At 60.7% G+C, this 52,925-nt stretch carries 67 protein-coding genes and 1 pseudogene (1 of these 68 cut by a window edge); 22 read left to right on the top strand and 46 right to left on the bottom strand.

Annotation, left to right across the window (positions count from 1 at the left end; translation table 11 throughout):
* The 5 genes from C4K38_RS10935 to C4K38_RS10920 all read left to right on the top strand — a co-directional run.
* A protein-coding gene (locus C4K38_RS10935) for an acyl-CoA synthetase (protein ID WP_053278307.1) crosses the window boundary here: on the top strand, positions 1 to 1,054 show its 3' portion. The gene continues 569 nt to the left of window position 1, outside the view; only the last 1,054 of its 1,623 coding nucleotides appear in the window; its start codon lies beyond the left edge, outside the window; the stop codon is at positions 1,052 to 1,054.
* A gap of 123 nt (positions 1,055 to 1,177) precedes the next feature.
* Entirely contained in the window at positions 1,178 to 2,950 is a 1,773-nt protein-coding gene (locus C4K38_RS10930; RefSeq protein ID WP_053278306.1) for an acyl-CoA dehydrogenase C-terminal domain-containing protein, read from the top strand.
* A 117-nt stretch (positions 2,951 to 3,067) separates the two neighbouring features.
* Positions 3,068 to 3,211: a hypothetical protein gene (locus C4K38_RS32280; protein ID WP_155772918.1), complete on the top strand. Its 144-nt coding sequence runs from the start codon at positions 3,068 to 3,070 to the stop codon at positions 3,209 to 3,211.
* 50 nt (positions 3,212 to 3,261) lie between these two features.
* On the top strand, positions 3,262 to 3,876 hold the full coding sequence (locus C4K38_RS10925; RefSeq protein WP_053278305.1) for a hypothetical protein: 615 nt from the start codon (positions 3,262 to 3,264) through the stop codon (positions 3,874 to 3,876).
* A gap of 147 nt (positions 3,877 to 4,023) precedes the next feature.
* Positions 4,024 to 4,647: an HAD family hydrolase gene (locus C4K38_RS10920; protein WP_053278304.1), complete on the top strand. Its 624-nt coding sequence runs from the start codon at positions 4,024 to 4,026 to the stop codon at positions 4,645 to 4,647.
* A gap of 23 nt (positions 4,648 to 4,670) precedes the next feature.
* On the opposite strand, the gene C4K38_RS10915 is transcribed toward C4K38_RS10920, so the two are convergent.
* On the bottom strand, positions 4,671 to 5,684 hold the full coding sequence (locus C4K38_RS10915) for an AraC family transcriptional regulator (protein WP_053278303.1): 1,014 nt from the start codon (positions 5,682 to 5,684) through the stop codon (positions 4,671 to 4,673).
* 171 nt (positions 5,685 to 5,855) lie between these two features.
* On the opposite strand from C4K38_RS10915, the gene C4K38_RS10910 reads away from it, so the two are divergent.
* From C4K38_RS10910 to C4K38_RS10880, 7 genes are all read left to right on the top strand, one after another.
* On the top strand, positions 5,856 to 6,707 hold the full coding sequence (locus C4K38_RS10910; protein WP_053278302.1) for a 3-hydroxybutyryl-CoA dehydrogenase: 852 nt from the start codon (positions 5,856 to 5,858) through the stop codon (positions 6,705 to 6,707).
* Positions 6,700 to 7,296 carry a TetR/AcrR family transcriptional regulator gene (locus tag C4K38_RS10905; RefSeq protein WP_053278301.1) on the top strand — a complete coding sequence of 199 codons (597 nt, stop codon included), beginning with the start codon at positions 6,700 to 6,702 and terminating at the stop codon, positions 7,294 to 7,296. The genes C4K38_RS10910 and C4K38_RS10905 overlap by 8 nt, the downstream gene beginning before the upstream one ends.
* Before the next feature lie 275 nt (positions 7,297 to 7,571).
* Positions 7,572 to 7,760, top strand: a complete 189-nt coding sequence (locus C4K38_RS10900; protein ID WP_053278300.1) for a DUF1843 domain-containing protein — start codon at positions 7,572 to 7,574, stop codon at positions 7,758 to 7,760.
* A gap of 34 nt (positions 7,761 to 7,794) precedes the next feature.
* Positions 7,795 to 8,430, top strand: coding sequence for a DUF1842 domain-containing protein (locus C4K38_RS10895; RefSeq protein ID WP_053278299.1), 636 nt, complete (start codon positions 7,795 to 7,797; stop codon positions 8,428 to 8,430).
* Positions 8,431 to 8,482: 52 nt separating this feature from the next.
* The gene (locus C4K38_RS10890; protein ID WP_053278298.1) at positions 8,483 to 9,064 is read left to right on the top strand and encodes a DUF1842 domain-containing protein; all 582 of its coding nucleotides are present in this window, start codon (positions 8,483 to 8,485) and stop codon (positions 9,062 to 9,064) included.
* 152 nt (positions 9,065 to 9,216) lie between these two features.
* On the top strand, positions 9,217 to 10,680 hold the full coding sequence (locus tag C4K38_RS10885) for a GDL motif peptide-associated radical SAM/SPASM maturase (protein WP_053278297.1): 1,464 nt from the start codon (positions 9,217 to 9,219) through the stop codon (positions 10,678 to 10,680).
* A 208-nt stretch (positions 10,681 to 10,888) separates the two neighbouring features.
* On the top strand, positions 10,889 to 11,302 hold the full coding sequence (locus tag C4K38_RS10880; protein ID WP_053278296.1) for a VOC family protein: 414 nt from the start codon (positions 10,889 to 10,891) through the stop codon (positions 11,300 to 11,302).
* Positions 11,303 to 11,335: 33 nt separating this feature from the next.
* On the opposite strand, the gene C4K38_RS10875 is transcribed toward C4K38_RS10880, so the two are convergent.
* Positions 11,336 to 11,842 (bottom strand): winged helix-turn-helix transcriptional regulator, encoded by a 507-nt coding sequence (locus C4K38_RS10875; protein WP_053278295.1) that lies wholly within the window; start codon positions 11,840 to 11,842, stop codon positions 11,336 to 11,338.
* A gap of 115 nt (positions 11,843 to 11,957) precedes the next feature.
* Between C4K38_RS10875 and fabF the strand changes: the two genes are divergently transcribed.
* Positions 11,958 to 13,226 (top strand): beta-ketoacyl-ACP synthase II, encoded by a 1,269-nt coding sequence (fabF, locus tag C4K38_RS10870; RefSeq protein ID WP_053278294.1) that lies wholly within the window; start codon positions 11,958 to 11,960, stop codon positions 13,224 to 13,226.
* A 91-nt stretch (positions 13,227 to 13,317) separates the two neighbouring features.
* On the opposite strand, the gene C4K38_RS10865 is transcribed toward fabF, so the two are convergent.
* The gene (locus C4K38_RS10865) at positions 13,318 to 13,773 is read right to left on the bottom strand and encodes a MarR family winged helix-turn-helix transcriptional regulator (RefSeq protein ID WP_053278293.1); all 456 of its coding nucleotides are present in this window, start codon (positions 13,771 to 13,773) and stop codon (positions 13,318 to 13,320) included.
* Positions 13,774 to 14,083: 310 nt separating this feature from the next.
* Here C4K38_RS10865 and C4K38_RS10860 point away from each other — a divergent pair, with 310 nt between their 5' ends.
* Positions 14,084 to 14,638: a cytochrome b gene (locus tag C4K38_RS10860; protein ID WP_053278292.1), complete on the top strand. Its 555-nt coding sequence runs from the start codon at positions 14,084 to 14,086 to the stop codon at positions 14,636 to 14,638.
* A gap of 280 nt (positions 14,639 to 14,918) precedes the next feature.
* Entirely contained in the window at positions 14,919 to 16,727 is a 1,809-nt protein-coding gene (locus C4K38_RS10855; RefSeq protein ID WP_053278291.1) for a calcium-binding protein, read from the top strand.
* A gap of 696 nt (positions 16,728 to 17,423) precedes the next feature.
* On the opposite strand, the gene C4K38_RS10850 is transcribed toward C4K38_RS10855, so the two are convergent.
* Both C4K38_RS10850 and C4K38_RS10845 read right to left on the bottom strand, forming a co-directional pair.
* A complete protein-coding gene (locus C4K38_RS10850) occupies positions 17,424 to 18,566 on the bottom strand; it encodes a radical SAM protein (RefSeq protein WP_053278290.1) in 1,143 nt (380 codons plus the stop codon).
* A gap of 248 nt (positions 18,567 to 18,814) precedes the next feature.
* Entirely contained in the window at positions 18,815 to 19,279 is a 465-nt protein-coding gene (locus tag C4K38_RS10845; protein ID WP_053278289.1) for a cell wall hydrolase, read from the bottom strand.
* Between C4K38_RS10845 and C4K38_RS32550 the strand changes: the two are divergent.
* Positions 19,223 to 19,421: pseudogene (locus tag C4K38_RS32550) on the top strand (integrase); the annotation flags it as partial. The gene C4K38_RS10845 and the pseudogene C4K38_RS32550 overlap by 57 nt on opposite strands.
* A gap of 482 nt (positions 19,422 to 19,903) precedes the next feature.
* A complete protein-coding gene (locus tag C4K38_RS10835; protein WP_053278288.1) occupies positions 19,904 to 20,119 on the top strand; it encodes a hypothetical protein in 216 nt (71 codons plus the stop codon).
* Between the two features lie 7 nt (positions 20,120 to 20,126).
* Here C4K38_RS10835 and C4K38_RS32545 read toward each other — a convergent pair whose 3' ends face one another.
* Positions 20,127 to 20,384 (bottom strand): hypothetical protein, encoded by a 258-nt coding sequence (locus C4K38_RS32545; protein WP_081001456.1) that lies wholly within the window; start codon positions 20,382 to 20,384, stop codon positions 20,127 to 20,129.
* A gap of 81 nt (positions 20,385 to 20,465) precedes the next feature.
* Here C4K38_RS32545 and C4K38_RS10825 point away from each other — a divergent pair, with 81 nt between their 5' ends.
* The 3 genes from C4K38_RS10825 (at position 20,466) to C4K38_RS10815 (ending at position 22,470) form a co-directional block, all read left to right on the top strand.
* A complete protein-coding gene (locus C4K38_RS10825; RefSeq protein WP_053278287.1) occupies positions 20,466 to 20,777 on the top strand; it encodes a hypothetical protein in 312 nt (103 codons plus the stop codon).
* A 30-nt stretch (positions 20,778 to 20,807) separates the two neighbouring features.
* The gene (locus C4K38_RS10820; protein ID WP_053278286.1) at positions 20,808 to 21,515 is read left to right on the top strand and encodes an SOS response-associated peptidase; all 708 of its coding nucleotides are present in this window, start codon (positions 20,808 to 20,810) and stop codon (positions 21,513 to 21,515) included.
* 355 nt (positions 21,516 to 21,870) lie between these two features.
* A complete protein-coding gene (locus tag C4K38_RS10815) occupies positions 21,871 to 22,470 on the top strand; it encodes an EndoU domain-containing protein (protein WP_081001455.1) in 600 nt (199 codons plus the stop codon).
* A gap of 17 nt (positions 22,471 to 22,487) precedes the next feature.
* Here C4K38_RS10815 and C4K38_RS10810 read toward each other — a convergent pair whose 3' ends face one another.
* The 15 genes from C4K38_RS10810 to C4K38_RS10740 form a co-directional block, all read right to left on the bottom strand.
* Positions 22,488 to 23,012: a lysis system i-spanin subunit Rz gene (locus C4K38_RS10810; RefSeq protein WP_053278285.1), complete on the bottom strand. Its 525-nt coding sequence runs from the start codon at positions 23,010 to 23,012 to the stop codon at positions 22,488 to 22,490.
* Positions 23,012 to 23,437: a cell wall hydrolase gene (locus tag C4K38_RS10805; RefSeq protein ID WP_053278284.1), complete on the bottom strand. Its 426-nt coding sequence runs from the start codon at positions 23,435 to 23,437 to the stop codon at positions 23,012 to 23,014. Before C4K38_RS10805 ends, C4K38_RS10810 begins: the two co-directional genes overlap by 1 nt.
* Before the next feature lie 57 nt (positions 23,438 to 23,494).
* Positions 23,495 to 23,839 (bottom strand): hypothetical protein, encoded by a 345-nt coding sequence (locus tag C4K38_RS10800; protein ID WP_053278283.1) that lies wholly within the window; start codon positions 23,837 to 23,839, stop codon positions 23,495 to 23,497.
* Between the two features lies 1 nt (position 23,840).
* Positions 23,841 to 24,608, bottom strand: coding sequence for a pyocin knob domain-containing protein (locus C4K38_RS10795; protein WP_053278282.1), 768 nt, complete (start codon positions 24,606 to 24,608; stop codon positions 23,841 to 23,843).
* A gap of 62 nt (positions 24,609 to 24,670) precedes the next feature.
* Positions 24,671 to 25,351, bottom strand: coding sequence for a hypothetical protein (locus tag C4K38_RS10790; RefSeq protein ID WP_053278281.1), 681 nt, complete (start codon positions 25,349 to 25,351; stop codon positions 24,671 to 24,673).
* Positions 25,351 to 25,662: a hypothetical protein gene (locus C4K38_RS10785; protein WP_053278350.1), complete on the bottom strand. Its 312-nt coding sequence runs from the start codon at positions 25,660 to 25,662 to the stop codon at positions 25,351 to 25,353. The genes C4K38_RS10790 and C4K38_RS10785 overlap by 1 nt, the downstream gene beginning before the upstream one ends.
* 8 nt (positions 25,663 to 25,670) lie before the next feature.
* Entirely contained in the window at positions 25,671 to 28,604 is a 2,934-nt protein-coding gene (locus C4K38_RS10780) for a phage tail tip fiber protein (protein WP_053278280.1), read from the bottom strand.
* Positions 28,601 to 28,999 (bottom strand): DUF6950 family protein, encoded by a 399-nt coding sequence (locus C4K38_RS10775; protein ID WP_053278279.1) that lies wholly within the window; start codon positions 28,997 to 28,999, stop codon positions 28,601 to 28,603. The genes C4K38_RS10780 and C4K38_RS10775 overlap by 4 nt, the downstream gene beginning before the upstream one ends.
* A gap of 2 nt (positions 29,000 to 29,001) precedes the next feature.
* Positions 29,002 to 29,604, bottom strand: coding sequence for a hypothetical protein (locus C4K38_RS10770; RefSeq protein ID WP_053278278.1), 603 nt, complete (start codon positions 29,602 to 29,604; stop codon positions 29,002 to 29,004).
* Positions 29,604 to 30,188: a hypothetical protein gene (locus C4K38_RS10765; protein ID WP_053278277.1), complete on the bottom strand. Its 585-nt coding sequence runs from the start codon at positions 30,186 to 30,188 to the stop codon at positions 29,604 to 29,606. The genes C4K38_RS10770 and C4K38_RS10765 overlap by 1 nt, the downstream gene beginning before the upstream one ends.
* 18 nt (positions 30,189 to 30,206) lie before the next feature.
* Positions 30,207 to 33,113 carry a phage tail tape measure protein gene (locus C4K38_RS10760; protein WP_053278276.1) on the bottom strand — a complete coding sequence of 969 codons (2,907 nt, stop codon included), beginning with the start codon at positions 33,111 to 33,113 and terminating at the stop codon, positions 30,207 to 30,209.
* 55 nt (positions 33,114 to 33,168) lie between these two features.
* A complete protein-coding gene (locus C4K38_RS10755; RefSeq protein WP_053278275.1) occupies positions 33,169 to 33,468 on the bottom strand; it encodes a hypothetical protein in 300 nt (99 codons plus the stop codon).
* A gap of 508 nt (positions 33,469 to 33,976) precedes the next feature.
* A complete protein-coding gene (locus tag C4K38_RS10750) occupies positions 33,977 to 34,216 on the bottom strand; it encodes a hypothetical protein (RefSeq protein WP_053278273.1) in 240 nt (79 codons plus the stop codon).
* 2 nt (positions 34,217 to 34,218) lie between these two features.
* Entirely contained in the window at positions 34,219 to 34,704 is a 486-nt protein-coding gene (locus C4K38_RS10745) for a phage-derived protein YdaY family protein (protein ID WP_053278272.1), read from the bottom strand.
* 80 nt (positions 34,705 to 34,784) lie between these two features.
* The gene (locus C4K38_RS10740; RefSeq protein WP_053278271.1) at positions 34,785 to 35,948 is read right to left on the bottom strand and encodes a phage tail tube protein; all 1,164 of its coding nucleotides are present in this window, start codon (positions 35,946 to 35,948) and stop codon (positions 34,785 to 34,787) included.
* Between the two features lie 114 nt (positions 35,949 to 36,062).
* Here C4K38_RS10740 and C4K38_RS10735 point away from each other — a divergent pair, with 114 nt between their 5' ends.
* Complete coding sequence (locus tag C4K38_RS10735) at positions 36,063 to 36,629, top strand: hypothetical protein (protein ID WP_124345269.1); 567 nt, start codon at positions 36,063 to 36,065, stop codon at positions 36,627 to 36,629.
* On the opposite strand, the gene C4K38_RS10730 is transcribed toward C4K38_RS10735, so the two are convergent.
* The 12 genes from C4K38_RS10730 to C4K38_RS10675 all read right to left on the bottom strand — a co-directional run bounded on the left by C4K38_RS10730 (position 36,626) and on the right by C4K38_RS10675 (position 45,218).
* Complete coding sequence (locus tag C4K38_RS10730; RefSeq protein ID WP_053278270.1) at positions 36,626 to 37,021, bottom strand: hypothetical protein; 396 nt, start codon at positions 37,019 to 37,021, stop codon at positions 36,626 to 36,628. The genes C4K38_RS10735 and C4K38_RS10730 overlap by 4 nt on opposite strands.
* Positions 37,018 to 37,398, bottom strand: coding sequence for an HK97 gp10 family phage protein (locus C4K38_RS10725; protein ID WP_053278269.1), 381 nt, complete (start codon positions 37,396 to 37,398; stop codon positions 37,018 to 37,020). The genes C4K38_RS10730 and C4K38_RS10725 overlap by 4 nt, the downstream gene beginning before the upstream one ends.
* Positions 37,398 to 37,781: a hypothetical protein gene (locus C4K38_RS10720; protein ID WP_053278268.1), complete on the bottom strand. Its 384-nt coding sequence runs from the start codon at positions 37,779 to 37,781 to the stop codon at positions 37,398 to 37,400. Before C4K38_RS10720 ends, C4K38_RS10725 begins: the two co-directional genes overlap by 1 nt.
* Before the next feature lies 1 nt (position 37,782).
* Positions 37,783 to 38,151 (bottom strand): hypothetical protein, encoded by a 369-nt coding sequence (locus C4K38_RS10715; protein WP_053278267.1) that lies wholly within the window; start codon positions 38,149 to 38,151, stop codon positions 37,783 to 37,785.
* A gap of 6 nt (positions 38,152 to 38,157) precedes the next feature.
* Complete coding sequence (locus C4K38_RS10710; protein WP_053278266.1) at positions 38,158 to 38,433, bottom strand: hypothetical protein; 276 nt, start codon at positions 38,431 to 38,433, stop codon at positions 38,158 to 38,160.
* Between the two features lie 41 nt (positions 38,434 to 38,474).
* Positions 38,475 to 39,443 (bottom strand): major capsid protein, encoded by a 969-nt coding sequence (locus C4K38_RS10705; RefSeq protein WP_053278265.1) that lies wholly within the window; start codon positions 39,441 to 39,443, stop codon positions 38,475 to 38,477.
* A gap of 9 nt (positions 39,444 to 39,452) precedes the next feature.
* Complete coding sequence (locus C4K38_RS10700) at positions 39,453 to 40,199, bottom strand: DUF6651 domain-containing protein (protein WP_053278264.1); 747 nt, start codon at positions 40,197 to 40,199, stop codon at positions 39,453 to 39,455.
* A 150-nt stretch (positions 40,200 to 40,349) separates the two neighbouring features.
* Entirely contained in the window at positions 40,350 to 41,423 is a 1,074-nt protein-coding gene (locus tag C4K38_RS10695) for a putative phage head morphogenesis protein (RefSeq protein WP_053278263.1), read from the bottom strand.
* Complete coding sequence (locus C4K38_RS10690) at positions 41,423 to 42,799, bottom strand: DUF4055 domain-containing protein (protein ID WP_053278262.1); 1,377 nt, start codon at positions 42,797 to 42,799, stop codon at positions 41,423 to 41,425. Before C4K38_RS10690 ends, C4K38_RS10695 begins: the two co-directional genes overlap by 1 nt.
* A gap of 2 nt (positions 42,800 to 42,801) precedes the next feature.
* Positions 42,802 to 44,121, bottom strand: a complete 1,320-nt coding sequence (locus tag C4K38_RS10685; RefSeq protein WP_053278261.1) for a phage terminase large subunit family protein — start codon at positions 44,119 to 44,121, stop codon at positions 42,802 to 42,804.
* A complete protein-coding gene (locus tag C4K38_RS10680) occupies positions 44,096 to 44,572 on the bottom strand; it encodes a DUF2280 domain-containing protein (protein WP_053278260.1) in 477 nt (158 codons plus the stop codon). Before C4K38_RS10680 ends, C4K38_RS10685 begins: the two co-directional genes overlap by 26 nt.
* 31 nt (positions 44,573 to 44,603) lie before the next feature.
* Positions 44,604 to 45,218 (bottom strand): putative metallopeptidase, encoded by a 615-nt coding sequence (locus C4K38_RS10675; RefSeq protein ID WP_053278259.1) that lies wholly within the window; start codon positions 45,216 to 45,218, stop codon positions 44,604 to 44,606.
* A gap of 72 nt (positions 45,219 to 45,290) precedes the next feature.
* On the opposite strand from C4K38_RS10675, the gene C4K38_RS10670 reads away from it, so the two are divergent.
* On the top strand, positions 45,291 to 45,545 hold the full coding sequence (locus tag C4K38_RS10670; protein WP_053278258.1) for a hypothetical protein: 255 nt from the start codon (positions 45,291 to 45,293) through the stop codon (positions 45,543 to 45,545).
* Positions 45,546 to 45,591: 46 nt separating this feature from the next.
* Here the strand turns inward: C4K38_RS10670 and C4K38_RS10665 are convergent, their stop codons facing one another.
* The 13 genes from C4K38_RS10665 to C4K38_RS10605 all read right to left on the bottom strand — a co-directional run bounded on the left by C4K38_RS10665 (position 45,592) and on the right by C4K38_RS10605 (position 52,924).
* Positions 45,592 to 45,888 (bottom strand): hypothetical protein, encoded by a 297-nt coding sequence (locus C4K38_RS10665; RefSeq protein WP_053278257.1) that lies wholly within the window; start codon positions 45,886 to 45,888, stop codon positions 45,592 to 45,594.
* Positions 45,889 to 45,891: 3 nt separating this feature from the next.
* Entirely contained in the window at positions 45,892 to 46,176 is a 285-nt protein-coding gene (locus C4K38_RS10660) for a phage holin family protein (RefSeq protein WP_053278256.1), read from the bottom strand.
* Positions 46,169 to 46,543: a putative holin gene (locus tag C4K38_RS10655; protein WP_009047258.1), complete on the bottom strand. Its 375-nt coding sequence runs from the start codon at positions 46,541 to 46,543 to the stop codon at positions 46,169 to 46,171. Before C4K38_RS10655 ends, C4K38_RS10660 begins: the two co-directional genes overlap by 8 nt.
* Before the next feature lie 32 nt (positions 46,544 to 46,575).
* The gene (locus C4K38_RS10650; RefSeq protein ID WP_053278255.1) at positions 46,576 to 47,229 is read right to left on the bottom strand and encodes a phage tail tip fiber protein; all 654 of its coding nucleotides are present in this window, start codon (positions 47,227 to 47,229) and stop codon (positions 46,576 to 46,578) included.
* 469 nt (positions 47,230 to 47,698) lie between these two features.
* On the bottom strand, positions 47,699 to 48,085 hold the full coding sequence (locus C4K38_RS10645) for a hypothetical protein (RefSeq protein WP_124345268.1): 387 nt from the start codon (positions 48,083 to 48,085) through the stop codon (positions 47,699 to 47,701).
* Between the two features lie 24 nt (positions 48,086 to 48,109).
* Positions 48,110 to 48,805 (bottom strand): hypothetical protein, encoded by a 696-nt coding sequence (locus C4K38_RS10640; RefSeq protein ID WP_053278253.1) that lies wholly within the window; start codon positions 48,803 to 48,805, stop codon positions 48,110 to 48,112.
* Entirely contained in the window at positions 48,802 to 49,401 is a 600-nt protein-coding gene (locus C4K38_RS10635; protein WP_053278252.1) for a recombination protein NinG, read from the bottom strand. The genes C4K38_RS10640 and C4K38_RS10635 overlap by 4 nt, the downstream gene beginning before the upstream one ends.
* Positions 49,398 to 49,868, bottom strand: coding sequence for a hypothetical protein (locus C4K38_RS10630; protein WP_053278251.1), 471 nt, complete (start codon positions 49,866 to 49,868; stop codon positions 49,398 to 49,400). The genes C4K38_RS10635 and C4K38_RS10630 overlap by 4 nt, the downstream gene beginning before the upstream one ends.
* Positions 49,865 to 50,236 carry a hypothetical protein gene (locus C4K38_RS32445; RefSeq protein WP_053278250.1) on the bottom strand — a complete coding sequence of 124 codons (372 nt, stop codon included), beginning with the start codon at positions 50,234 to 50,236 and terminating at the stop codon, positions 49,865 to 49,867. Before C4K38_RS32445 ends, C4K38_RS10630 begins: the two co-directional genes overlap by 4 nt.
* A complete protein-coding gene (locus C4K38_RS10620; RefSeq protein ID WP_231998555.1) occupies positions 50,233 to 50,745 on the bottom strand; it encodes a hypothetical protein in 513 nt (170 codons plus the stop codon). The genes C4K38_RS32445 and C4K38_RS10620 overlap by 4 nt, the downstream gene beginning before the upstream one ends.
* On the bottom strand, positions 50,745 to 51,539 hold the full coding sequence (locus tag C4K38_RS10615; protein WP_053278249.1) for a hypothetical protein: 795 nt from the start codon (positions 51,537 to 51,539) through the stop codon (positions 50,745 to 50,747). The genes C4K38_RS10620 and C4K38_RS10615 overlap by 1 nt, the downstream gene beginning before the upstream one ends.
* Positions 51,526 to 52,500: a hypothetical protein gene (locus tag C4K38_RS10610; RefSeq protein WP_053278248.1), complete on the bottom strand. Its 975-nt coding sequence runs from the start codon at positions 52,498 to 52,500 to the stop codon at positions 51,526 to 51,528. The genes C4K38_RS10615 and C4K38_RS10610 overlap by 14 nt, the downstream gene beginning before the upstream one ends.
* Position 52,501: 1 nt before the next feature.
* A complete protein-coding gene (locus C4K38_RS10605; RefSeq protein ID WP_053278247.1) occupies positions 52,502 to 52,924 on the bottom strand; it encodes a phage regulatory CII family protein in 423 nt (140 codons plus the stop codon).
* Position 52,925: the final 1 nt, after the last annotated feature.

Raw genomic sequence — 52,925 nt, 5'->3', positions numbered from 1 at the left:
GGGCACCACCGGCAACCCCAAGGGCGTGGTCTATCACCACCGCGGCGCCTACCTCAATTCCCTGGGCAACCAGATGACCTGGGCCATGGGCAACCACCCGGTGTACCTATGGACCCTGCCGATGTTCCACTGCAACGGCTGGTGCTACCCCTGGACCGTCACCGCCCTGGCCGGGGTGCATGTATTCCTGCGCCGGGTCGACCCGCAGAAGATCCTCAACCTGATCCGCGAGCACCAGGTCACGCACCTGTGCGGCGCGCCCATCGTGCTCAATGCCCTGGTGAACATGCCGGACTCGGCCAAGGCCGCCATTGATCACCCGGTCGACGCCATGGTCGCCGGGGCCGCGCCACCGGCCAAGGTGATTGGCGCGGTGGAGGAAATGGGTATCAAGGTGACCCACGTCTACGGCCTGACCGAGGTCTACGGCCCGGTGACCCTGTGCGCCTGGCACGCCGCCTGGGACGAGTTGCCCCTGGAACAGCGGGCGCAGATCAAGTCGCGCCAGGGCGTGCGTTACCCGACCCTGGAGGGGGTGATGGTGGCCGACCCGAAAACCCTCGAACCCACGCCCCGCGACGGCCAGACCATCGGCGAGATCTTCATGCGCGGCAACACCGTGATGAAGGGCTACCTGAAGAACCCCAGCGCCACCGCCGAGGCCTTCGAGGGCGGCTGGTTCCACACCGGCGACCTGGGGGTGACCCACCCGGACGGTTATGTGGAGATCCGCGACCGGCTCAAGGACATCATCATTTCCGGCGGCGAGAACATCTCCACCATCGAGCTGGAGGGCGTGCTCTATCGCCACCCGGCGGTGCTGGAAGCCGCGGTGGTGGCCCGCCCCGACGAGAAATGGGGCGAGACGCCCTGCGCCTTCATCACCCTCAAGGCCGACCACCAGCAGGTCAGCGAGGCGCAGATCATCGCCTTCTGTCGGGAACACCTGGCGGGCTTCAAGGTGCCGCGCACCGTGGTGTTCAGCCAGCTGCCCAAGACCTCCACCGGCAAGATCCAGAAGTTCGTCCTGCGCGACATGGCGAAAAACCTCTAGCTTGAATAGACAGAAACCCCGCGCACGCCGTTGCCCTGCTGGGAGTCGGCATGGCGGGGTCTAGCCTTTTTGAATCACCCGGCCCCGGCCGTTCAACCTCCACTTTTGCACGAGGTTCCTGCAATGCCCGAATTCAACGCCCCCCTGCGCGACATGCGCTTTGTCCTGCATGAAGTGTTCAACGCACCCAGGCTCTGGGCCCGGCTGCCGGCCCTGGCGGAGACGGTGGATGCCGATACCGCCGACGCGATTCTCGAAGAAGCGGCCAAGGTCACCGGCCAGCTGATCGCCCCGCTCAACCGCAGCGGCGACGAGGAAGGCGCCACCTGGGACAACGGCCAGGTGCGCACCCCGGCCGGTTTCAAGGAGGCCTACGGCACCTATATCCAGGGCGGCTGGGTCGGCCTGAGCGGCAACCCGGCCTACGGCGGCATGGGCATGCCGAAGATGCTCGCGGTGCAGTTCGAAGAGATGCTCTACGCCGCCAATTCCAGTTTCGCCCTGTATTCGGCCCTGAGTTCCGGCGCCTGCCTGGCCATCGACGCCCACGCCAGCGAGGCGCTCAAGGCGCTGTACCTGCCGCCCATGTACGAAGGCCGCTGGGCCGGCTCCATGTGCCTCACCGAGGCCCATGCCGGCACCGACCTGGGGATCATCCGCACCCGCGCCGAACCCCAGGCCGATGGCAGCTACCGGATCAGCGGCAGCAAGATCTTCATCACCGGCGGCGAGCAGGACCTGACCGAAAACATCATCCACCTGGTGCTGGCCAAGCTGCCGGACGCCCCGGCCGGGCCCAAGGGCATCTCGCTGTTCCTGGTGCCGAAGATCCAGGTCGACGCCCAGGGCAACCTGGGCCAGGCCAACGCAGTGAGCTGCGGTTCCATCGAGCACAAGATGGGGATCAAGGCCTCGGCCACCTGCGTGCTGAACTTCGACGGCGCCACCGGCTGGCTGATCGGCGAGGCCAACAAGGGCCTGGCGGCGATGTTCACCATGATGAACTACGAGCGCCTGTCCATCGGCATCCAGGGCATCGGCTGCGCCGAGAACGCCTACCAGAACGCCCGCACCTATGCCCGCGAGCGCATCCAGAGCCGCTCGCCCGCAGGCCCGGTGGCCAAGGACAAGATCGCCGACCCGATCATCGTCCACCCCGATGTGCGGCGCATGCTGCTGTCCATGAAAGCCATGACCGAGGGCGGCCGGGCCTTCGCCAGTTACGTCGGCCAGCAGTTGGACCTGGCCAAGTTCGCCGACCAGCCCCACGAGCGGCACAACGCCGAGGCCCTGGTGGCACTGCTGACCCCGGTGGCCAAGGCATTCTTCACCGACACCGGGCTGGACAGTTGCATCCTTGGCCAGCAGATCTTCGGCGGCCACGGCTATATCCGCGAATGGGGCCAGGAGCAACTGGTGCGGGATGTGCGCATCGCGCAGATCTACGAAGGCACCAACGGCATCCAGGCCCTCGACCTGCTGGGCCGCAAGGTGGTGGGCAACGGTGGCGTGGCCCTGCGCCTGTTCACCGGCGAGATCCGCGACTACGCCTACCTGCCCGGCGCCGCCTACGCCGCCGAGCTGCTGGACGCGGTGCAGCGCCTGGAAGACCTCAGCGACTGGCTACGGGAGCAGGCGGTGCAGAACCCCAACGCGGTGGGCAGCGCCTGCGTCGAGTACCTGCACCTGTTCGGCTACGTGGCCTACGCCTACCTGTGGGCGCGCATGGCCCAGGTGGCCGAACACAAGCACGCCGAGGACGAAAGCTTCTACGGCGCCAAGCTGGCCACGGCGCGCTTCTACTTCAGCCGCCTGCTGCCGCGCATCCTCAGCCTGGAACAGAGCATCCGCGCCGGCAGCTCCTCGCTGTTCGGCCTGGAAGCGGAGCAGTTCTAACCCCCTCGGGCGGGGCCTCTGTGCCCCGCCCTGCTGCCCGACACTGTACGACAGCTGGTGCAAAACCGGCGGCGGCCTTGCATACTTCGCGCCCCGAACACCGCCCAAGGAAGAAACGTGTTGGCGCCTGCCCCGATCATTGCCCGTCCAGCCATGCTGCTGCCCGGCACTGCGCACCTGATCGACACCTTAGCTACTCGCCTATTCCAGCCTGGTGACGCGGCCCTGTCCGCCATCGGCAGCGGCTTGCTATTCCCTTGAATCCGGCACGCCCCGTGCCATCCCCTTCCCTGTCTTTGTCGAGTACTCCCATGCGTCGCCTGTTCACCCTGTGGTTATGGATCAATGCCCTCCTGAGCGGAATCGCCGTGGCGGCCCCGCTGGCGCTGATGGTATTCGCCGACCTGCAACTGGTCGTCCCCCGGGACGTCAGCGGCACGCTGTTCGGCGGGGCCATGGGCTTTCAGCTGTACCTCGGAATCTGGCTCCTCTGCGCCCTCGGCCTGACCCTGGCCCTGCTGACCCGCATGCCCGGCGCTCGCCTGGCCTGGATCGTCGCCGGCCTGGTGCCGCTGCTGCTGGGTGCTTGGTGGCGGATCAATTACCCGGACGATGCCGACGGCAACCTGATCTTCAGCCCACAAGCCTGGGAGCTGGACTACGCCATGGCGATCGGCTGCGGCTTTATCTTCAGCGGGCTGCACTGGTATCGGCGCGGGCGTCTCAAGCCTCGGCCAGCCGCCACTAGCACGGATGTGCTGTTTCTCCAGACCGTCGGCGCGCTGATCCTGGCCAGCCTGTTCATCCTCCCGCCACTGAACTCCATCAGGCAGCAGGCCCTGCCCAACTGTGCGTTCAACAAGGCCGGGCAACAGCTGACGGTGTGCCTGGGCGATGACCCGAACGAGCAGGTGATTGTCGACTGAAGGATGGCTGTGGCCCTGACACCAAAAGCCGCGACCAGCGCATGTCGGTTCGCCGGAAACCGGGCCTGGGCCGCCGATAAATTGCATTGCGCCGCACGCCGTCGCAGGATGTCGCCCTGACCCACAACCGCTCAAAAGGACGTGTTCATGACAATTCGTGCTGTGGTTTTCGATTTTGGTGGCGTGCTGTTCGACTGGAATCCGCACCATCTGTACCGCCAACTGATCCCTGACGATGCCCGCCGCCAATGGTTCCTCGACACCATTTGCACCCAGGCCTGGAATACCCAGCAGGACGCCGGGCGAACGCTGGCCGAAGCGACCCGCAGCCTGGTGGCCGAACACCCGGAACATGCGCCCCTGATCGAGGCCTATTACGGACGCTGGCCGGAGATGCTCCGCGGCCAGCTGGATGAAGGCGTGGCCTTGCTGGAAGACCTGAACCAGTCGCAAATGCCGCTGTTCGGGCTGACCAACTGGTCCCAGGAGACCTTCCCCTATGCCTGGGACAACTATCCGTTCCTGCGGCGCTTTCGCGACATAGTGGTATCCGGGCAGGAGCGGCAGATCAAGCCTGATGCCGAGATCTACCACACCACCCTGCAGCGCATTCGCGCGCACCTGCCGGAGGTGGCGCCTCAGGAGTTGGTGTTCATCGACGATCACGCGCCGAATATCGTCGCCGCCAAGGCCCTGGGCTGGAATGCGATTCACCACCAGTCCGCGGCTGAGACCCGGCGGCAGTTGCAGACGTTGGGATTGACGGTTTGAACTGAGGTGGGCGCGCCAGCCTGTCAGCTCGCAGGCTGGAATCGCGCGCGGTAGCGGCCGGGGCTTTCGCCGGTCCATTTCTTGAATGCGCGGTGGAAGGCGCTGGGCTCCTGGAAGCCGGTGCGTTCGGCGATTTCGCCGATGCTCGCGCGGCTCTGGCGCAGCAGTTCGACGGCCATGCCGCGGCGCACTTCGTCCTTGATTTCCTGGTAGGACACGCCCTCGCGCTCCAGGCGCCGGCGCAGGGTGCTGGGGCTGATCCCGGCTTCGCTGGCGAAGGCTTCCAGGGTCGGCCATTGGCTGTAATCACTGCGGCGCAGGCGTTGATAGACCTGGGTCGCCAGGCCGTGCTGGTTGCGAAAACGGATCACCAGCCACTGCGGCGCGCTGCGCAGAAAGACCTTGAGTGCGGCCAGGTCCTGGACCACCGGCAGGCGCAGAAAGCGGCTGGCGAACTCGATTTCGGTGCGCTCGGCGCCGAAGGTCAGGTTCGGCCCCCAGAGCAAGGCATCGTCGCTCAGGGACAGGCGCGGATAACGGAAGTCGGCGCGGTCGATAGGAATGCGCCGCCCGCCGAGCCAGCACAGCAGGCTGATCATCAGCACCAGGAAGGTCTCTTCGCCAAAACGCCCGGCGGCTTCATCGCGGGGATGGCTGTCGAGGCTCAGCACCGCGCGCTTGCCACGCACACTGAGGCTGCCGCGAAAGTCGCGCAGGAACAGGCCGAAGTTGGCCAGGCACTGGCGCAGGGCTTTTTCCAGGGTCGGCTCCTGGATCAGCCCACGGCAGATCAGGGCAAAAGCCCCCGGTGGCAGGCCGTGGGAATCAAGCTGGAAAAACTCGTCCCGCAGCTCGCGGATCTGGATCAGCCACAGGGCCGCGAACGCGCTGGCCGGCACCCGCGCCTCGGGCTGGCCGAGCAAGGCCGGATCGATGCCCGCCTCGGCCAGCACCGCGGCCAGGCGCTCGGGCTCCTCGCGCAAGGCGTGGACCATGACCTGCACGAAGTAGACCGCGACCGAATCCTTTTCCCGCATGGAATGACTGCTCTCTGTGGCTGTGGACATGGCAAAAAACGCCAGCGCGGCTGAGCGCTTTTGGCATAGGCCGGGGTCGGCGCGGGCACTAGACTCGCGCCTCGAAGGTTGCATTGCAAGACGCGTTCGCGCTGCTCTGCGACACGCCCGGACGAAGAAAGAGAAGCCAAGATGAATCTGCAGAATATCGGCGTGATCGGCGCCGGCACCATGGGTAACGGTATCGCTCAGGTCTGTGCCCAGGCCGGGTTCGAAGTGACCTTGCTGGACATCAGCGACAGCGCCCTGCAAAAGGCCGTGGCCACGGTGGGCAAAAACCTCGACCGGCAGATCGCCAAGGGTGGCCTGGACGAAGCGCAGAAACAGGCGATTCTGGGGCGCATCCGCACCAGCACCGACTACGCCAGCCTGGTCGATGCGCAGCTGGTGATCGAGGCCGCCACGGAAAACCTCGAGCTGAAACTGCGGGTGCTGCAACAGATCGCCGCCCAGGTTGCCAGCACCTGTGTCATCGCCTCCAACACCTCGTCGCTGTCGATCACCCAGCTCGCCGCCAGCGTCAGCGCGCCCGAGCGCTTTATCGGCCTGCACTTCTTCAACCCGGTGCCGGTGATGGGCCTGATCGAAGTGATTTGCGGCCTGCAGACCAGCGACGCGACCCACACCCTGGCCCTGGACATGGCCACCCGCCTGGGCAAGGTCGCGATCACCGCCGGTAACCGCCCGGGCTTCGTGGTCAACCGCATCCTGGTTCCGATGATCAACGAGGCGATCCTGGTGTTGCAGGAAGGCCTGGCCAGCGCCGAGGACATCGACGCCGGCATGCGCCTGGGCTGCAACCAGCCGATCGGCCCGCTGGCCCTGGCCGACCTGATTGGCCTGGACACCCTGCTGGCGATCCTTGCGGCCCTCTACGATGGCTTCAACGACAGCAAATACCGGCCCGCGCCGCTGCTCAAGGAAATGGTCGCCGCCGGTTACCTGGGGCGCAAGACCGAACGTGGTTTCCACCGCTATGGCTGAGCGTTGCTCGCGTTTCGCCGAAAGCCGCGACAAGGCCCTGGAGCTGTTCGCCAGCAAGGGCTTCGGCCAGGTCGGCATGCGCGAGCTGGCGAGCCATCTGGGGCTGACCCCGGGCTCGCTATATCACCATTACCCGAGCAAGCAGCACCTGCTGCTGGACTTGATCGAAGAGTTCTACGACGAGCTGCTCGACACCCTGGGGCGCATCGAACGGCGGCTCAAGGCGCCGGACGATCGCCTGCGCACCCTGATCCGCGCCCACCTGAAGCTGTACCGGGAACTGCCCCGGCATTTTCGCCTGGTGGAGCGCGACAGCGGTTGCCTGAACCAGGACCAGCAGCAACGCGTGCGCCAGTTGCGCGAGCAATATGAACACCGTTTGCTGATGCTCCTCGGCCCGCTGCCGCGGCTCGGCGACGCGGCGCTGCTGGCCACCGGGCATGCCATCGCCAGCCTGCTCAACAGTGCGCCCGGCTGGCTGGCCGAACAGCCCTTGGCCGAACACGAGCGCGAAACCCTGCTGGAACACCTGCTCAGCGGCGCCCTGGAGCGGCTGTTGCACAGCGCGCCGCAGAGTGCCGTGGCCTGATGCCGGGCCGGGGCGATCCTGCCCTTTTCCGCCCACTCCCGGGAGTCGAAGTACCCCCCGCCGCTTGTATCTATTCTTCGTAAGCCGCGTCCTGCTGATTGCCAAACGCGCTATGTCGCCGCGCCAGTTGCTTGTCCCGCCTGAATATATTTTTTCCCGATAACGGCTATTCGAAGTTATTCGGTGGCCCTTGCGTTTGCCCCGTGCCCGGCCTGCTTAACTGCAAAAGCTGCCGGATAGCGCAGTCTCTACAACCTCCCACGGAAGGCAACGCCATGAGTTCATCCTCGCAACATGTCATTCCGCCCTATGGAGTGGCGATTCAGAAAGCAATCTCCCTCGGCAACCTGCCGCAGATGAAGTCCCTGCTCAAACAGCGCGATAAATCCCAGAAAGAATCCAAGGATCTGAGCAGCGCTTACGAGCAGTTGGCACAGGAAGTCGCCCGTCTGGAACGGCACTAAGGCTGTTCCATTTTCTAATGCACTGGAGGCAATCATGTCCGGTTCCACTACGTCCCCTGTTGGCCTGTTTCCCCTCAGCTACCGGATCGGCAATCCGATCCCGGGCGCGCCGAGCCTTGCTCTCAACCTGTTGGTCTACACCCCCGACCAGACTGTGCGCGGCACCTCGCTCATCACCCAGGCCGTCAATCCTCCCCTGGAATTGCCGTCCGATGTGTGGGGGCAATACACCTACCTGACCGTCATGCCGCCCAGCACGAGCAAGATCCTGGTGACCGCCCAGGGCAATCAGGGCGGACCGAGCTCCAACTCGATCGTCACCTTCAAGATCCAGTTGGTGGTGGACGAAGACTGGCAAAGCGGCGTCGCCAACTACCAGTACTACAACGGCCATCAATGGGTATCGGTCGAAAACGTTCCGGCCCATCTGGTCGGGCCGGTGCCCTCCTACACCCTGCAAACGCACCAGGAAACCGCTCCGGCCCTGCAGGCGTATCCACCAATCCATCCGCTGTATGCCGCGCCAATCCATGGCGCCATCGCCAGCGGCGACCTGGCCCAGATGAAAACCCTGGCCAGCCAGGCCACGCAGCAACTGGAGCAGTTGCCACAACTGCGCAACGCGCTGGATGCAGCCAAGGACGAAATCGGCAAGCTCGAGCGCCGCTGACCGCCGCTCGCCCCTGACCCGACTTCCCTGAATACGAACAAGGAGTTGCACCATGCAAACTGGACTGTTCCACACCCGCCTCCACGTCACCACGGCGCTGCTGGGGGCCCCGGTTCTGACCCTCGACCTTCTGGTCAACACACCGCAGAAAAAAGTCAGCGGCGTGGCCCGCGTGTTCAAGAGCACTTATCCGCCGGTGAACTTCTTCGCCGACGTGTGGGGTGAGTATTCCCAGCTCCACCTGGACCCCTCGACCGAAGGCCACATCATTCTAAAGCTCGACGGCAACCCCAGCGGTCCGACCAGCCAGATCGCCGAGACCTTCCACCTGCGGGGGATTCTCGGGCTCGACTGGGCCAGCGGTTCCGCCAGCTACCGGTACTACTACCAGGGCAGCTGGCAGGACGTGCAGCACGGCACCGTCAGCCAGGCGTCGATCCCGCACCCCGAACCCGTGCCGCATCACCCCATCCCGCTGTATGCCGTGGCGGTGCAGCATGCCCAGGCCAGCGGTGACCTGGCGCAACTCAAGGCGGTGGTCCGCCAGGGCGAACAGCAGCTGGCCAGCAGCGATGCGCTGCGCAGCGCCTTGCAGCAGTTGAACGCCGAGATCGCCCGCCTCGAAGCTCGCTGAAAGGTGGCGTCCGGGCCTGGCCTTCCTTCCCCAGGGCCAGGCCCGGTTTACCACTGGCAAACCCTATGTCCGCTCGGGCCGGCATCGCCAGGGACGGCGCGGACATCCGCCAGGTTCGTGCCGCGCGCCTGTGTGCGCCCAAAGGACTGTCCATGTCAGCCAATCGCCCCGCCCGCTACCTCAGCGAAACCGACCTCAAGCGTTACGTACCAGTGCATGTGGTCTGGGAAATCACCCTTGCCTGCGACCTCAAATGCCTGCATTGCGGCTCGCGCGCCGGCCACCGACGCCCCAATGAATTGAACACCCAGGAATGCCTCGACGTGATAGACGCCCTCGCCGCCCTCGGCACGCGGGAAGTCACCCTGATCGGCGGCGAAGCCTATTTGCGCAAGGACTGGACTCGCCTGATCCAGGCCATCCACGACCACGGCATCTACTGCGCGATCCAGACCGGCGGGCGCAACCTCACCCCGGCGAAAATGCAGGCCGCGGTGGATGCCGGGCTCAACGGCGTGGGGGTTTCGCTGGACGGCCTGGCACCCTTGCATGACGCCGTGCGCAACGTCCCGGGCTCCTTCGACAAGGCCGTGGACACCCTGCGCCGGGCCAAGCAGGCCGGACTCGCGGTCAGCGTCAACACGCAGATCGGCGCGGCCACCCTGCCCGACTTGCCGCAGTTGATGAACCTGATCATCGAACTGGGCGCCACCCATTGGCAGATCCAGCTGACGGTGGCCATGGGCAACGCAGTGGATCACCCGGAACTCTTGCTGCAACCCTATCAACTGCTGGAAGTCATGCCGCTGCTCGCGCGCCTCTACCGCGAAGGCCTGGAACGCGGCCTGCTGATGAACATCGGCAACAACATCGGTTACTACGGCCCTTACGAACATATGTGGCGCGGCTTCGGCGACGAGCGCGTGCACTGGAGCGGCTGCGCCGCCGGGCAAACGGTGCTGGCCCTGGAAGCCGACGGCACGGTGAAGGGCTGTCCTTCGCTGGCGACGGTGGGGTTCTCCGGCGGCAATGTGCGCGACATGAGCCTGCACGACATCTGGCACTACAGCGAAGGCATGCATTTTGGCCGCCTGCGCTCGGTCGACGACCTCTGGGGTTATTGCCGCAGTTGCTACTACAACGACGTGTGCCGCGGCGGCTGCACCTGGACCTCGCACTCGCTGCTGGGCAAGCCGGGCAACAATCCGTACTGCCACTACCGCGCCCTGGACCTGCAGAAAAAGGGCCTGCGCGAACGCATCGTCAAGCTTGAGGACGCCGCCAAGGCGTCGTTCGCGGTCGGTCGCTTCGACCTGATCACCGAACGCATCGACACCGGCGAGACGGTCAGCAGCGTCAGCGACAGCGGCCAGGTGATCAAGCTGGCGTGGATCAACCAGGGGCAGAAATCCCCCGAGGAGGGACGCCTGCCCACCCGACTGGCCCTGTGCCGCGGCTGCTGGCAGTACATCCATGCCCACGAAACCACCTGCCCGCACTGCTCGGCCGATGTGGCCAGCGCCGAGGCCGACTACCTGGCCGACCGCGCCCGGCAGCAGGCGATCATGGACCGCCTGACCGGCCTGCTGGGCATGCCCCAGACCCGGCTGGTGTAGCTCCACCCAAGGCTCGCCGCCGACCAGGCGGCGGGCCTGACAGGAGGGGTGCACCAAGGGCGATAACCCGCCACTGCCCCATGAGAAAACCGTCTAAAAACGAGCCCACTGCCACACAGGTTTGGGCTTTGCTAGTGGAGGTCCCACCCATCAGCTTTTGCCAGCGGGCAGACGCGCCCGCTGCCCCTGCCTATCCGGGAGCCCCACCATGAAAATCAATCCCTACCTGATCTTCAACGGCGATTGCGCAGCCGCCTTCAAGTTCTACGCCCAGTGCCTGCAAGGCACCCTCGAAATGATGATGACCTTCGGCGAAAGCCCCGCCTGCGAGCATATTCCCGCCGAGTATCACAACCTGATCATCCACACCCGCCTGCTGGTGGGCGACCAGGCCATCATGGGCTCGGACAGCACGCCCGATCGTCCTTACTCGGGTATCCATGGCTGCTCGATATCGCTGAATGTCGACAGCATCGCCGAGGCCGAGCGGGTGTTCGCCGCGCTGGCGGACCAGGGCACTGTCCAGATGCCGTTGGAGGCCACCTTCTGGGCGGCGCGCTTCGGCATGCTGGTCGACCGCTTCGGCGCCTCGTGGATGGTCAACTGCGAAAAGGGCCAGTGACAGGCGCCTGTCGCCGCGGCGATCCGCGGTACCTCAGGCCTCGCGCTTGGCCGCCATCGCCTGCATGCCCCCCAGCCGCTGACGCATGCCTTCGCTGGCCATCGGCCCGACCTGGACCGTGCACTCTTCCAGCGGCACCGGACGACCATCGACCAGGTCCGCCATCATTGGCCGCACCGGCCGGCCGCTGGCGCGCTCGACAATCTGCACGCTTTCCCCTTCCGGCGCGTAATGGCGATTGCCCCAGGCGACGAACGCCATCAGCACCACACGAAAATCCTCGCCCCGGGCCGTCGGCACATATTGGTAGCGCAGCGGCCGCTGACTGTAGGCCTGGCGCTCCAGCAAGCCGGCCTCGACCAGCGAATTCAAGCGGCGGGTGAGCATGTTGGGGGCGATCTCCAGGCTGCGGGAAAACTCCTCGAAACGCCGCAGGCCATGCAGGGCGTCGCGCATGATCAGGATGCTCCACCACTCGCCCACCCGTTCCAGACTGCGGGCAATCGGACATTCTTCGTGAAGGAGGGTCTTGCGTTGCATGGCGGTTCCTCGGATTTCGTGGTTGCGTATTTGTGGTCCGGGCATGTTACTTTCATGATGATAGTGACGTCCATAGAGCGACACACCCCACTCGAGATGAAGGAGCACAAAGGTCATGAACAAACGCATTGTCGTCACCGGCATGGGCGCATTGACCCCGCTGGGCTGCGGCGTCGAACAGGTCTGGCAACGCCTGCTGGCCGGGCAATCGGGTATCCGCCGGCTACCGGAAGAACTGATCGGCGACCTGCCGATCAGCATCGGCGGCCAGGTTCCCGACCGCCTCCAGGACCCGCAGGCCGGCTTCGATCCGGACGCGCTGCTGGCGCCCAAGGAACAGCGCAAGATGGACCGCTTCATCCTGTTCGCCCTCGCCGCCGCCCGGGAGGCACTGACCCAGGCCGGCTGGGCACCGCAGACCGCGGAGGCGCAGGAACGTACCGCCACCATCATCGCTTCGGGCGTGGGTGGTTTCCCGGCCATTGCCGACGCCGTGCGCACCACCGACAGCAAGGGGCCGCGCCGCCTTTCGCCGTTCACCATTCCATCCTTCCTCAGCAATATGGCCGCCGGTCATGTGTCGATTCAGCATGGCCTGAAGGGACCGCTGGGCACGCCGGTGACGGCCTGTGCCGCGGGTGTCCAGGCCATCGGTGACGCCGCGCGGATGATTCGCGCCGGGGAGATCGACGTCGCGGTCTGCGGCGGCACGGAAGCCACGATTCACCGGGTCAGCCTTGCCGGTTTCGCTGCCGCGCGCGCCCTGTCGAGTGATTTCAACGACACTCCGGAACGCGCTTCGCGGCCCTTCGACCAGGCCCGCGACGGCTTCGTGATGGGTGAAGGCGCCGGCCTGCTGGTGATCGAGGAGCTGGAACACGCCCTGGCCCGGGGCGCCACGCCGATCGCCGAGCTGGTGGGTTACGGCACCAGCGCCGACGCCTATCACATGACCGCCGGGCCAGAAGATGGCGACGGTGCCCGTCGCGCCATGCAACAGGCGTTGCGTCAGGCCGGCGTCGAGCCGTCCCAGGTCCAGCACCTGAACGCCCACGCCACCTCGACCCCGGTGGGCGACAAAGGCGAACTGGCGGCGATCAAGAGCGTGTTTGGCAACCACAGCGAGCTGGCCATCGCCTCGACCAAATCGGCCACCGGCCACCTGCTGGGTGCTGCCGGCGGGATCGAAGCGATCTTCACCATCCTGGCGCTACGCGACCAGATCGCCCCCGCCACCCTCAACCTGGAAAACCCGGATGCCGGCGCGGAAGGCCTCAACCTGATTCGTGGCCAGGCGCAACCGCTGGCGATGGAATATGCCTTGTCCAACGGCTTCGGGTTTGGCGGGGTGAATGCCAGCGTGCTGTTCCGGCGCTGGGTGTAAGGCAGGGATTGTTCGCCGGGCATGGGGTGGTTTCAGTGCGGGTTCGCTGGAGCCTCAATGTGCCCGGTCAGCCCCGTGCAACTGAATACTTTCAGTCGGCTGTCGACATGTCCGGCACCTTCGCCAGGTTGCCGTGCATGCGCATCAGCATGGCTTTGAGCTGCTCCACTTCCGCCTCGCTGAAACCCTGGATGGCCACCTCCTCCCAATGCATCGCCCGTGGCACCAGCGACTCCACCAGGGCCAGCCCCGCGGGCGTCAGGCTGATGCAGACCTGGCGGCCATTGGCGTCCTGCCGTTCGCGCAGGATCAGCCCCAGCTTCTGCATATTGGTCACTTGCCGCGACAAGGTGGAGATCTCCGCCGAGACCCGCCCGCCCAGCTCGCCAAGACTGAGCCCGCCCTGTTCCCGAAGCACCGCGAGCACCCGGTACATGACCAGCGTCAGGCCATGCTCGCCAAGCTCCTGGGAAAAGCACTCGCCCATGCGCACCCCGACACGGGTGACCAGGTATGGGACGGCGGTGGAAAAACAGTAACTGTTCAAAGATTCAGACCTCGGTATCCATTGCTGAGACGGCTCTGCGCGGGGGGCATGTTACGTCGTTGAGCTGATCCGGTGAAATGCGCCTGTCCCTTCCATTCGACGCTGCCCGGGAAGGGGTGGTGGCAAACATGCACTTACAACTATTGCAAATGCAACACTTGCAAATGCAAATATAGATTGAAATACTCCTTCCGCGATCGCCCTCGACCCAAGGCCGCCATCGCGTACCGAGCCAAGGAGGCGACACCCGGTTGACTCAACCGACGGCAACCCGGAGCCCTTCCACCTTTCAAAACGGCAGATTGTCCTTATGAATGCTTCCTCTTCCTACAGTCTGGCAGCGCGGCTTTTCCACTGGAGCATGGCGCTGATCATCATCGGCGTCTGGCTGATCGGCTTTTACTCCGCCAACCTGCGTGGCGATGTGCCCAGGGGCGGCCCAGCGGTCTTCGTGCACAAGGCGATTGCCAGCACCGTGCTATTCCTGCTGCTCGCCCGGCTCTGCTATCGCTTGACCCACCGCTACCCGGCCATGCCCAGCAGCGTCTCCAGGGCGATGTCCGGCATCGCCCATATCGCCCACGCCCTGCTCTACCTGGTCGCCATGCTCGCCGTGCCGCTTTCGGGCTGGTACTGGAGTTCGGTCGCCGGTCATCCAATCCCGCTGCTGAGCCTGTTCAACCTGCCACCCATAGCGCCGGTGGATCAGTCCCGCTACGACCTGGCCATGTGGATACATCGCCTGCTGTCCTGGGGCGCCGGCGCCTTGATCCTGATCCACGTGCTGGCGGCGCTCAAGCATCACTTCTTCGACAAGGACGACATTCTTGCGCGCATGTTGCCCAAGGTTCGCCGGCGCGGCTGATACCCGGTCTCAAAGGTAGGGAAGATGGGCGGCTGCGGATCAGCCTCGAGATAACCAAAGTGTAATGACGCTGATTTTATAGCGGCTGGATCGGGCTTTTACTAGGACGATCGTGCCAACACCCCATTACCCGACCCACACCCTCCAAATGAATGAGTAGCTTGGGCGCAGATTCCGGAGCACGCAGTCACCAGGCTCCGAAATCCGAGCGAAGAAGAACAAGAAGACTTCAGCTCTTGTTTTTTTTCATGACTTTTTAGTTTGTGAGGGAAAACGAACCATGGCGATATTCGACTACAAGGGCCAAGACGGCCGCGTGCTCATTTCAGATGCCTGGAACCTTGCCACCTACACCAGTGGTGTAGCGACGGTAGGGGCACTCTACAACCTACCCGGGGCGGTCCTGGGCGAAGGCAACACCTTTGCCCTGCCCAAGGGCTGGCGCGAAATCAGCGCCAGCGACCTGAACATCGACAGCAGTCACCTCGACCTGACGGGCAGCTTCAAGGGCGAGAACGTATCCGGCTCCCAGGCCAAGGTGTTCGGCCAGTACGACGAGAGTGGCAAGCTGGTCAAAATGGGCTTTTCGATTGCCGGCACCAACTCGCCGATGGACCTGCTGGGTTATCCGGCGATGATCGACAACTCCTATATCCGCGGCTACGACTACCTGCTCGACTCGATCAAGAACTACGCCACCAGCCATAACCTGACGGGCAAGGATGTACTGGTCACCGGCTACAGCCAGGGCGGCTCCGTGACCAACAGCATGTACCTGGGCAAGGACACCCTGGCCGACGGCTTTTTCAAGGATTCGGACTACTTCGGCATGGCCTCGCCAAAGGCCAGCAACAGCGACGGCATCTTCAACTTCGGCTTCGAAAACGACATCGTGCATCGGCTCATCGGCGAACAGACCGACCTGAGCGGCGCCATTCTCGCGGCCCTCAAAGGCAGTGACGCCAGCTACACCTCGACCACCGACAACATCGTGCTGTTCGACACGGTCTACGCCCTGCCCACCTGGCCCAACGGCCCCTTCTCCGTGGTCAATCCCAGCGGCTGGGTGGCGCACCTCGAAGGCATCTTCATCAATCCCATCCAGCGCATCGGCCAGTCGACGTTCTACGACTACATCGAGCGCGACAGCACCATCATCATCAGCAACCTCGACCCGATCAGCCGCGGCTTCACCTGGGTCCACGACAAAGCGTCCGCCACCTCCAACCACTTCGGCACCCCGGCCTTTCTCCTCGGCACGGACAGCAACGACAAGTTGCAGGACGGCCGCAACGATGACTTCCTGGACGGCTTCGCCGGCAACGACAGCTTCAGGGTCAGCACGGGCACCGACATAGTCGCGGGCGGGGTGGGCGACGACAAAGTCTTCCTGCAGGGTACGGTCTCCAGCTACGAAGCCGTGCGCCTGAGCGATGGCAGCCTGTTTCTCAACGACACCAGCGGACGTTACGGCCTCAAGGAGCTGCACGACGTCGAGCATGTCGAGTTCGAAGGCCTCTTGGGCCAGACCTTGACCCCGGCCTTTACCGTGACCAGCAGCAAGCTCGACTACGAAGGCCTGTTCGGATCGAACAAGAGCTACGCCAAGGCCACCGAAGGCACGCAGCTGGCAGACCTCCTGAAGGGTACCGCCGGCCGCGACCTGATCTTCGGCCAGGGCGGTGACGATCTTATTGAAGGCGGCGCGGGCAATGATCTGCTGCACGGTGGAAGTGGCAACGACACCCTGCTCGGCGGCAGTGGCAACGACGCCCTCTATGGTGGCGCCCACAACGACATCCTGGTGGGCGGCCTGGGCAACGACACACTCAGTGGTGGCGTGGGCAGCGATCTGTTTGTCTTCGACCAGGGCGGCTTCGGCCATGACCTGATCAGCGACTTCAACGTTCACCAGAACGGGTTCGATCAGTTGGTGTTCTCCAAATCCCTGTTCGCCTCCGCAGCCGCCGTCATCAGCGCCACCAGCCAGCAAGGCAGCGACAGCCTGATCGTGGCGGGAGACAGCAGCATCACCCTGGTAGGGTTCAACCCCGCGCAACTGAGCGCGGATATGATCAGCCTGGTCTGACGTTCGATGGGCACACCCTCCGCTCATACAGGGGTGTGCCCTGACCGGCCTAGTCACCACAGAAACAAAAAGGCCCACCTTTCGGTGGGCCCTTTTCTATTCTGCTGATTCTTCGCCGGGCAAGTCAGTTACATCCCCCCTTTGTACGATTGCAGAGCCAGGATCACCAAGTGTTGAGCCTTAACGCGCTTGGCTGAGGTCAGGTCAGGAAGCTCAGCCTTTGCAGTGTTCAGCAGGACGGCATTCAGCAAACGCCGTGCCCGGGCTTTCTTGACCACAGCAGCGCCTGTGCCGAGTCGATGGCAGCCGCGGTTATGGTATTCGACGGGTAAGGACGTGGAGGGTGGTGGCGCCCGGCTTCCTCCTTGAAGTGAAGAACCAGGCTTCAATCCACATATCTGAACTGGCCTGATAATCTCGGACACCTCTTAAGGGCGATATGATTCGCCCACTCAGGAGGTTTCATGCAAGATCGAAAGATCTATATCCGCGACTTCGGCGAAATCGAACATCCGTAAGTGAATATGAACGTGGAAAAGCCTGATGCCCGACATACTCGAGGGTAAAAGCAACACAGGTCCATCCACTCAAAGTAATGCGAGCTGGGTTGCTGCATCGGCTGGCAAGGTATTTTCTGCAAGCCGAGCTCAATCTTTTACAAGCATCCTGCTGCCTTCACAATACACAAAGGAAGAACTAGCCCCCCACCCTGCCTTCAACACGGCCAAAGAACAGGTAATGCTGATAGCCACTGGAAAAAGCACCATTGGCAACCGCATCTCTTACATCCTGATTCTCCTGAAGATATTGAATTTCATCAAAGTCTTGAGCACTGACTTCACCGTCCCGCCCAAGATCCTCACTGACAATAGGAAGACCCAGAATATTTCGACGTTGAAAGTCCATGATGCGATTGACGGCATGGCGTTCCATCGGCCCGTGGTTAGGTGCAGTCGCATAAGAATGCAGACCATTTTTTACGCACCGATTGCACATATCGACACAGTTTTTCTGGGTACTCTTAAGATTGCTCAGTTGCTCAAGCGGAAGTTCCAGATATTTGCCAACGTGGTACTCGGCCTGATTGAAAACAGAACAACAAAGAACAGCATTTCCGTTACAGTCGAGTACCAACATGTTGTTCTTTAGACTGCACGCATGTTTCGGGTAGTGCTTGAGTAAATTCACCAGATCGTCATAAGGTGGTAATGCGAGCCTTTCGAGTGTTTCGTGGTCTGTGTCTGTGACGGAAGGATCACGCTCGATGATTGCAAGGGTTTTCTCAAGCGGCATCATCACCGAATAACCGGTGGTAAATTTGAAGCCTAGCTGCTCGCCAAACTCACGCATCAACCCTTCTTCTTCCAGGTTATCCAGGTAACGATGATAGTAAATTTCGACTTCTGTCTTGAGATTGTACTGCTGCTTGATATCATGCAGTTTAATCATATTCCCTTTAACAACTTCGATATCCCCCCCCACATGCCCTAATTTGTAGGTTTCCTGGTGAAAGCCGGAAAGCGACACTCGAAAAAACGTGGGCTCAGCCATTAAGGCTTTTTCCATGTTCTTGGCTATATTCAAGTTAGAACTTATTCCGCTATTCAAGCCTGCCGCGTTAACCACCTGAATAAACTCGCCAATGCGCGGATGAATCAGAGGCTCAGTCCAATTATAAAGGTGAATCGAGTGAACCCCCTCAAGTTTGGCTTTTTCAACGATCTTGCTAAACATCTCGAGCTGCATGGATTTCTTGAAATTATTATTTTCAGAATTTCCCATGGGACAGGAAGGGCAACTTAAATTACAAGCTCCAACGATATCGATAAACATGTTCATTATGGAAAGCACTCCTTAGGTTGATGCCACATCCGTAACTACAAGATTCAAATTTCTGAGCACAATCTGCTGGCGGTTCATTTTTTTGACGGCAACAGGCGAAATTTGCAAAATCCAAGCCAAAACAGTGAGTTGGACACCCGTATAATTCGAAAAATCAAGCAACGATCCCTGCTCTGTAATACCTCTTCGCGGAGGGTTCGCCATGCAAAACTCAGATCGGCTCCCTTCCCTGTTATTCAAATCAATTAAAACCAACTCGCGCTGAAGGCCGCCATCATGGAGCTGACACTTTGGGTTGAGCAGCGCGGAGCAGCCGAGCTCGGCGGTGTCTTCATCGCGATCGCGTGATAGTGCGTGGCTCCGCCAAGGGGATCCGGCACCTTGTCATCAATCACCTGATCAACGGCAATCCGTGCCTGAGCCAGCTCACGGAACAGGATCTGCTCCGCGCTGCTCAAGTACGGAAAGTTCAGATTGTTTTTGTTCCAGCAGTTGAACTGGCACGGTTTCTGGCACACGCCGGCGTAGCCTTCGCCCCACCATGAACTCGTCTTTCCATCGTTCACACGATTGCGAATTGTCCAGGCCACGGTCACTTGGCCGCCTGGGCTTTCGCCACGCGCCTCGCCCCACAGGGTTCGGGCAAGTACACAGGAGGGAGGGAGGAAGAGATGCCAGGCTTTCACGAAGTCAGGGCGCTGTCGCTGCATCTGTACCAGAAGGCCGGAAAGACGGGCAGAAGATCGCGGGGCACGCGAGTGAGGCAATGACAAAAACTACCAGCGCGACCACGCCGAGATCATCTGGCCAGAGGCAATTCCCGACCTGAATATCAGTGAAATCACTGGCTAGTTTTGCGCGAGTATTGCGCAGCCCCTAAACGAAAAAAGAGATCAAGCCGCTAGTGCTTGATCTCTCTTAGGAATATGGTCGGGACGGAGTGATTCGAACACTCGACCCCTAGCACCCCATGCAAGCGGATCTCACTACAGGCCGCTAAACACAAGGCTTCGCGCTGGGCGCTCGCTGCAACGATGCCCAACAGAGAAGAACAGCGAATAACAAAGTCACTTGGAAAGTCACTGAGCTGCTTTTCCCCTCCTCCGGCGTCCTGCCGACCGAGCACAACTGGTCCTGTTCAGCTGCCGGCACAATTCATTGTTCACGTTGATGTCGTCACGGAGCGGCACCGCAAAACGGATTTCTTTCTGAGGTCGAGCTACACCCCTCTCTCTCATATATAGACACACTCTGACGGCCGTGAATTGGATCCATTGAGAGAATTTCTCAAATAGAACTGGTAACATCACCCGCCAACAAGGAGAGCATCATGCATGAAGGATAAGGATGATAAGAACACCAATGGCGGCTATGAAGATCTGCCGGATCCGCCGCCTGAGAGAAAATTAACCTGGAAGGGTTGGTTGATTCTGGCCGTTGTCGTGGTGATCGGATATGTCGCAGCCACCCAGTACACGGGCGAGCTTGATACAGAAAGATTGAAAATATACGGATTCAAGGAGTCGGTTTTAGAGCGAAAACAGAATTAATCCTAGGTCATTGGCAGGCCCGTACTGCGGCTACGAGCTCTCGCTCGTAACCAGACCGTTGTCGCCGCTCAGCCAGCAATGCCCTGACTTTTACCTCAAGCGAATCCGCCCCCTTCAATCCTGCCGCAGCGAAATCCGGTGCCGATACTTCCGGTGCCCGGCAAGGAATCTGCACCGGAACCCCTACCCGCACAATGCACACCTCAGGCTCCCCGGCCGGCCAGTACAAAGTCGCTGAGCTTCCTGCCCTCCTCCCCCATCTCATACTGTTCGTCGCCTCAAATCGCTCACCTTCCAAGCCTCGATTACTGTATGCACATACAGCAACAAAGCGTGAGGCAGTACCGTGGACATCGACGACAGTGAATTTACGCTGGGCATCCCTACGCCCGTTGAAATGCTGGAACAACACATTTTGCTGCTACAAGCGGAATATGAAACAACGATTGAGGCTTTGGCAAAGGCCAAGAAGGACATCGCTACGCTGGTTGAGATGTATGAGGCGGCCGAACGTGACAGAGCGTACACCCGTGCTGCCCTAGCCAAAGAAAGACTTCTGCTTACAGATTTTCGAGCGGAGAATGAAAGGCTGGAAGCACGCCTGGAGGAACAGGAGCGCCAGTTGCGAAGGGTGAGCGGCACACGCCGTTATCGATAGCTATGCCAAACCTCAAAGTGAGGATCGGCTATGTGCGGAAGAATTTCACAGTACCGCGGCATTCACGACTTTGTTGCGGTGCTCAGCATGCCCGGGGCCTTGGTCAATACCGTCGGCGATCTGCCGTTGGGGCGGTACAACGTGCCGCCGACAACTCAGGTCGCCCTGCTCCACCTGGAGAATGGCGCGCTACATGCCGACCTGCTCAGGTGGTCTTGGAAACCGCATTGGGCAACCAATCGAGCCGAACCCATTGCCCGCTCCGAAAAGGTCGCGCGCAACCCCTATTACCGGGCAGCCTGGCCAAATCGAGCGATCACACCAATAGACGGATGGTTTGAATGGCTCGCGGATGAAACTGGAAAACAGCCCTACTACATCCGGCGACGTGATGGCCTACCCAGCCTGTGCGCGTCAATTGGCCATTGGCCGCATTCTGATGAGCCCCCTCGGGAGCATGACGGCTTCGTGATCATCACCGCGGACTCCGCCGGCGGCATGGTCGACATTCACGACCGACGGCCAGTGGTCCTGACGCCTGAGCTGGCCCGGGAATGGCTGGATCCTGCGACACCCAAGGAGCGGGCCGAGCTGATGCTGATGCACCAGGGCGAACCGTCCGAAGTGTTCGAGTGGTTCAAGGTCGACCGCGCCGCGGGCAACACAAAGAACCAGGGGGCGCACTTGATCGACCCTATAGGCGAGATCCATGGCGGGGCGTTCGTGAATAACGGCTGATACTGCAGCGGTATGGGCTTGAATCGTGCATACGCCACATATTACGTGGCTTCCAGCAACTTACCGCCTAAAACTCTTGTGTCATTTGAGGCGATTTTAAGCCAGCAAAACCGGGATACGTTGAGCTAGTTCTAGACAGCTTTTTTTGAGCTACCTACAGGCACCAACTGCGGCAACAAGTTCCCGCTTGTACCCGATCCGCTGCTAGTACTTTTTCTATCAGCAGTGTTATCCAGCAGAAACTCGACTTTCTCCTACGCAGACTTAGGATGAAGCTTACAAAGTATCAACATGCAAATCCGGCAAGCGCTCTAATATTGAGATAGTCACGCCAAAAAAACCTCAAGGAAGAACAATGAAAAACCTCATAGAGCTTACAGTAATTCTCACAGCCGCCACATTACTTTCATCATGCAGCAATGATCAACCATCGGTTACAGCTGCCGCAGCCACCGCCTACGGCTGCCCCTTTCCAGCCGACATTAAGATCTCCAACAATGCCTACACCGTAAATACAAAGCATATTTTTTGTGGACAGGTGACCACAAGTAATAATGCGGAAGGGTTTCACTCAGCACCTGGCGGTATTAACCCGTCGACAGTGAATGCAACTACAAAAACCTCCATCCCTGGCTCTACAGACATATACAAGTACGAAAAATTTGGAATTCGCAACGACGTTCAAAGTCCTTGGATGACAAAGCCCACATCAACTATGTTTCCAGATACTTGCACCGGGGATCAGGTTATTGCCAGCATAGAATACGCGACATCTATGATGGGGGCCTGTATCAGCAATAGTCCAAATGAGCGATGTGGGCGGTCTGGGCCCTTCAACGACAAGTCCGGAGATTACTGCACCAGCATCAGCAGCGGCGGGAGCTTCAACTTAAAAGTGATACTCAGCGGTAACGACAATAAGTACATTATCTCTGCGTACCCGGACTATCATTAGTAAAAAATTCAGAGCAACTATTTCCGCTTCGTAACCTCTCGCACATAGCCCTGACACGCCTGCAGCGCAATCAGTCCTTGGTCGCCGTCGTCGGTGATGCCGACAATTCGTTGAGCATGCGCCGGGTCAAGTCGGGCGTGCGGGGCTCCATGAACCAGGCCGACGGTGGCGGTGGTGGCAGGCACTGCGCAGCCACTGGCTGTATCCGCGGCGTCGACAAGGACTGACAACCGTAGATCGGCAGTAGCAAGGCGATCGCGCAGGCGAGCTTGGTTTTTCTGAGCATTGGTCAGTTCCTGGTGGTGGGATTGGTCGGCGGTGGCCAGGCGCTGCTCAAGCGCAAGGCGCTTATCCTGGTCGGCGCGCTGCTGAGCTGCTGCCGCGCTACTGATAGCGGCCAGGTCATCCTGGTGAAGCTGTGCCTGCTCGGCCAGCTGACTGCCGTAGCGCCAGTCCTGCACCTTCCAGGCGACGCCCGCGCCGCCGGAGATCAGCAGGCCGGCCAGCACCAGCCAGCCGATCAGCTTCTGCACCGGCGTCATCACGGCACGTCCTTGAAGAAGGCGTGTTGCCCGATTCGCACCGTCTGCTTGGCCTTCGCCGCCCAGGCTGGGGCCTTGGACATGGTGGTCGCGTAGTAGTGCGTGGCGCCACCAGTTGGATCTGGCGCGGCACCGGCGATCACCTGATCAGCTGCGCGCTGGGCCTGGGCGAACTGGCCGGTCGGGATCGGCTTGGCGCCGCTGAGGAACGGATAGTTCGGGTCGTTCTTGTTCCAGCAGCTGAACTGGTACGGCGCCTGGCACACGCCAGCGTACCCCTCCCCCCACCAGGACCTGGCCTTGCCATCGTTGACACGGTTGCGAATGGTCCAGGCCACAGCGATCTGGCCGACCAGGCCCTCCCCGCGAGCCTCACCCCACAGCGTCCTCGCGAGGATGTCGCAGTCTCTTTCGGTTGCAGTCATAACTTTTCTCCAGGCGAAAAAAAACCGCTCAAGGCGGCATTGGTGTTCAGGCGGCTATCAGGCTTCGATGCTTTGCTGAGGCATCTCCATTTCTGGATCGTCGGGGACGAGGATGTGCAAGGTGATCATGTGCTTGAGATCGTAGGGCTGACCGTCCTTGGTCACGGTCACAGTCAGCACGCCGTCGGCGAACTCGATCTCAATTTCGGCGCGGCCGTCCACCTGGTTGATCGTGTAGCCCCAACCCACATCTACCGGTGGAAATGGCACCATGCCGAGCGCGCCAGTGACGGTATAAACGCCAACTGCTGCACGAGCTGATGTAACGTCGTATGAGCCCAACGACACCAGGTCGTAGGTCTCGCCGGTCGCGCCGAGGATGTTGATTGCTGCTCTTGCCATTTCAGATCGCCTTCAAAGTGCCGTCGGAAGCACGGCTAGTATTTTTTGTTGTGTAAACCTTGTCCCAGCTCGACCATGCACCGTTGGCGGTGCTCCGGATCCACATCGTGTTGCTGTTGTAGTCGATCATTAGCTGATTGGAGAAAGCGTTGCTGTAGGACATTGTGAGAACTGAGGCAGCTGTCATCCCGGCGGGAATATCAGTCGCGGACCCGGAATACGAGAAATCGAAACCACCATAGTTACGGCGCTCATCCAGTGCACTCGTTGGGCGGCGCTCAGTCAAATACTGACCGATGCCTCGGTCCCCAACTTTCAGCAGTCTTCCGAGCGTAGCGTCATCGGCACCAACAGTAATGCTTGCTGTGGCAGCACTGCCCAGGCCAAGGCCAGACCTTGCTGTAGCCTGATCAGTACCGCCTGTGCCCCCTTTCGTGACCGGAAGGGTGTCGTAGTTGCCGGTAGTGCCCAGGGCGGCCATCTTGGCGCCGTAAGTGTTCACCCAGGACCGGACCTGATCGGCCAGACTTTTCTGGTAACCCTGGACCGGCATAATCGCGTAGGACGCACCCGACGCTGTTGCCCCCTGGTAAGCCGGAATGATCGAGATCACAGTGTCACTCGCGACGTTTCCCAATTCATACTGACGGCCATCAGGGCCGATGAACGCATCCCCTACCCGGGTATTTGCAGCAAAGCCAGAACCGGTGCCAGTCACAGTCGTTGAGCCGTTCGTGACGGCCACGGTCCCTGCTCGAATCCAAGCCATGGGTTTATCCTTTTGTTGGGCAAAAAAACCCGCTCATGGCGGGCTGTGAGGGTTCGTGTTGCTCAGCTGTTCATCTTGGCGAAGACAGCCGGAAGGAAGAATGCGTACGGATTTGCTACTGCAATCGTGATCGCATAAAGCTTGTTGTTGGGAAAATCCCACCAGCAGTACAGCTGTCGCCCCATGCCGCTTCCCGAGTTCATGTCCATACCGAAGTTGTTCAACAGCAAAAACTCGTCCTGCGGGAAGTTGAATGGCACGGTGTAGTAGATCCGTGTCAGGCCCTGCGGGTCTTTGTCGTCCTTGACGTAGCTCCAGTTCTGGAAAGCTCGAGTAAAGTTCGCCGCCGAGGTGCCAGAGTCGAACAGCAGTTTCCCGGTGCCATCCCACAGGCGAGCCCCATACTGAGCCACCGGCTGAGCTTCGAACGCCGCAACAAAGTAGCGCCCATTAGGCTGTGCAGTGTTTACGTTGTAAGCGCGAACATAAAACCCCGTCCAGTTGCCGGCCGAACCAATCAGACGCATGAAACACAGGCCTGCTACTCCATTGACTGTATCTGGCCGAATAAACACCAACGGCGGTTCCTGAGAGGTCACCGGCCTGGCAAATGTGGTGGTAGAGCCGAGCCCATTCTCCCCCGTTGGGGCATAGCGCCCGGTCGAAATTACCACCAACCGAGCAAACTCCGAGTCGAGCGTCACGACATTTCCGTTATTCGTGAACTGCATTCCGTAGCTCATTAGCTCCACCTCATTACGATCAATCGCATAGTCCCAGACGATGTCGTACTGGCGGCAAAGGTGCGCGTATGGTTGTAGACCCGAACAACCCCATCTAGCACTTCGGTTTCAAACTGCCGGCTGTTGTTGTCGTAAGTGCCAATAGGAATGGCAACTGCCGTACCATTGCCAGGCCCAACACCGGGGACCGCGAAGTCTTGATTGCTCTTGCCGGCCCCGACGGCGAATGTAACCAGCGTCGACAACACCACACGAATCGTGAATGAGTTCTCGTCGACCTGGAGCGCGCCGTCGGCGCCCCAGATCCTGATTCCGTAGCTCATGCGGCTAAGTTCCCCCATTGATAGCGCTTCATGCCGTTCTCATCGAACACCTTGCCGCCGTTGTTGTTGATAATCTGGCGAGCGCCGGCTCCCAGGGCGCTGTTGATCTCGAACGTGCCGTCAAACCACAGCCGCCACCCGGTGCTGCCGGCGACGTAGTTGTTCGACTGGATGTAGTTGCCGATCTTGGCGTTGGTGATCGTGCCGTCCTGGATGAACGCCGAATTGATGAACGTCTGGCCGCCGGTTACCGCAAACGGCGACACCGGCGTGCCGTTGGCCAGGTTCAGCAACATGAAGGTGTCAGCGCGCACAACGAACTGCGACGAAACCCCGGAAGGATCAACTTGTAGGCCCAGACCAAACGAGGCTGCGTACTTCTGGCCGCCGGCGGTGGTCTCCATTTTCACCGACCAGATCGTGGACAGTTGGCCGTTGGTGTTCGCCAGGGCTGAAGACGTTTGCTGGATTGCTGCCGTGTTTTGGCCAACAGTGGCTTGCAGTTGAATCCGCTGCGTGGCCTCGGCCTCAATCGCGGTAGCCCGGACCTTCTCCTCGGTAACAATCGCCGCGGTGTTGTCCCAACCCTTCATGGCATCGGCCAGGTCGCCGGCGCCATCATCTTCCCGCCAGGACGCGCGGAGCGTGTTGGTTGAGTTCGCCTGCGCCGTTACCACGCCGTCCAGCTCGGTGATATCGGCGGTGTTGGTCGCCACCTGCTGGGCCAGGCCGTTGGCCGTCTCGATCGACTGACCAACGTCTTTCCAGTAAGTAGCATTCGGCGGAGGCATGTTCGCTGGCACGGCCGACAATGCTTGATACAGCCGCTGGCCTTGACGGACGATGTCATTTTTCACATAGGTCTTGGCAGGGTCATAGAGCAGGATGTCATCGAGCGCGTCGATCTGGTCCTGCAGCCCGTCGATCTCCGAGATCAGGTCCTGACCCAGCTCCGTGCGGGTGACCTTGCCAGCCAGGGCCGCCAGGTACGCCGAGACGTCGTTGGAGGTGGCGGCCGGCACATACAGGAACGCACTCTTCCCATAGGCGTTCGACGAACGCACGAAGTAGTAATAGTTCGTGTAGAACCCAAGTCCGGTGTGCGTGAAGGACAGACCCTGCCCCAGATAATCCGCATCATCCGCAGTGGCCGTCGGCGACGTGCTGAAGAAATACTCGTAGGTGCCGCCGTTGAGGCCGTGCAGCGTGTTCTGCGGAATCAGCACGATGCTGTCGATCGAGGACTGTACCGCACATGACTCTGGGATCGGCGGCCCCATAATGCTGACCGCGATGGTCGCCTCACCGGAGCGTGCCATAGGGCCCACCGCCGCCACGCTCATCGTGTAGTTGCCCGACGGCAAACCGTTGATTGCGCACTGCGTCGAGGTTGCCGGGATGGAGTGCGACTGAACAGCGGTCGCGCCCTGGCGGACAATGACGACGTAGGACGACACAATCCCGGCAGGCGGCGTCCAGGACAGGACGCCCTGCACCACCTCCGCGCCGGTGTTCTGCGTCCAGGTCAGCCCAGTAGGAGAGCCCAGGCCGCCGGCCGGCAGGCTGATGAAGCCGAGCGGGTTGTAAGGCTCGCCCACGGCGTCATCGAAGATCGCCGCCTCGTACTGCTTGACCTGCACGGTGCAGCCTTCGCTGTCGCCCATCGACCAGTCGCTGACGATGAACTCGCCCAGCATGTTCAGCGATGGCAGGTTGACCCGCACCACCCGGCCCGGCCGGCAGTTGTAGCCGGCAAAGTTCATGGGGATGCTGATCGCGCCGCCCGCGCGCCGGCGGCGAAGCTCGATGTTGGCCAAGCGCTGGGCCTGGTATGGGTCCGTGACGTAGGAAAAGGTCAGGGTCTCCGCCGCCTCTCCGCCGTCCTCAACGATCCACTCGGCAACACTGACCTCCGGATAGTCCGTCTCGGTCCAGGACTGCGACGGGTCAATGAAGGTGCCACGCACGGTATTGATGGCTGAATCGTTGGTCGGTTCGGTGCTGCCAGTAACGGTGCCGATCACCATATCCTCGGTGATCTCGAAGTCATACGGGCCGTAGTAGGCCCCGGCCTGGAGCATCCAGCGACCGCCGACGCGGATCAGTTTGCCCGCGCACGCCGCTTCCAGCTTCTGCAGCACGCCGGTGCGCTGCTCGTCGGCGCCGATAACGCAGGCCGTCCGGTAGCGCTGGCTGACCGATCCGTCGGCATTGGTGATGGTCTCGTCGCAGACGTTGGCCGCGCTGGCAAAGGTCTCGAACACGATCTCATCGTCAGGCACACCGCAGCGCGTCCGCAGGTACCACAGCATGTGCAACGCGGTATTGGCGCTGTACCCGGTGTTGCCGGTGCGCGGGTCGTAGATGTCGTTGCGGCCGCGGACCACGAAGCGGGTATCCGGGATGCCGGATGGGAACTTCTCCGCGCTGTACTTCAATGACACACGCACGAACGACAGGCCGCGGCCGATCTGACTGTCTTTCCAGTCCGGGCAGTTGGCCTTCAGGAAAGCGTTCACCTGAGTCGGGTTGACGATCAGCTCATAGCTGGCGAATTCGCCGAACGAACCGATCTCCTCCTCGCCCAGGTAGATGTTTTCAACGGCATCGACGGCGCCCTCGCTCAGCACATAGACCAGGTGCAGCCATTCGCCTTCGGTCTGGCCGCTGGCCTGCTCCTGGGCCCACACAAGCACGCCACCGGTGGCCACGCGGCCGAGGATGAAACGAACCGGTGCCTTCGATGATCGCACGGTCTGCGCCGATGGCTCGTTGTCGCGCAGTGGCGACTTGGTGTTCAGCTTCTCCTGCTGCTCGGCGGCGTAGAAGGCCAGCGCTGCGCCAGCGACAGCACCCCATGGGCCGCCCTGGGCAAAACCAACTACAGCACCGACCACCACCTGGGCGAGTTTCTTGACGCCGCCGCTCATTCAACCCTCCACGCGGCCAGAGGCTCGCACTCAATGCGGCAAACGCCGTCTTCGGTCGTCGACCAGTAATCACCTGCCCAGAACACCGCCATGCTCCGGCCGCCCGGGGCGTCGTACAGCACCACGTCACCGCGCTGGATGAAGGACAGGGCCACCCGAGAAAAGCAGGCGTCCCACGCCGCTTCCAAGCTGCCGTGCTGCTTTTTCAGTTGCCGCTTCGCGCCGGCCTCGGTCTTGTACTTACCGCGGTACTGCTCGGCCGGATCGACCCCGCACACCGCCGCGGTGCAGTCGGCGGCGAACAGACAGCAGTCAAACTCGCCCCATGAAAAAGGCCGCCCTTGGGCGGCCTTGATCACGTCGTTTAAACGCGTGGTCCAATCTCGATAGCGCATGACTAGCTTCCGTAATTGAATGTTGGGGCGTCCTTCTTCGAGCCCCAGTAAATGGGCCACTCGGACATTTGGGCGATGGCGTAGAAGAACCGGTCATCCTGGTGGCGGGCCCGGTGGTTCTCGTCGGTGAAGCGCTCGGTTCCGGTGCGACTCCACTCGGCCATGCGATCGATCACCGGCACCGTGATGCTGTTGCCGTCCTGGCCGTTGCCGGCGTAGGAGAACTTGGCGGCGTCCATGCGGCCCGAGAACAGGATGTCGGCCGCGTAGTTGCCGGCCTCGTCGAACACCACGAACATGACCTTCGCCGACCGTCCGCGGCAGCCGCGCACGTTGGTCTCCGCCACGATGTAGGAATCCAGACCATTGAGGGACAGCTCGACTGACATCGGCGAGTTCGAGTTGTCGCTCTCCTGCGACTGGCTGACCTGGCCGAAATTTCCCACCCCTTCGTAGGTGATGCCGTCGATCACCAGCTGACCGGTGCCGGTGTGCGCGAAGACCATGCCGTCGATGAAGTCGAGCTGCACGGCATACACGGCCAAGAACTTGCCGGTGGCGATGATGTTCACAACGCTCTGGCTGAACGGGAATGCTGAGGGCATCAGAAGGCCTCCCTGAACTGATAGCTACCGTTGGCCACCACCGGACGAACCGACATAGACCAAGTGTCAGAGGTCATGCGCATCTCCGAATAGGGGTTTCGGTATTCAATGGCGGCGCCGGCGGTCAGCGCCTTGCGAATCCTCTTGTTGAGCGGGACCGTGGCCTGGCCCTGGGCATTCGACGAGACCAGGTCGGTCACCTCGAACATCTCGCCCGCCACGGTGATGTAATCGCCCATCGCGAAGATGGGCGTGCTCGGCGTCGCCCCGGCGATTAGCATGCTGCGCGCCTGGGCATTGCCAGTGACCACCACCAGCGAGCCCACATTGTCGACCCGCGTGCGGGTGAAGGCAGGAAGATTGAAGGTGCCGAACATCCCATCCAGACGCCCGAGGAAGGCAGAAAGCTCGCGTTCCTGCCACCTTTCCAGCAAACCGAAGGTCAGCGTGCACTGCCAGTAGGCGCCCGGGTAGCCAACGATCTGCTGAGCGTTCGACAGCATGGACGTGAACGCCCGGCTGTTGTTGACGATGCCCCAGGTCATTTCTGACGGGCGCAGCGAAGCAGGCCACGTGAGAGCCATGCGGTACTCCTTAAAGGCTTAGCGCCGCGCGATCAGCTGGCGGATGGTTCCGTTCATTTTTAAGTCGCGTACGACCAGTTCATAGCCGCCCTTGGCCCCCTGCTGCGCCGCCTCCCTGACCATGTTCACGGTCGCTTCGTCTGGCGTGCCCTGGAAGCTGAACTGCTGCTGGATGATTGGCGCCTGGGCGCTGGACGAGGTGCTTTGGACGACGTTCGTGGTCGCGGCCGCAGTTGAAGGCCCGACGTAACCACCATCCGCATAACCCTTGGAGTTCGCGTTCATTCGCTCGAGGAACTCCCGGGCGCCCGGCTGGCTCACCACCTCCTTGCGGACAACGAACTCGCCGCCGTGCACAACGCCCTTCGGCTCATACTTGCCACCGTCGCCGGTGTAGCCGCCAGAGGAAAACCCACTGCGCGATATCGTCTCGCTAAATCCGGTCATGGTGCCGCTGCCAGCCGAGGAAGCTCCAGCACCTGCAAACCCGCCGAACAGTGATCCGAAAATGCCTACCGCAGCCTTCCGCACCTGGATACGCACAAGGTCGGCAATGATGCCGTCGGCCAGATCCTTGAAGGACAGCTTGCCGGTCTTCACGAACTGGACGATGCCATCCTCCATGTTGCTGAAGGCGTTGGTGAAGAGATTGCGGGTTTGGCCGGCGACGTCAGCGGCTTTTTCGGCATAGGTCTGGAACGCCGAAGAGGCGCCGAGCGACCAGTCAGATTGGGCCTTATCCACTTCCGTGTAGTACTGCTGCTGCATCGCCAGGCGAGCCTGGAGCGCGGCACGCAGGGCTTCCGTCTCCTTGCTATACAGGCTTTCGCTGATTCGCCCCTCGTTGCGCTGCTGCACCAGGCCATCCAGTTGCGATTGGTACTGCTGCTGAATGCTCAACTGCTCTTGCAGGCGCTGCCGAGCTTGATCGCCCAGCCCCATGCCAGCCAGATTGTTATCGAGTCCGGTCTGGGCATTGGCCAACTGGCTGGCCAGGTTCGACTGGAAGGCGGCCAGCTTCTGAGTTTCCTCGGTGGCTATCTTGCGCAACTGGTTCTCGCGCTCCAGTGCAGCATTCTTTTTCAGCTGAGCAGTGATCAGCTCCTGGTTGGCTAGCAAGGACTTCTGGTCGGCGGTCAGGGTCTGCTTACCCTTGATGTCGGCGAGCTCCTGCTCCCACTTCACCAGGGCCTGGCCGGAGGCGCCGAGCTTGTCGACCTCTCCCTTCTGTACGCCGATGAGCGCGTTCTGCTGCTGCAACACGGCGTACTGCTGGCGGGCCTGGTCCAGCGCCTTCATGCCGGCGTTTTCGGTGTAGGCCTTAGGCTTCTTCTCGGCCGCCTCCTTGTAGATAGAGTTCTCGCGTATGGCCTTGAGCGCCGCAGCCTCCTGCTCAGCAGTAATCGTGTATCCAGCTGCGCGAGCAGCACTGATGCGCTTTTCTTCGTCCTCAAGCGCCTTGTTCATTTTTTGACGCTTGGTGAAGTTCTGCTCAAGGCTCTTTTCAAATGCTTCGTACGCCACTTGCCCATCACGCTGAACCTGAGCCGCTCGCGCGGTATCGTCAGCAGCCTTCTGTTCGGCTTTCGACTTCTTGTCGTAGGCATCCAGTTCAGCCTGAAGCGAAGCGATACGCTCTCTTGCGTTGTCGTCCTCGTAACCAGTATCAAGGGTAGATTTCAGGTAGTTGATCTTCTGCTGAATCGCCTTCACGTCCGGACCACTATTTGACTCGCGCCCGATACCGAGGATTGCGTCCCAACCACTCTTCGCGGCGCCAGCTAGATCGTTCCAGGCCTTTTCGAGAGTGCCCAGGTTGGCCTTCATCGTCGCCGAGCGCTCGCTAAGTGCTTTGGCATACGCCTCTTGCGCGATGGCTGCTGCTGCCTCCTTCTCGCCCATTTCCTGCGCAGCACGGACCTGCTCATAGACCGAAGCAGTCAGGAAGTTGTACTTGTTGTTCAGTTCAGCGACTGCCTTTACCGGGTCGTCCGCCAGCCGCACAAATTCGGCGATGGTTTCCGACACGGCCTTACCGGTCGCTTTCTCGTACGCGATTGCCGAAGTGGCGATCTGCTCGAAGCTGGAGCTGGCGATTTTTCCGGTGCCGGCGAGCTGTGCCAGCGCCGCGGCAGCATCTGCCGTGGTACCGACGGTGCCGCTGACACGCTTGGCCATCTCAGCGAGGGCGATCGTGGTCGTGCCCGCGGCATTGCCTGTAGTCACCAGCGAAAGCCGGTAAGCATCCTGCTCTTTCGATCCCTGGTAGTAGGCCAGGCCAAGCACGCCAACCGCAGCAGCAGCAACAGTGAATGGGTTGACCAGTCCAAGGATGTACCCACCCAAGGCTTTTGCCGCCGGCGCTACACCACCAAACATATCCTTGAGCTGGCCACCTTGCTGGAGGAAAACTGTGAGGGGCGCCTGTCCGCCCTGGAGAGATACCGCGATATCAGTAAATTGTGCTGGCACACCACGCAAGGCTGCAGCCGTCGCTTTCGCCGTCATGCCGGTTTTGTTCAGATCACCGTTTAAGCTTGTCAGCGCGGCACGCTGAGTCTTAATTGCTTCAGCCTGCCCGCGGATAACACCGGAAAACTCTTTGTAGCTAGACTCGCCAATGTCTCCGCGCTTGAATGCTGCCGCCAGTTCGGACTGGCTTCTGGCAAGATCCTGTTGCTTCTTCCGAAGTGGATCCAGTCGGCCAAGTAGTTGTTCGACCTCATCGCTGTAGTATCCATATGACTTTCCGGCTCTCTCAGCGCTTTGGCCTGCGCTATCCATGCCGGCCCCGGCCTTATCCATTGCAGGCTTGACTCGAAGCCCTGCGCTTTCCAAGGCCTCGAGAGCCTTGCGGGTGTCAGCGGCCTTTTGCTCGGCGTCCCGGCTATCGATCTCCAGAACCAGACGGGATGTCTGAGCCATTGCTTTTCTCCAGGCATAAAAAAACCCGCCGGAGCGGGTTTTAAATTCGATTTCTTTATCCGTTGGCGTCCAAGCACTCGCGAAACGCTTCGTTCTGGAACTCCTTCACGGAGTCTTCCTTCAAGGTATCGACCATCGCTACTGGACGCTTATAAGCCCTGAGAATCATGCCTCTGGCAAACTTGCTGCCATCCCCGATTTTATCGAGCGCATCCTCAAGCAACTCCCCATTTTGGCGTGCTGTCATAGCCTGCCCGGCCAAAGCGGAGATCTTCTTACAGGAACTGTCATCCGCATGTGCCGATGTTGCCGCGGCCGTCAAGATCGCAATACCTACCAAGAAAATTGATTTCATGCGTCCTCGCTACTTCCTGTACTGATACGGTTCTGGTGCTGTTAACAGTGGCTCAGCCTTATCCCACATGCCCCGGTATCCTCTGACTGAATACGAGTACCCAGGCTTCAGATCCAGCAAGAGGCCTCGCAGATCGCCACCGGCGCATGCCGCATTATTCTTGATGCTCAGCTGTACAGGGCCGGGCTTGTGGTACAGCTTCACTGATTTGCCGCTACTGGTTTCGGCTGCAAGCCGCTCGTTCAGAAACACTTGCATACCAGCTCCGAAGCAACTCATCGCGCCAGAGTCTTGAGTGAAAACGATGCGCGCGTCATCAGCAGAGCTCGGCCGTCCGAAAGCATATACATCCTCTGCCGGCACCTGAGATGCGTTCTCTGGCGCGACACGCGTTGTCTCACACCCAGCCAACAATGATAACGCTATCAAAAACACGAAATGTGGTTTCAAGCCTAACCCTCCCTGTGCGAGAGAGGAATCTAGCACCAACTGGAGGGCCTCGACAAAATCAGTCGTCATCACCCGCAAGGCACACCGCATCCAGAGCGAACATCACCTCATCGACTTCATCGCGCGCCAGAGGCGATGGATGCGACTCCAGCCAGTCAGAGATCTCCCTGGCCGACAGCGGCAGCGGGAAGGCGCCAGCCATGCTTGTGATGTATCGGCGCCCGCGGCAGACGTTGCGGAACAGGTTCAACAGGTAGGCCGTGATCGGGTCGTTCTCCGGTTCGTCCGGAACGGCCAGTCTCAGGCGCGCGTAGACCGCCCGCCGCTTTTCGCTTTCCCCGCCCCACTCTTGCTCCCACTCGAAGCGGGAGACGGCTTTCCCACCGTCTCTGCCCGCTCTTCTGCGGAGTCATTGGCGGCGGCCGCACCTTCGCGCAGGACGAAGACGAAGAACTCGATGTTGGTTTCCAAAAGCTCGGCTGCGATGGCTGGGCTGTACTTGAGCGGATTGCCCTCTGCATCCAGCACGCCTTCCCAGCCTTTCACGATGAAATGGCTCAGCAACATGGCATGGTTCTGGTGCTCGGTCTTCTCGCCGGCGACCACGCCCACCTGGCCCTCTTCAAACCGGGCGTCATTCCGCTGAATCCGGCGGCGCATGCGCTCGAGCGCCACCTGGTACTCGGCATTGTCGATGCTGGCGAGGAGCACCTTCGTGTCGTCGTCAAACTTCGCCCAGCGCTCACCCTTGGTGACTGGGTCTTTCTTGGTCAGTTGCAAAGCCATGGAGATTCCTCAACGCCACGCCGATAAAAGGACCGCCCCGGGCGGCGTTACTGCCGGGACGGCCAAAGAGTGGTACAGGGTTACGCAGTGACTGTGATGGCCGCGGTACCAGCCTTGGTGCCATCGGCCACGCTGGTGGCAGTGATGACCGAGGTGCCGGCCGACACGCCGGTGACCAGGCCGGCCGAGTTGACCGTTGCCACGCCAGGCGTGCCGCTGGACCAGGTCACAGCCTGGCTTGCGCCGGCCGGTGCCACGGTTGCGGCCATCTGGCGGGTTGCTGCTACCGCGATCGAGGCGGTTGCCGGGGTGACGGAGACGCCAGTTACGACGATTGGCGCTGCTTCGCGGGTAATGGTCGGACTGACCTTAGCCACGGTGTAGTTCAGGGTCACCTCGATCAGGTCGCGCTTGCCGCCGTTCGGCAGCTCTCCGTCCACCTCCACCGCCGGGAAGTTGAAGGTGTACTTGTTGCCCAGGCTGTCAGTGATCGGGAACACCACGCCAATCGGCGCGCGGGTAAAGGTGTTTTTCCAGATCTCCCAGGCGCGCTTCGACCAGGCCAGGGTGATGCTGCCGGTGATAGCCGCCTCAGTGGCGATATGAGCGCCCGGGCCAAGCCGATCAGACCCCAGGCACCGCTGAGTTTGCAGACTGTTGTCCAGGCTCACGGTCATAGCGGACACACAGGCCACACCTTCCAACGACTGGCCGTCGACCAGGATGGTGCCGACGTTGTTGTTCGACAGAAATGGCGTGGTGGTCGGCGCGTTCGGCGAAACCACAATCGGGGTGTCGCCGTCGGTGTAGTCCAGGCATGCCATGTTGAAGGTGGCGGTGATCTTGCCGTCGGATGGGATATCCAGTGCGAAGGTCGACACATGGGCGCCCTTGAACACGCCATAGACGTCGACGTCGTTGTAACCCTTGGCGATGCTGAAAGTATGGCGAGTATCGCCCACGGCAAGCACATCGCCAGTCCAGGCGCCGTAGAAAGCCGCTTCCAGTAACTGATCGAACGAGCCGAACGAGAATTCCGCGGTCAGATCCCCGCCGATATCGATGCTGGTAGCTACGGATCCCTGGCTGAGTCGACTGTCGGTGATCTCGTCACTGACCTGGGTGTTTACCGTTGGAGTGAGTGTGTTGCCGGTCAACCGCAGGGTGTCCCAGGTGCCGGCCGGGGTAACGCCAGGCGTCACCTCCGCAATGATGTGAGAAACGACTTGTGCGCCAGAGCTCATTGGAGCCTCCTTTTCGCGGGCAAAAAAAACCCGCTCAAGGCGGGGCGGGTTATGGATTGAGTGAGGCAGCTTCGCTTAGCATCCGGTCTTTAAGACCCAAGGGACGCACGAAGAATGGAGTCGGTAACCTGGACTTTGATCGTTAATATCTCTCAGGCTGCTGCCGCGTTTGCCGGCGCTGCATCGGCGGTATTTGCTGGATGGGCTATCAGAAAAGCTTCGAAGGAGAGGAAGAACACCCACCTCCTGAACCATGCTAAATCGAGCCTTGAGCGCGCTTTTCAGGCTTTGTGCGAAGGAACTGCTGCCGGAGAACCACCGGCATCAGATCGACTAGCATGGCTCACCTGCGCGAGACTCATCGAGGAGTACAAATCAGCAAAAAGCATGATTAAAGATGCCCTCACCCTGCGCGAATGCGAAAGCCATGAAGAGCATTGGCGGCATCAGTTCTCTCTGCGACTTGAGCTGATCTCTGAAGGACCTGCAAACTATTTCTCTGCGAGAAATGGCGGCCTCGAAATACAGAAAACGTCTGCAATAATCATCCATTCCTTTGCCACTTGGCCCGAAGGAAAAACTGATCCATTAGCGAAATACAAAACAGCTGATGATGCATATGAGCAATTAGGGATTCATATGAGATGGTTCAATCTCCGTCAATATTGCGGCCGTCTTTAACCAGCCCTGAACCGGATGTTGACCTTGATCTGGTAGAAGCCCTCGAACTCGCCGGCTACCACCTGGCTGGCCTCCATGCACTCCAGGTCACCCGACTGCCAGTAGGCGAAGTGGGACTCCAGAGCGTCGGCCAGTTCGTTCAGGGCCTTCAGCCCGGTATGCGTCCGGGCGAAGCATTGAATGCTGATCTGCCCGGGCTTGCGGGTGTGCGGACGATCAGCCATGCCGGCCATGAACGCCATGGCGTGCTGGATGTTCAGGCGACACCACAGACCCGCGGCTGGCGGCGTGAAAACCGCTGGCTGGTTCGGGTAATCGATCCTGTCCTGCTCAATGCCGGTGAAGGCGACCATGTGGGCAGTGATCAAGGCCCGGATTTGCTCAAAGGTCATTTGTAGGCCTCGGAAACACTGATGAAGGCGAGCTCGTAGATCCCGCCAGGTGCTTGATCGGACCAGCCGTCTTCTAGTCGTTCGGCGTATGGCAGATTGTTCTGGATGTAAACCACTGTGAATGGCTTTAGACCACTTACCGCGGACAGTCCGCGGTTGATAGTCTCGCCACCACTCGGATCGACCTCTGTGGTGTTGATGTAAACAGGAGATCCAATGCTTACGATGTTATTGCCACGGAAACGTCCAGTGTCGACCGGCGACCGAAGCACGATTTCGTTGAGCATCGCCATAGCAATCACTCGAACTTGCCGAGCCATATCCTGCTCGATCTGATCAGCAAATAACGTCGGTGATGTACTCCATCCTTTCGCCATCAGACTTTCCTCAACTGGATCTCGTAATGGGCCTTGGCCGGGTCGATGCCCGGACTGATGATGCGATACGTGGCCTGCTGTCCGGTGAGCAGGTCTTCGACCGTGATCTGGTGCCCCACCGCAGGCCTGTCCGTGACCTCGTTGGCCAGGCAGATCAACAGAACGTCGCCCACCAGAATATTGAGGCCGTCGATGCGTCGGCTGTCGTAGCTGTCGAGTACGCCGCGCCCGGTGTAGGTGACAGGCTGGGCGGTGGTCGTCTCGCTGACCGGATCCCACACGCCGGGCCCCATGTAAGTTCCGGTGAACGCCTGCACCGCGTCGGCAAGTTCGTTGTCGAAAGCCTCGGCCAAGTCGATCTGGATGTCATCGCGAAGGCCCATATCAGCACCTCACGACTTTGACCTGGCCTGAGCCAAGGTAATGGGCCAACAACGCCAAGGCGAAAGACTCGCCAGCGCTGATGGTGCTGGATGACTCGGAGAACGACTTGCTACTCGAAACACTCCCTGCACTGACGGACTTAGCCGTCACGCCAGTTTCCTTGGCCCCGTACAAATTGCCGGCCGCGGCCTCCCTGGCCACCTCGGCGCCTGCCTGGATCACGTCTTCCGGAACCGGATCGAACTCAGGCAAGTGCAGGTTGGTAAGCCAGGTGTTCGCCATCAGCACCGCGCGCGGCTTCTTCTCTTCGGTCGTCCATGTCGCGCCCAGCAGGGCATCCACGTCCGCCACGGTGATGTAGGTCGTCACGGGGCTTTACTCCTGCGGTTTGTCGAGCAGTTCGGCGAGGGCTGGCCGCTCGGCTTCGGCGTCGAACGGGATGCCTTTCTCGGTCAGCTTCGCCTTAATCTCGTCGACCTTCAGGCCCTTGGACGGCTTGTCGACACCAGAGGGGCCCTTCTTCATCGGCTCCGGGTGCTTGTAGTCATCCGGCGCGAACTTGGCGTCGATTATCTTGTAGCCCTTCTGGCGCAGTTCAGCCTTTCGCTCAGCGGTGACCGGGTGTTTCTCGTAAACGATTTTTTCGGACATTACCCTTCTCCTGGGATTGCGCCCCGAAGGGCGCTGTTTGATTACTGGGCGGCGTCGCCAATGGTGATTACGCCAGCCGAGGCCTTGATGCTGTTCGCAACGAGGTCCCAGTTGGTTCCGGTGGCCAGCTCTGCGCTGGTTGGCGACTTGCCGCCGTTGGCGGTGTCCCAGGTGTAGCCCTTCATACCCAGGCCGAAGGTGTAGTCGGCTTGCATGGTGGTTTCGATGCGCTCCTTGCCGTTGGAGGTCTCGATGTTGGTGATCAGGTCGGAACCGTCCATCACCACCGCAGCACCGTCGGCCAGGCTCAGCACCTTCTGCTTGTTCGGCGTGCCGGCCTCGTACAGAGCCGCGGCGTCGGTGATGATCACCGCCTTACCGAGGATGTCGACCACCTGCACACCGCTGAAGGTGAACAGCTTTTCGGCGTTGGCCAGGTTCTGGCCCAGCAGCTTGTGGTACATGGCCCCAGTCATGACCTGGGCAATCAGGCGTTGCGAGGCGTCACCGAACAGCGCATGGGCGTTGTTGATGGCGATATAGTTCACGCCACCGGTTGCGGACACGTCGTTGGTTGCGGACGGCTGATTACCGATCGCGGCCACCAGGGCGGCAATGGCAGTGTTCAGCTGGTCCGACATGATGGCTTCGGACAGGTTGCGGCTGATGACCTCCAGCGCTTCTTCCGGGTTCTTCTGCACCCACGACAGTTGCGCTGGCTCCCACAGGATGGGGCCGAAGCCGCCCGCGATTTTCACGGAGTCGTACTGCTTCTGTGCCAGAGGGGTGGCGGCTTGGGCGCCATTGGCTGCGTAACGGTCAACGCGACGCTGGGCGCCGTGCAGGCCAGCCCAGAACGATTCTTGCAGGAAGTCGCCGTCGATACCCTGGGTAGTCAGGCGGATGGAGCCTGCCGAAGCGGCGTTGAATTTTTCAACGTCCTGCGCCAGGGTCTCGATGGTGGTGCGCTTGAGGTATTCGTTGAACACCTTCATGTTCGAAAGGGCCATTGGGCCTCCTTATTCGCTTGCGGTCAGGCCTTTGATGGCTTCCAGGCGTTCAGCCTTGGAGCCGCCGAAGTTGCCCTTCGTGGATTTGTTCTGACCACCGCCGTTGGGAGCGCCACCGCCATTGGCGCCGGAGCTCTTGAGGATGTGGTCACGATGGGGGTACTGTGAAACGAGGGTCTCAAGCGCTTCGTTGAAGTCGGCCAGCTCACCCGGGCGCGCACGACTGAAGACCTTCTGGCCCTGGCCGTCATAAGCGACAACCTTGCCTTCTTCGATCTTGAAGTTGCCGCCGAATGCGGCCTGAACCATGTCCGCGGGAATCGCCATCTTCTCGGCGATGAACTGCGAGCGGGCGAAGCTGCCACCGATCTTCTCGGAGTACAGTTGCTGCTCGAGGGTCTGCGCCTTGCCGTTGGCTTCGTCCAGCTGACTTTGGAAGGCCTTGCTGATCTCGCCCTTCACCTTCTCGATCTCGCCGGCATCCACCAGCTTCTTGGCGTCGAGGTTGGCGACGGTTTCCAGGGCTTTCTTGGCCGCAGCGGCATCGTCGATGCCCTCGAAGGCCTTGGCGACCTTTTCGAGGCCATCAGCACGCTCACGGTGAGATTTAGCCTCAGCGTTCAGGCGGGTGATGGTGCTGCGAGTGCCCACCGCATCAAAGGCGACCTCTTTACCGTCGTCTTCGACATATACGGGCTTGCCATCCTGGATCTCAGCGTATTGCTTGCCATCCACTTCAACAGTCTTCAGTTTCATCTCGTCTCTCTGGGCCATCCGGCCAGTTGGTGAGCCATCCGGCCCTGTCGCGCCCCGTCCATCCGAACCGCAGGCAGAAAAAAGCCCCGCACTTGGCGGGGCCTGGGTTGCGACACAAAATCGAATGTCGGCATTTCGTGTCGCGGGGAATTACAGGCGCTCCCTCAGCTCGTCGAGCGTCAGGAACTTGCCTTTGTCGTTGTAGAAGTCGTCGAGCTTGAGCTTTTCCTGTCTTAGCAGCTTTCCGCGCTCAGGCCCCAGGATCTCGTCCTGGCGCGCTGCTGACTGCCGGCCCAGCCATTCGGCGTAGGTGGTTGACTGCGGCACCTGGCCGTCCATGGAGGCGCGCGTGGCGCCATCGCTGAAGCCAAGCTTCGATGCGCTCTTGAGGATCGGCAGCTTGGTCGAGCGGCAGCACCAGTGGATTCGCCCGGGCCCGGCCAGCCATGGGATCTTGTGCCCGATTGGCAGGTAGGTCCCAAGGGTGTACGGCAGCCGGTCCCTGATGCGGCAGGTGGTCGAGGTGCGCGTATCCAGTGTGCTGATCCACTCGACATGGCTGATAATGTCACTGTTAGCCTCGTAGGCCTTGTCGCTGGCAGCCTCGGCGGTGCTGGAAACAGCAGACCGGACAACGGCCTCGATCTCCCTGCGCGACTTCTGCAGGATGCCGTCGGCATACTTCTCCGTCCGGGTGCCCATGATGCTGCGGACGATCTCGGCAGTAGTTCGCCCCTCGACCACGCCAGCACGCACAGCATCGCGAACCGAGGCCGCGCGTGACGCCTCGATGCCGTCCATCCACTCCCTGAGCAGTCGCCCCTGGAATGGCCGGGCCTGGGCAATCGCCTTAACCTGGCTGAACTGAGCAGCGGCGACCGGGAAGGCATCCTGCACAACGACAGGGGTCACCGCCTGAAGCGCCCCCTGCTGGAAGGCAATCTCATAGCCGATCAAGCTGTCGGTGGCCTGGTCCACCGCCTGGCGGATCTCCACGAAAGTGGACTGATTCAGGCGCAGGACGACAGACAGAGCCGCATCCACCGAGGGCGCCGACAGGTTGTCGCCGAGGTTGTCGATTGCCTCAATCAGCGCCGCACGCAACTCGGCGTCCTTGCTGTTGAGGATCTTGATGATTGCCACGACCTGGGCATTGCTCAGGTGTTGCAGGTCGACCTCGTGCCCAATCAGCTTATCTAACAGCTTCTCATTGGCGGTCTTCATCACAGCGCACCGAGCGCGGGGCCCTGGGCTTCGATTTTCGCCAGCTCCTTGGCCCAGTCATATTCGTCACTGATCACGCCGCGGCGCTGCATCTCGGCGAACAGCGTCTCCTTGGACAGCATGTCGGCATTCGCCATCGCCACGAGCGTCGGCAGGGACACCTCCGGCATGTAGTCCACGTCGAAGTTGCCGCGCATCTCGACTGCACCACCATCACCCAGCCCACGATAATCGGCCATGATCTGGAGTAGCTGGGCCAGACAGTCGGCGAAGTGGCTTGCCATCCGCGCCAGCGGCGACAGTTCTTGTGCCGCCTCCTCATCCACCTGGGTTGCGGTCTTTGTTGCGCTTTTCTCGGGCGTGAGCAGCTTGGCGCCAGCCATGCGCATCTCGTCGAGCAAGTCTTGCAGGGCTTCCCTGCCGGCCTTGACCGCGGCCCCGGTGTGTTCGACGTACTTTAGGTCGCCATCCTTGGGCAGATCCGTCAACGCGCCGGTGCCAACCTTGAATTCAGGCGGGACCGGCTTGCCCTGGTTGTCGTATGTGGCCTGCACGCCGATGCGCACCAGGATCGGCACGCGAATGACATGGAGGATATTGTCTTGGTCGCTCTGGCTCTGCCAGTGTTTGACGTTGAGGTGGGCCAACTCCAACAGCGGCGGCTTGGCCGTCATGAAGCCGGTCCGGCCGGTGTAGAAGGTCACAAGCGGGATATAGCTCAGACTGCTGACACCCTCTTCATGCAACTCCCAGCCGCCATTGCCAGTCTTGCGGTACGTCCGCCACGAGCCAGGCTCGAGAACACGGATCTGCTCGACGCACTTAGCACCAAACTTACCATCCTCCTCCTCGACGATCTCGATATAGCGGAACATCGTGACCTGTCCGCCCTTGGCCCGCCAGCCCAGCACCTGCTCAGGCTTCACCAGCACTGCATAGGGCCTCACCCCGGCAGCGATCTCTTCCGCCTGGGTGCGCACCCCTTCAGTGCGGGAGTGGTCAACGAGCGCATGGCACAGGCCGTGACTCAGCCCTTCGCGGAAGAACTCAACACCCCACGAGTTGAGATCGTTGCCGGAGTGGTCGATGTCAGCAGTCATCTCAACGATCTGCCCTGGAACATCGTCGCCGACCTGTAGAGGTTCGGCGAAGACCCGGGAGGTCATGTTGCCTACCGTCTCAGAGTAGGCCGGCAGCAGCGTGGATAGCCGCAGGCGCTCCTTGTAGGAATCGTCATCCTCGGCCGGGTATTGCGGTAACAGGGTCTTGCCCGCAGCACGCATCGCCATCGTCCCGCCCATGAGCGGAGAAATCACGCCCCAGTATTCACGCATCGCGTTGACAGCTGGCAGCGTGATGCTTGGGTTATCGTTCATCGTCACATTCTCAAGGATTGGCTGGTGGTCATTTCCACGTTGATTGGGTAGCGCTTAGCGATGAAGTAGCCGGCGGCGTCGTTCATGTGGTCGTGACCCTTTTTGGGGTCCTTGTCGGGATCGCCGTGTTTGTCATAGGTCTGCCGCTCCAGGCATAGCGTCAGTTGCGGGCATTGGTCGGCATTGACCTTCAGCCGTCGCTCGCCGTATGTGTTCAGCAACATGGCATTGACGGCATTCACACGGTCTTTTACGCCCGGATTCTGGCTGTCCACGATCACCGTGAAACCAGCCTTGCGCAGCAGGGATAGATCGGATTCGCTGGCATTCTTACTACTGGTGTTCTGGCCGCTGGCGTCGGGATAGACCGCAATGCCATGACCTGGGAAGCGCGCCTTGATCTTCTCGATCATCTCTGGCGTGTCACGCACCGAATGGAACTCATCCAGGGCAAGCGGTAGGCCTTCGCGCACCACGTAGACAACTGCGGCCATCTTCATGACGTTGAAGTCCATGCCGATATGCAGCGCCTCTCCGGGCTTGATGCGCTCGCTGGTCCGACTCTCGCTGCGACTGAAGGTGTAGTAGACGACGCCGGCGTAGTTCTCGAAGCTGGCCTCGTACTCCTGCCGGAACGTGCGCGGGTCCATCTTGCGACGCGCCGCGTCAAGCTCTTCAGCCGGGACGTTGCCGCCCTGCAGCGAGGTGTAGAGCCAACTCTTGTGGTCAGGTTCGCCGCCTGGCTGCCCATCGCGGTATGTGTCGAAGCAGTGGTTGAAGCCCTTTGGGGTGCCGATCCGCAGCGCGTGGCCGCCCTTACACTTGCCAACACCAGGTACAACGTACTCGCAGGTGGACAACATAGGCCGCAGGACTTCTTCCCACGCAGCCCATTTGCAGTCGGCCCACTCGTCCACCAGGACAAAGAAAAGACCGGAGCCTCGCAGATCGTCGTAGTTCTCCAGACCCACGCAGCGGATGAGGTGCCCACTCTTGAGAGTGATCAGCATGTCCGACTCATTCGGCTTGCAGTCTCGCCACTCACGGGGAATGGCCTGCTTCAGCCGGCGCCAGAAAACGCGGCGGGCCTGCTTCTGCGTCGGGGCGGCGTACCAGATTTCGTCCTCGACGCTTACCCCCCACTCCGCGGCCAGTCGGGCCGCGCGGCGCATCTCGGCCTTGCCGAGGAAGGTCTTGCCGAAACGACGACCACAAACCGCGTCACGGAATCGTGCATTCCGCTGGTAACCCCAGACGTAGATGTTCGCCTGCTTCGGCGTCAGCTTGACCGGGGCCTCATAGGTACGGGGTAGCGGGGACATTCTCGTCAGGCTCCAGGGTGTACTCAGCGATCGCATGCGGCTGGTCAGCCTGGGACCCAAGCGGCTTTTCTGGTTCAAGGCGGCGATTCACGTAGACGTCGCCGCACTCCTTGGCAGCCTGCTCCAAGATCTGCATAGCCAGGGAGATGTTCTTCATCCCCTCAGCGCGCTCGACAAAGCGATTCATGGCGCGCAGTCGGTACGCACGGTTGGCGATCGGAATTTCTGCCGTGTCCTCACGAAAGCGCTTACGGGTGTCGTGGAACAGGGTCTGCCATTTGATCGCGAGCCCCTTACCCGCGGCCTTGGTTGGGTCGTGTGTCTCCACCTGCTGGCGGGTCACCACCACCCCAAATTCGTTCTTGACGGAGTCGACCACCTGAGAAGGTGTGTCAAAACACGCCAGAGCCTGAACGATGAAGCTCTTCACCTCATTTTTCAGGGTTGCCATAGGGTCTCATCCGTCTAGAGCCTGTCTAGAATCAGGCCGACTTGAGCAGACAGGTTCCGCAGGCCCTCGATATATTCAATTTCCCCACCTCGGCAGGCTTGTTTGCAGCGTCCACCAACGCTTGAACGTCAGGGCTCGCACCGTAGCGGCGGACGACACCGACGAACTCTTCAACGTCGTGTCCGCGCATCTCAAGCTTGGGTAAGCCGTCTTGGGTGAACGCTGGCTGTCCGTACTTATCGGTCGCCTGCGCTATGTGGTAGAGCTCATGCTCGACCAGGGCGCAGAAGTCAGCGTCGGAACAGTCGGCGCAGTAATCGGCAGCCAGCGTGATGATGTAGGCCGGCACATCGCCGAACCAATCCAGCATCTGCTGTTCCATCCGGGCCTTCTGCCAGCCACCGGCGCGGAACGCGACTTGTTCGGCCTGCCCTACCACCGTGCGCCCTTTCTTCGTGAAGGCGGCGGAGGCCCACATCACGCGAATGTCAGCATCGATCAGATGGGCGTGTTCTTCGTTGTGGATGCTGCCGGTGTCGGCAAGGATCTCGGCCTGAAGCCATTCCCACACTTCGGGCGCAGGGATCAGGCGAATACCGAAGCTGGACAGCTCAAGCAATGACGCTGGCGGATATGGCCTGCCCACAGGTCACCTCCAGCTTGAAATAGTGGCGTGTTGCCGGTATTGGTTACGCTCCAACACTCACGGAGCAGAGATATGAAGTTCAAAGTGAAGGCATATTTCAACGAGTCGAAGCATCGAGCTCTTGCCATTCCAGAAGACAAGACACTCGAAGATCTTTCCGCAGAAACTCGCGCCTGGATTGGCCCGACTGTCACTCAGCAATTCAGAGAGCTGGATACATCCGAAAAGCTCATTGGCTTTGACCCGCAAACAGTTTGGGACGATTTCCAGGCAAAGGGTTTTTCGACCTATGAGATCACCGCAACAGTCACGGTGATTAACGGGTAGCTGCGTGTCGCGACACAATTTGCTGATTCGCGAAACGTGTCGCGACCTACACTGCTAGCTGCAGCTGCTTGTTGAACAGCTCGCGAATCTCACCAAGCCTGGTCATCACCAGAGGCTCGCCCTTCAAGTGGATCAGGTGGGCCAGCTGGTGGACGATCCCCTCATCCGACAGGACCTGGCTCGACGGCAGCTCCTTGAACCAGCACACGAACACGGCGAAGTGCAGTGCCGCGGGCAACTCCTTCAGGAAGCGCTTGTCGGTCATCCCCGCGAATCGGGCGTGCTCCTCGCGCAGGTCCTGGTAGCTGGCCGAGTAGTGATTGCCGCCGATGACGTAATCCATGGCTCAGTCCATCCGCAGGATGCGGGCGACGTTGCCCCGGGCGCGGTACACCAGCACCACCAGGACAATCAGCACCATCAGCAGGAACGGCGACACCGTCGGCGCGGGCTTGGCCATCAGCGCGGACAACGTGATTTGCAGCGATTCGCAGCCAGTACCCACGGCCAGCAGGTAGGCCAGCCAGGACACGCCAGCTCGGTAGCGGGCACCATCACGGCGGTAGACGGCAATGCGGAAGCAGATCGCGCCACACAGCGCACCCGCTATCAAAGTCCATGGATCAACCATTAGGGCGACCTCCACGAAGATCGAGGAGCCATTGCAGCCAGCCAGGGATCTTTCCACCACCGACCCACTCCAGCAGGCTGATACCGATCGCGACACAGAACATGGCACCGAAGAAGGCAGCCAGGCCTGAGGCTTTCGCGATCTCCCGGCCCATCACTTCAATGGCGACGTAGTAGCCAGCCACCCAGGAAGCGATGAAGTAACCAAGCCTGGCCCAGGCGGTAAGCTCTTTGGCGAACACCACGAAGAACATGGCGCCGGCGAAAGCGCCGACCACTGCATTCACATCTACACCCGGGATCAGGCTCGCAGTGGTCATGCCCACAACGGCCGTACCCGCCATCACGCCGGCGCTCGGTTCGGCCATTGGTCTTGCTCCATTTTCAGTTGTTGGGGTGATCAGCGGAGGTGCAGCATGCCGCCTGGCTTGAGCTCGGCGCGGAGAACGTCACGGATCTGGTCGGCGATTGTTGGAACCTTGCTGATCTCGCTCAACAGTTCCTTGCCGAGCGATGTTTCGCTGATCGTGCTGGCCATGGCGTCAAGCATTGAGCCAACACCACCAGCCTTCAGCGCATCACCAGGCTGCGGGGCATCCCCGGCAGAGTCATTGATTTTCCAGCGGTCAGCGTCTACCAGAAACTGGGAGTCGAAACCGCCAAAGCCGGCGACGTACCTTTCCCCGGACGGGGTGGACGCCATCTTCACCACCCAGGTATCGGACAGCCTGTCGGCACCCGAAGCGATAATCCCCGAACCATTCTCGGGGCCGTCGCCGGTGTAGCCACCGGAGCAAAAGCAGCCACGCCGGATTGGCTCCGCAAGCCCCGCTACGATCTTCGCGTTGGTGATCGATGCGCGCTCAATCTCTGCTTGGCTGATGTAGGTCACGCCATCGATCACGATGAAGGGCTTGGGTTGATCAGTGGCTGAACGGCTCTCTGGCGCGTCGAGATTGCCCAGGATTACCGGGGAAGCCATGCCGTACAGCTCGAGGCGATCCTTGCTCAACCGCCAGCCAGATACACCCTCAACGAAGTCAGGACTCTGCATTGCTGTGATCCTTAAACGAAAGAGCCCCGATAGTGTCGGGGCTAAGAATTAGCGGCGCTTAAGCCACTCGATATGGATGAGAGCGCCAATGCCGAAAAGTATTACGACTCCCGCGGCGGCCAAGAAAATAACAGCTGGCCACCCAGCTAGATCTCCGCGACCGCATGCTGCGCCGGCCGCAGTGCTGGCAGCCACTACTGGGAGGGTCGTGAGTGCCATATCAAAGCTCCAAATACGAAAAAGCCCCAGCGAATGCTGGGGCCCTGAATAGGTGCGCGGTCTTTCCCGTCGTCTGCCGTAGCCATCGCTGCGCCGACACCCTGTTGCATCGGTCTCGCCGCTCAAGCTTCGCGCCGCCCTGCAGCATGTGAGGTCAGGGCCCGCGGGCTGCCGGTGCTATTTCCGTACGTCGCACTATCCGGCTATCGACGTCCAGGCCTTCCCGAAGGCTGTCCTGGCTACAGGTGAATCAGAAAGCTGGCGAGATATCGAAGTAGTAGTCATTCCCTTCTTCGAAGTGCTCGGCGCGATCGGCAGCCACGTTCACGACGTATTCGCCGTACGGGGTGTACTTGCCATAGATCGCGTCCTCTTCCGCCGGGTTTGCAGACCACACAGCACCGAAGTGCAGGCGGGTTAGCGATTCGGTCGAGCCCTGAACAGGCCCTTTGGAGCGGAGAGTCATTTTGCAGCGGGTGATGTGCATCGGTAGATCCTCGAACGTCGATTGGGCAGGAGGGTCTTTCCGGTCTTTCGCCTGCATTAGGGCAATAAAAAACCCGGCGCGGTGGCCGGGTTCTTGTTTGGCACTCCTCGATACGCGCAGGAATGACAGGATGGGATTAATTTCGCTCATCCGCTCATTGCTGTCAATAGGCAATCACGCAGCCCGCTCAATCAGCAAACCTTCAGCCTCCAGAATGTCCGCGGCATGTGCCAGGGCATCGTTCACCAGATCATCAGCAGCCCGACCAATGTCCTGCCGCCACCGGCGCCGAGTCGACTCCGGTGTACCGTCGTTATCCCAGGTGTTCATGTCGTAGAAGCTGTCCTTCAGCACGATCATGTCAGCAGACCGGGATTCGTCCTTCTTGGCCTTGGCCTGGCCGGCTGCCACCGCCGCCTTCACCATCGACTCACGACGCCACTCTGGAGCATCGAGTGGAATCTCGACGGATACGGACTTGGCCACCTTCGCCCGCGCACCTTTGAGCTGCGGGATGGCCCAGGCGGTGGTCGCCTTGAACAGGAACAGCTTGGGGGCCGGGGTGCTAATGAGGGCCTGCAATGCAGAGATGGCCTGCACCTTACGCCCCTTGTGGGTGCTGTACTTCGCCACCAGTGCGTTCCAGTGCTTCGGGTCAAGACGGCTATGCAGCCGGGCCGACACCCAGCAATCCACCTGGGTGCGATCGATGGTGTCGGCGCCGCGGGAGCGAACCAGTGTCGCCAGGTCGCCGCCCTCCTCCTCGTCTGCAGAGTTGTACAGCTTCTGCCATGCCTGTTTGCTGGTGTTGTCGATAGCTTCGGCAGCGAGGGCCGAAACAACTGCGTTCAATACGCCTGGATAGATCATGCTGCTCTCCCCTTCAGCTCTTTGATTTTCGCCCAGCAGTCGACCTTGATCTCTTGCAACTCCGGGATGGTGTAGCGTTTTGGCTCGCAGGGCCCGAATAGGGCCTCTACTGCTTCGATACCGATACGGCGCTCAAGCTCTGGCCGGTAGCCGTGAATGTTCCCGCTCAGGTGGTTGTTGCAGACCGAGCAGGCCTTGTGCACGTTCAGCGGGTTGAATCGGTGCTCAGGCGATGACCCGACACTGAGGAAGTGCGAGGCATGCCACTGGCCATTCCAGGTCGCCGGCTTATCGCAGCTCACGCAGCCAAGGTGCGCATCCCGCAGACGGATCCACTGATTGAAAAGAGCCTGGGCCTCGCGCATATGATCTGCCCGCGACTTCACCCGCTCCTTGGCTGTGCGGATCTCCCGGCGCTCGCGCTGCTGGATCGCCTTGCGCGCTCTTTCCTGGTTCGTTGGTGCGATGGCCAAGGCACACTTGGGGCTGCACACTCTCTGCCCCAGGCGCTGCGGCGGGAAGCTGATGCCACACGCTGGGTTCTTGCACTTCTTCGGCTTAGGCGCCTTCATCTCCTTGAGCGCAGTTCGCGTCATGCGGCCTCCTGGCTCAGCAGATCGTCGAAGTACACACCCTGAGGAGCAAAGCGCGCGACGATGCGGTCGGTGTACGCCACGCCCTGGACGCGATTGAACAGGCTGGTGACGGGGAACCCATCCGGGCCAAACAGCTTGCAGCCGCCCATCATGGCGAGCTTCGTCTCGTAGGGAAGATGGCGCATGACCCGGTACCACTCGGCCTGAAACCCTGCATCCTCGTTCAGCAGGATCTGCACGCCGACGTGCAGCTTGCAGTACCGGCGAGCGTCGGCTTCATCGCCGATCTGGGTCATCTCGGCGATGCGCTTGTACATGGCGAACCACAACCGGTTTTGATCCAGGGTACGGTCCTTCCCGGGGCGCAGGGATACCACGACGAACTTCTTGTCCCGATACATGGCACTGAGTTTGGTGATCGCTTCTGAGAGCTTGGCCTGGCAGTTGACGCTGATCTTGTCGGTCATGGCTGCTCTCCCTTGCTCATGGCGGCGTCAAGGATGCTGCGAGTCTCGTCCAGTCCTGCGTACTCGCTCCAATACTCTCGGTCCAGTGCTTCGTGAAGATCAGTCAGAGACTTGCGCAGAGCCTCGTTCTCGGCCTTGAGCCGGTCCTCACGCGCGATTGCGTCCTTCAGCAACGTCTTCGAGCTGTCACGCTCTACCTCAAGCCGATCGTTCTCTTTGATCAGCTGCAGTGCCACCTCCTCCACCGTCTTGTCGCCCAGGAGCTCATCCAGCGCAGCGGTGTGACGCTGCAGGTCGCCATCCTCAGCCTTCCATGAGGCCACTACGGACCACAGCAGAGACTTCAGCTTTTCCTTGTCGATATTCATTCCGAAATTCCCTTCAGCAAGGATTGCAGCTGCCGGAGCTTGCCCAGAGCCTCGGCATTGCTCTCACGCTCCGCCTCGACCGACAACGCGACCTCCTCGATGCGAGCAGCCAGAGCTTTCATCCGCTTACTGAAGTCCTCAGACAGGCTCACCACCTCACCAGAAAGCGCCGCCAGGACATCTAGGGCGCCGGCCTCGGGCTTCTTGATCGAAACAACGGTCTGATTGGCTGCCTGGGTCATGACTTGCTCCTTCTTGGGTTTTGGGGTGGCTGCATCGCGTTGAAACTTCCCACCTACCGGTTCACGAATAAGCCCGGCGTCCTTGAGCTCGCCGAGTGCGCGGCGAACGGCATATGCCGATGCACCTGTTGCGTTTGCGGCCAGAACAGCGCCGTGGATGTCGTGGGTGCTCCAAAGCGCCTGGATTGGCACGTAGCCAAAAATTTTCTGGGCGATTGAGGACTGGCCGGCGAGGATTTGGGCTTGCCGGGATTCGTTCATAGCCATCAGAAACTCTCCTTGCGCTGCACTGCAGCAATGGCCTCGCGAGCTTTGCGCTTGCGCAGATAAGTGTCGACACGATCAGCCTGGGCCTTCTTCAGCCGCTGACGGTCATTGCGTGCTTTTGCCGCATCCACGATCTGACGGACTTCAGCGAGCTTTTCGCGAAGATGTGGCGACGGATTCGCCGTGGAGCCGGTGAGCAACCCGGCAATGGCCTGGCCATCGGCAGTGATGGGCGCGATACGGAGATCCGCCAAGTACTGTGTGGCGGACTGCTGGGTGATCAGTTGCATACGGACCGCGGATTCGATGGCGATAACCCGGCGACCAGGGTCGAAGCCAAGGGAAACGCTCCAAGTAGTTGGAATGGCTTCTGCGCGAGCAGCTGCCACCAGGCGGTCGTAGGCGCTCATGAACGCCATACGGGCGCCGACTTTGTCGCCGAGCCGCAGGATCGGAGCAGCAGCGGTCATGGCCTGCTGGATCTCGGCTGTCATCACCACAGTTTCGATCTCGTCGCCAGCGAGAAGCGCAATCGACCACGCCTCATCTTTCCCAGGCCGGCCATCCTTAAGCTGTACACGCGACAGGATGTCCGCCATGGCGAGCTTGCCCTTCACCTCATTCCGGCAGGATTTCAGCGCAGCGCGAACGACTGGTACGGGGTAGACGGACAGATCCTCGGCCATCATCGCCGCGGTACCGGGATTCATCTCCTGCCCCATGGCTTCAGCTGTGGCACAGATGGCAGCGGCCAGACCAGCGACCTGCGCGTCGTTCATCTCACAGGTACTCATTGCGCTCCCCCGCCTGGCGCTTGGCCAGGACCAGTTGAGCAGCCTGCTCTGCCGCGGACAGGTTCGCCTCAGTGCGCTCCTGCTGACGAGCAGTGGCGCCATTGACGCGCTGACCTGTCACCCACTGGGTGTGGTAGCTCTCGGCGTTGGCCAGCAGTTCGTTGAGGCTGTGGCACTTGCGAAGAATTGAGGCGTCGTTGGTTTTCAGATAATGGGCTGCGACGTGGTGAGCAACATCGGCGCCGAGGCGATCCACAAGCTGGGTCATCTGCTTGCCGACCTTGGCGTTCCACACAGGCCATGTGCTGTAGCGCTTACGGTAGGCCATGGCGTAATTCGCCCAAACCTTGAAGGTTTTGCAGGATGGGTCCTTTGGGCCTGGCATGTCGGCCGGAATTTCTACCCGCGGCGTTTCGAGGCGATCCAGAACCACCAAGCCACCGGACGGTGCCGGCTTGCCCGGACCGTTCTGCAAGTCCTGACTTGTACCCTGATTGGTATCCTGATGATTGGTATCCTGATTTGTCGGATTTTTTTCCGACCCTAGCCCGGATTTTTTTCCGACCTTGCTCGGAGATTTTTCCGAGGTAGATCGGATTTTTTTCCGACCTTTGTTTTCTGCTGGGGTCGGATATTTTTCCGACCCATCAAGCTTCTGATTCCACTCGACGGCCTTTTCGGTCAGCCGGAAAAGCGTGATATTGGAAGTGCTGGAAAGCTCGATTAAACCTGCTTCATCCAGGACCTTCAGCATGCGATAGGCCGTGTCTGGCTTGTCGGTGAGAAGCGGCAGTTCCTCAACGATCTTGGCCTTGCTCAGCGCGAAGAAGATCCCATCGTCAGTCTTTACCGGCTTGGTCCAGCTCGGGCAACCGTAGATGAAGGCGAACAGCAGGGCCTGCTGAGAATTCAGCCCCCACTCGAGCGCCTTCACCTGATTGATCGTGATGGTGAATTGCATTTCAAGCGGCCTTTACCGACGCATCCATCACGTCGAGGCTGTGGCGAACATGGTCGATCTCTTGGCGGATCAGGGACTTCTCGAAAGCACTGACGTGGTTGTCGCCCAGGGCTTCGTGTACCGCGATCGTCAGATCAGCCACTTCCTTGCCAACATTGATCAGAGACTTGGTCAGGGCCTGGGGTTTAGGGGGAATTCGCGCCACCAGGTCAAAACCAAACTCATTGGCCAGAGCCGCGAGCGGGCGCATATCGCCGGTGTGCAGCAAAATCCCGAACAGGTGCTCAATCGTCAGGTGGTGGGCGTCGTTATCCGGATTGGCGCGCTGCAACAGGCTGACGTGGGGAACGCCCATCTTTGCCGCCAGGGCCTTGGCCTCGTTGTCCAGCACAGCGCTTTGGCAGGACCGCAGGAAATCTTCCATT

This window comes from Pseudomonas chlororaphis subsp. piscium, from assembly GCF_003850345.1.
GTDB lineage: Bacteria > Pseudomonadota > Gammaproteobacteria > Pseudomonadales > Pseudomonadaceae > Aquipseudomonas > Aquipseudomonas piscium.
This window is presented reverse-complemented; position numbering and strand designations above follow the sequence as displayed.

What these genes read in the sequence shown, in the direction of transcription:
- C4K38_RS10855 (WP_053278291.1), top strand. Translation starts at nt 14,919, where the DNA reads ATGGCGATATTCGACTACAAGGGCCAAGACGGCCGCGTGCTCATTTCA.
- C4K38_RS10650 (WP_053278255.1), bottom strand. Translation starts at nt 47,229, where the DNA reads ATGCAGAGTCCTGACTTCGTTGAGGGTGTATCTGGCTGGCGGTTGAGC.
- C4K38_RS10765 (WP_053278277.1), bottom strand. Translation starts at nt 30,188, where the DNA reads ATGGCTCTCACGTGGCCTGCTTCGCTGCGCCCGTCAGAAATGACCTGG.
- C4K38_RS10900 (WP_053278300.1), top strand. Translation starts at nt 7,572, where the DNA reads ATGAGTTCATCCTCGCAACATGTCATTCCGCCCTATGGAGTGGCGATT.
- C4K38_RS10710 (WP_053278266.1), bottom strand. Translation starts at nt 38,433, where the DNA reads ATGTCCGAAAAAATCGTTTACGAGAAACACCCGGTCACCGCTGAGCGA.
- C4K38_RS10905 (WP_053278301.1), top strand. Translation starts at nt 6,700, where the DNA reads ATGGCTGAGCGTTGCTCGCGTTTCGCCGAAAGCCGCGACAAGGCCCTG.
- C4K38_RS10605 (WP_053278247.1), bottom strand. Translation starts at nt 52,924, where the DNA reads ATGGAAGATTTCCTGCGGTCCTGCCAAAGCGCTGTGCTGGACAACGAG.
- C4K38_RS10760 (WP_053278276.1), bottom strand. Translation starts at nt 33,113, where the DNA reads ATGGCTCAGACATCCCGTCTGGTTCTGGAGATCGATAGCCGGGACGCC.
- C4K38_RS10645 (WP_124345268.1), bottom strand. Translation starts at nt 48,085, where the DNA reads ATGAGCGAAATTAATCCCATCCTGTCATTCCTGCGCGTATCGAGGAGT.
- C4K38_RS10615 (WP_053278249.1), bottom strand. Translation starts at nt 51,539, where the DNA reads ATGAGTACCTGTGAGATGAACGACGCGCAGGTCGCTGGTCTGGCCGCT.
- C4K38_RS10735 (WP_124345269.1), top strand. Translation starts at nt 36,063, where the DNA reads ATGGAGTCGGTAACCTGGACTTTGATCGTTAATATCTCTCAGGCTGCT.
- C4K38_RS10915 (WP_053278303.1), bottom strand. Translation starts at nt 5,684, where the DNA reads ATGCGGGAAAAGGATTCGGTCGCGGTCTACTTCGTGCAGGTCATGGTC.
- C4K38_RS10730 (WP_053278270.1), bottom strand. Translation starts at nt 37,021, where the DNA reads ATGACCTTTGAGCAAATCCGGGCCTTGATCACTGCCCACATGGTCGCC.
- C4K38_RS10665 (WP_053278257.1), bottom strand. Translation starts at nt 45,888, where the DNA reads ATGGATTACGTCATCGGCGGCAATCACTACTCGGCCAGCTACCAGGAC.
- C4K38_RS10885 (WP_053278297.1), top strand. Translation starts at nt 9,217, where the DNA reads ATGTCAGCCAATCGCCCCGCCCGCTACCTCAGCGAAACCGACCTCAAG.
- C4K38_RS10610 (WP_053278248.1), bottom strand. Translation starts at nt 52,500, where the DNA reads ATGCAATTCACCATCACGATCAATCAGGTGAAGGCGCTCGAGTGGGGG.
- C4K38_RS10835 (WP_053278288.1), top strand. Translation starts at nt 19,904, where the DNA reads ATGAAGGATAAGGATGATAAGAACACCAATGGCGGCTATGAAGATCTG.
- C4K38_RS10630 (WP_053278251.1), bottom strand. Translation starts at nt 49,868, where the DNA reads ATGACCGACAAGATCAGCGTCAACTGCCAGGCCAAGCTCTCAGAAGCG.
- C4K38_RS10670 (WP_053278258.1), top strand. Translation starts at nt 45,291, where the DNA reads ATGAAGTTCAAAGTGAAGGCATATTTCAACGAGTCGAAGCATCGAGCT.
- C4K38_RS10655 (WP_009047258.1), bottom strand. Translation starts at nt 46,543, where the DNA reads ATGGCCGAACCGAGCGCCGGCGTGATGGCGGGTACGGCCGTTGTGGGC.
- C4K38_RS10695 (WP_053278263.1), bottom strand. Translation starts at nt 41,423, where the DNA reads ATGAAGACCGCCAATGAGAAGCTGTTAGATAAGCTGATTGGGCACGAG.
- C4K38_RS32545 (WP_081001456.1), bottom strand. Translation starts at nt 20,384, where the DNA reads ATGAGATGGGGGAGGAGGGCAGGAAGCTCAGCGACTTTGTACTGGCCG.
- C4K38_RS10820 (WP_053278286.1), top strand. Translation starts at nt 20,808, where the DNA reads ATGTGCGGAAGAATTTCACAGTACCGCGGCATTCACGACTTTGTTGCG.
- C4K38_RS10640 (WP_053278253.1), bottom strand. Translation starts at nt 48,805, where the DNA reads ATGATCTATCCAGGCGTATTGAACGCAGTTGTTTCGGCCCTCGCTGCC.
- C4K38_RS10920 (WP_053278304.1), top strand. Translation starts at nt 4,024, where the DNA reads ATGACAATTCGTGCTGTGGTTTTCGATTTTGGTGGCGTGCTGTTCGAC.
- C4K38_RS10780 (WP_053278280.1), bottom strand. Translation starts at nt 28,604, where the DNA reads ATGAGCGGCGGCGTCAAGAAACTCGCCCAGGTGGTGGTCGGTGCTGTA.
- C4K38_RS10725 (WP_053278269.1), bottom strand. Translation starts at nt 37,398, where the DNA reads ATGGCGAAAGGATGGAGTACATCACCGACGTTATTTGCTGATCAGATC.
- fabF (WP_053278294.1), top strand. Translation starts at nt 11,958, where the DNA reads ATGAACAAACGCATTGTCGTCACCGGCATGGGCGCATTGACCCCGCTG.
- C4K38_RS10875 (WP_053278295.1), bottom strand. Translation starts at nt 11,842, where the DNA reads ATGCAACGCAAGACCCTCCTTCACGAAGAATGTCCGATTGCCCGCAGT.
- C4K38_RS10745 (WP_053278272.1), bottom strand. Translation starts at nt 34,704, where the DNA reads ATGGCTTTGCAACTGACCAAGAAAGACCCAGTCACCAAGGGTGAGCGC.
- C4K38_RS10895 (WP_053278299.1), top strand. Translation starts at nt 7,795, where the DNA reads ATGTCCGGTTCCACTACGTCCCCTGTTGGCCTGTTTCCCCTCAGCTAC.
- C4K38_RS10850 (WP_053278290.1), bottom strand. Translation starts at nt 18,566, where the DNA reads ATGAACATGTTTATCGATATCGTTGGAGCTTGTAATTTAAGTTGCCCT.
- C4K38_RS10740 (WP_053278271.1), bottom strand. Translation starts at nt 35,948, where the DNA reads ATGAGCTCTGGCGCACAAGTCGTTTCTCACATCATTGCGGAGGTGACG.
- C4K38_RS10660 (WP_053278256.1), bottom strand. Translation starts at nt 46,176, where the DNA reads ATGGTTGATCCATGGACTTTGATAGCGGGTGCGCTGTGTGGCGCGATC.
- C4K38_RS10930 (WP_053278306.1), top strand. Translation starts at nt 1,178, where the DNA reads ATGCCCGAATTCAACGCCCCCCTGCGCGACATGCGCTTTGTCCTGCAT.
- C4K38_RS10755 (WP_053278275.1), bottom strand. Translation starts at nt 33,468, where the DNA reads ATGAAATCAATTTTCTTGGTAGGTATTGCGATCTTGACGGCCGCGGCA.
- C4K38_RS10815 (WP_081001455.1), top strand. Translation starts at nt 21,871, where the DNA reads ATGAAAAACCTCATAGAGCTTACAGTAATTCTCACAGCCGCCACATTA.
- C4K38_RS32445 (WP_053278250.1), bottom strand. Translation starts at nt 50,236, where the DNA reads ATGAATATCGACAAGGAAAAGCTGAAGTCTCTGCTGTGGTCCGTAGTG.
- C4K38_RS10795 (WP_053278282.1), bottom strand. Translation starts at nt 24,608, where the DNA reads ATGGCTTGGATTCGAGCAGGGACCGTGGCCGTCACGAACGGCTCAACG.
- C4K38_RS10800 (WP_053278283.1), bottom strand. Translation starts at nt 23,839, where the DNA reads ATGGCAAGAGCAGCAATCAACATCCTCGGCGCGACCGGCGAGACCTAC.
- C4K38_RS10860 (WP_053278292.1), top strand. Translation starts at nt 14,084, where the DNA reads ATGAATGCTTCCTCTTCCTACAGTCTGGCAGCGCGGCTTTTCCACTGG.
- C4K38_RS10775 (WP_053278279.1), bottom strand. Translation starts at nt 28,999, where the DNA reads ATGCGCTATCGAGATTGGACCACGCGTTTAAACGACGTGATCAAGGCC.
- C4K38_RS10680 (WP_053278260.1), bottom strand. Translation starts at nt 44,572, where the DNA reads ATGGCAACCCTGAAAAATGAGGTGAAGAGCTTCATCGTTCAGGCTCTG.
- C4K38_RS10925 (WP_053278305.1), top strand. Translation starts at nt 3,262, where the DNA reads ATGCGTCGCCTGTTCACCCTGTGGTTATGGATCAATGCCCTCCTGAGC.
- C4K38_RS10845 (WP_053278289.1), bottom strand. Translation starts at nt 19,279, where the DNA reads ATGCAGCGACAGCGCCCTGACTTCGTGAAAGCCTGGCATCTCTTCCTC.
- C4K38_RS10685 (WP_053278261.1), bottom strand. Translation starts at nt 44,121, where the DNA reads ATGTCCCCGCTACCCCGTACCTATGAGGCCCCGGTCAAGCTGACGCCG.
- C4K38_RS10705 (WP_053278265.1), bottom strand. Translation starts at nt 39,443, where the DNA reads ATGGCCCTTTCGAACATGAAGGTGTTCAACGAATACCTCAAGCGCACC.
- C4K38_RS10805 (WP_053278284.1), bottom strand. Translation starts at nt 23,437, where the DNA reads ATGACTGCAACCGAAAGAGACTGCGACATCCTCGCGAGGACGCTGTGG.
- C4K38_RS10790 (WP_053278281.1), bottom strand. Translation starts at nt 25,351, where the DNA reads ATGAGCTACGGAATGCAGTTCACGAATAACGGAAATGTCGTGACGCTC.
- C4K38_RS10700 (WP_053278264.1), bottom strand. Translation starts at nt 40,199, where the DNA reads ATGAAACTGAAGACTGTTGAAGTGGATGGCAAGCAATACGCTGAGATC.
- C4K38_RS10880 (WP_053278296.1), top strand. Translation starts at nt 10,889, where the DNA reads ATGAAAATCAATCCCTACCTGATCTTCAACGGCGATTGCGCAGCCGCC.
- C4K38_RS10910 (WP_053278302.1), top strand. Translation starts at nt 5,856, where the DNA reads ATGAATCTGCAGAATATCGGCGTGATCGGCGCCGGCACCATGGGTAAC.
- C4K38_RS10620 (WP_231998555.1), bottom strand. Translation starts at nt 50,745, where the DNA reads ATGGCTATGAACGAATCCCGGCAAGCCCAAATCCTCGCCGGCCAGTCC.
- C4K38_RS10690 (WP_053278262.1), bottom strand. Translation starts at nt 42,799, where the DNA reads ATGAACGATAACCCAAGCATCACGCTGCCAGCTGTCAACGCGATGCGT.
- C4K38_RS10770 (WP_053278278.1), bottom strand. Translation starts at nt 29,604, where the DNA reads ATGCCCTCAGCATTCCCGTTCAGCCAGAGCGTTGTGAACATCATCGCC.
- C4K38_RS10720 (WP_053278268.1), bottom strand. Translation starts at nt 37,781, where the DNA reads ATGGGCCTTCGCGATGACATCCAGATCGACTTGGCCGAGGCTTTCGAC.
- C4K38_RS10635 (WP_053278252.1), bottom strand. Translation starts at nt 49,401, where the DNA reads ATGACGCGAACTGCGCTCAAGGAGATGAAGGCGCCTAAGCCGAAGAAG.
- C4K38_RS10890 (WP_053278298.1), top strand. Translation starts at nt 8,483, where the DNA reads ATGCAAACTGGACTGTTCCACACCCGCCTCCACGTCACCACGGCGCTG.
- C4K38_RS10810 (WP_053278285.1), bottom strand. Translation starts at nt 23,012, where the DNA reads ATGACGCCGGTGCAGAAGCTGATCGGCTGGCTGGTGCTGGCCGGCCTG.